56 protein-coding genes (1 of these 56 only partly in view) are annotated in these 56394 nt (G+C 55.9%); 23 read left to right on the top strand and 33 right to left on the bottom strand.

What is annotated here, in order from left to right:
• Both map and PH7735_RS19805 read left to right on the top strand, forming a co-directional pair.
• Positions 1-40: the final stretch of a type I methionyl aminopeptidase gene (gene map, locus PH7735_RS19810; protein ID WP_058313164.1), read on the top strand. Its footprint begins 767 nt before the window's first position; the window shows 40 of its 807 coding nt (coding positions 768-807); its start codon lies off the left edge, out of view; its stop codon occupies positions 38-40.
• Between the two features lie 265 nt (positions 41-305).
• Positions 306-1352 carry a TRAP transporter substrate-binding protein gene (locus tag PH7735_RS19805; RefSeq protein ID WP_058313163.1) on the top strand — a complete coding sequence of 349 codons (1047 nt, stop codon included), beginning with the start codon at positions 306-308 and terminating at the stop codon, positions 1350-1352.
• Between the two features lie 68 nt (positions 1353-1420).
• Here the strand turns inward: PH7735_RS19805 and PH7735_RS19800 are convergent, their stop codons facing one another.
• From PH7735_RS19800 to PH7735_RS19790, 3 genes are all read right to left on the bottom strand, one after another.
• Positions 1421-2281 carry a DUF2189 domain-containing protein gene (locus PH7735_RS19800; protein ID WP_058313162.1) on the bottom strand — a complete coding sequence of 287 codons (861 nt, stop codon included), beginning with the start codon at positions 2279-2281 and terminating at the stop codon, positions 1421-1423.
• 158 nt (positions 2282-2439) lie between these two features.
• Positions 2440-3000 (bottom strand): 16S rRNA (guanine(966)-N(2))-methyltransferase RsmD, encoded by a 561-nt coding sequence (gene rsmD / locus PH7735_RS19795; protein WP_058313161.1) that lies wholly within the window; start codon positions 2998-3000, stop codon positions 2440-2442.
• Entirely contained in the window at positions 2997-4205 is a 1209-nt protein-coding gene (locus PH7735_RS19790; RefSeq protein ID WP_058313160.1) for an NAD(P)/FAD-dependent oxidoreductase, read from the bottom strand. Before PH7735_RS19790 ends, rsmD begins: the two co-directional genes overlap by 4 nt.
• 86 nt (positions 4206-4291) lie before the next feature.
• Here PH7735_RS19790 and PH7735_RS19785 point away from each other — a divergent pair, with 86 nt between their 5' ends.
• Positions 4292-4780, top strand: a complete 489-nt coding sequence (locus PH7735_RS19785; RefSeq protein WP_058313159.1) for a peroxiredoxin — start codon at positions 4292-4294, stop codon at positions 4778-4780.
• A 130-nt stretch (positions 4781-4910) separates the two neighbouring features.
• Here PH7735_RS19785 and PH7735_RS19780 read toward each other — a convergent pair whose 3' ends face one another.
• From PH7735_RS19780 to PH7735_RS19750, 7 genes are all read right to left on the bottom strand, one after another.
• Positions 4911-5384, bottom strand: a complete 474-nt coding sequence (locus PH7735_RS19780; RefSeq protein WP_058313158.1) for an MOSC domain-containing protein — start codon at positions 5382-5384, stop codon at positions 4911-4913.
• Between the two features lie 128 nt (positions 5385-5512).
• Positions 5513-5803, bottom strand: a complete 291-nt coding sequence (locus PH7735_RS19775; protein WP_058313157.1) for a 4a-hydroxytetrahydrobiopterin dehydratase — start codon at positions 5801-5803, stop codon at positions 5513-5515.
• Entirely contained in the window at positions 5800-6987 is a 1188-nt protein-coding gene (locus PH7735_RS19770; RefSeq protein ID WP_058313209.1) for a GNAT family N-acetyltransferase, read from the bottom strand. The genes PH7735_RS19775 and PH7735_RS19770 overlap by 4 nt, the downstream gene beginning before the upstream one ends.
• A gap of 51 nt (positions 6988-7038) precedes the next feature.
• Positions 7039-7806, bottom strand: a complete 768-nt coding sequence (locus PH7735_RS19765) for a glycerophosphodiester phosphodiesterase family protein (protein WP_370737395.1) — start codon at positions 7804-7806, stop codon at positions 7039-7041.
• Positions 7803-8264 carry a RidA family protein gene (locus PH7735_RS19760; protein ID WP_058313155.1) on the bottom strand — a complete coding sequence of 154 codons (462 nt, stop codon included), beginning with the start codon at positions 8262-8264 and terminating at the stop codon, positions 7803-7805. Before PH7735_RS19760 ends, PH7735_RS19765 begins: the two co-directional genes overlap by 4 nt.
• 80 nt (positions 8265-8344) lie before the next feature.
• Positions 8345-9661: an HlyD family type I secretion periplasmic adaptor subunit gene (locus PH7735_RS19755; RefSeq protein ID WP_058313154.1), complete on the bottom strand. Its 1317-nt coding sequence runs from the start codon at positions 9659-9661 to the stop codon at positions 8345-8347.
• Entirely contained in the window at positions 9658-11394 is a 1737-nt protein-coding gene (locus PH7735_RS19750; RefSeq protein ID WP_058313153.1) for a type I secretion system permease/ATPase, read from the bottom strand. The genes PH7735_RS19755 and PH7735_RS19750 overlap by 4 nt, the downstream gene beginning before the upstream one ends.
• A gap of 169 nt (positions 11395-11563) precedes the next feature.
• Here PH7735_RS19750 and PH7735_RS19745 point away from each other — a divergent pair, with 169 nt between their 5' ends.
• Together PH7735_RS19745 and PH7735_RS19740 are read left to right on the top strand one after the other, a co-directional pair.
• Entirely contained in the window at positions 11564-12337 is a 774-nt protein-coding gene (locus PH7735_RS19745) for an MlaA family lipoprotein (protein ID WP_233488361.1), read from the top strand.
• 1 nt (position 12338) lies between these two features.
• The gene (locus PH7735_RS19740) at positions 12339-12932 is read left to right on the top strand and encodes an MlaC/ttg2D family ABC transporter substrate-binding protein (RefSeq protein ID WP_082645341.1); all 594 of its coding nucleotides are present in this window, start codon (positions 12339-12341) and stop codon (positions 12930-12932) included.
• 34 nt (positions 12933-12966) lie between these two features.
• Here PH7735_RS19740 and PH7735_RS19735 read toward each other — a convergent pair whose 3' ends face one another.
• Complete coding sequence (locus tag PH7735_RS19735) at positions 12967-15153, bottom strand: transglycosylase domain-containing protein (protein ID WP_058313151.1); 2187 nt, start codon at positions 15151-15153, stop codon at positions 12967-12969.
• Between the two features lie 254 nt (positions 15154-15407).
• Between PH7735_RS19735 and PH7735_RS19730 the strand changes: the two genes are divergently transcribed.
• The 3 genes from PH7735_RS19730 to hemP all read left to right on the top strand — a co-directional run bounded on the left by PH7735_RS19730 (position 15408) and on the right by hemP (position 17542).
• A complete protein-coding gene (locus PH7735_RS19730; protein WP_058313150.1) occupies positions 15408-15746 on the top strand; it encodes a P-II family nitrogen regulator in 339 nt (112 codons plus the stop codon).
• A 23-nt stretch (positions 15747-15769) separates the two neighbouring features.
• Positions 15770-17104 carry an ammonium transporter AmtB gene (locus PH7735_RS19725; protein WP_058313149.1) on the top strand — a complete coding sequence of 445 codons (1335 nt, stop codon included), beginning with the start codon at positions 15770-15772 and terminating at the stop codon, positions 17102-17104.
• Positions 17105-17383: 279 nt separating this feature from the next.
• Positions 17384-17542: a hemin uptake protein HemP gene (gene hemP, locus PH7735_RS20450; protein WP_082645340.1), complete on the top strand. Its 159-nt coding sequence runs from the start codon at positions 17384-17386 to the stop codon at positions 17540-17542.
• Positions 17543-17548: 6 nt separating this feature from the next.
• On the opposite strand, the gene PH7735_RS19720 is transcribed toward hemP, so the two are convergent.
• From PH7735_RS19720 to smpB, 4 genes are all read right to left on the bottom strand, one after another.
• Positions 17549-18742, bottom strand: coding sequence for a patatin-like phospholipase family protein (locus PH7735_RS19720; protein ID WP_058313148.1), 1194 nt, complete (start codon positions 18740-18742; stop codon positions 17549-17551).
• 118 nt (positions 18743-18860) lie between these two features.
• Positions 18861-20045, bottom strand: coding sequence for an amino acid aminotransferase (locus PH7735_RS19715; protein WP_058313147.1), 1185 nt, complete (start codon positions 20043-20045; stop codon positions 18861-18863).
• The gene (gene sseA, locus PH7735_RS19710) at positions 20045-20902 is read right to left on the bottom strand and encodes a 3-mercaptopyruvate sulfurtransferase (RefSeq protein WP_058313146.1); all 858 of its coding nucleotides are present in this window, start codon (positions 20900-20902) and stop codon (positions 20045-20047) included. Before sseA ends, PH7735_RS19715 begins: the two co-directional genes overlap by 1 nt.
• A 201-nt stretch (positions 20903-21103) precedes the next feature.
• A complete protein-coding gene (smpB, locus tag PH7735_RS19705; protein WP_058313145.1) occupies positions 21104-21580 on the bottom strand; it encodes an SsrA-binding protein SmpB in 477 nt (158 codons plus the stop codon).
• 156 nt (positions 21581-21736) lie between these two features.
• Here smpB and PH7735_RS19700 point away from each other — a divergent pair, with 156 nt between their 5' ends.
• A complete protein-coding gene (locus PH7735_RS19700) occupies positions 21737-22507 on the top strand; it encodes a helix-turn-helix transcriptional regulator (protein ID WP_082645339.1) in 771 nt (256 codons plus the stop codon).
• Positions 22508-22556: 49 nt separating this feature from the next.
• On the opposite strand, the gene PH7735_RS19695 is transcribed toward PH7735_RS19700, so the two are convergent.
• From PH7735_RS19695 to PH7735_RS19685, 3 genes are all read right to left on the bottom strand, one after another.
• Entirely contained in the window at positions 22557-23795 is a 1239-nt protein-coding gene (locus PH7735_RS19695) for an ABC transporter permease (RefSeq protein WP_058313207.1), read from the bottom strand.
• 100 nt (positions 23796-23895) lie between these two features.
• Positions 23896-24702, bottom strand: coding sequence for a taurine ABC transporter ATP-binding protein (locus PH7735_RS19690; RefSeq protein ID WP_058313143.1), 807 nt, complete (start codon positions 24700-24702; stop codon positions 23896-23898).
• Positions 24703-24828: 126 nt separating this feature from the next.
• Positions 24829-25830 carry a taurine ABC transporter substrate-binding protein gene (locus PH7735_RS19685; protein ID WP_058313142.1) on the bottom strand — a complete coding sequence of 334 codons (1002 nt, stop codon included), beginning with the start codon at positions 25828-25830 and terminating at the stop codon, positions 24829-24831.
• A 406-nt stretch (positions 25831-26236) separates the two neighbouring features.
• Here PH7735_RS19685 and PH7735_RS19680 point away from each other — a divergent pair, with 406 nt between their 5' ends.
• The 8 genes from PH7735_RS19680 to PH7735_RS19645 all read left to right on the top strand — a co-directional run bounded on the left by PH7735_RS19680 (position 26237) and on the right by PH7735_RS19645 (position 37345).
• On the top strand, positions 26237-27637 hold the full coding sequence (locus PH7735_RS19680) for an aminotransferase family protein (RefSeq protein WP_058313141.1): 1401 nt from the start codon (positions 26237-26239) through the stop codon (positions 27635-27637).
• A 101-nt stretch (positions 27638-27738) separates the two neighbouring features.
• On the top strand, positions 27739-28335 hold the full coding sequence (locus PH7735_RS19675) for a GNAT family N-acetyltransferase (protein ID WP_058313206.1): 597 nt from the start codon (positions 27739-27741) through the stop codon (positions 28333-28335).
• A gap of 57 nt (positions 28336-28392) precedes the next feature.
• Positions 28393-29847: a MocR-like pyridoxine biosynthesis transcription factor PdxR gene (gene pdxR / locus PH7735_RS19670; protein ID WP_058313140.1), complete on the top strand. Its 1455-nt coding sequence runs from the start codon at positions 28393-28395 to the stop codon at positions 29845-29847.
• Between the two features lie 218 nt (positions 29848-30065).
• Entirely contained in the window at positions 30066-31841 is a 1776-nt protein-coding gene (xsc, locus tag PH7735_RS19665) for a sulfoacetaldehyde acetyltransferase (protein WP_058313139.1), read from the top strand.
• Positions 31842-31863: 22 nt separating this feature from the next.
• Positions 31864-32868, top strand: a complete 1005-nt coding sequence (locus PH7735_RS19660; RefSeq protein WP_058313205.1) for a YeiH family protein — start codon at positions 31864-31866, stop codon at positions 32866-32868.
• A gap of 28 nt (positions 32869-32896) precedes the next feature.
• Positions 32897-35710 (top strand): molybdopterin oxidoreductase family protein, encoded by a 2814-nt coding sequence (locus PH7735_RS19655; RefSeq protein ID WP_058313138.1) that lies wholly within the window; start codon positions 32897-32899, stop codon positions 35708-35710.
• The gene (locus tag PH7735_RS19650; RefSeq protein ID WP_058313137.1) at positions 35703-36473 is read left to right on the top strand and encodes a 4Fe-4S dicluster domain-containing protein; all 771 of its coding nucleotides are present in this window, start codon (positions 35703-35705) and stop codon (positions 36471-36473) included. Before PH7735_RS19655 ends, PH7735_RS19650 begins: the two co-directional genes overlap by 8 nt.
• Entirely contained in the window at positions 36473-37345 is an 873-nt protein-coding gene (locus PH7735_RS19645) for a dimethyl sulfoxide reductase anchor subunit family protein (RefSeq protein WP_058313136.1), read from the top strand. Before PH7735_RS19650 ends, PH7735_RS19645 begins: the two co-directional genes overlap by 1 nt.
• Here the strand turns inward: PH7735_RS19645 and PH7735_RS19640 are convergent, their stop codons facing one another.
• The 11 genes from PH7735_RS19640 to PH7735_RS19590 form a co-directional block, all read right to left on the bottom strand.
• Positions 37346-38071 (bottom strand): porin family protein, encoded by a 726-nt coding sequence (locus PH7735_RS19640; protein WP_058313135.1) that lies wholly within the window; start codon positions 38069-38071, stop codon positions 37346-37348.
• The gene (locus PH7735_RS19635; RefSeq protein ID WP_058313134.1) at positions 38068-38727 is read right to left on the bottom strand and encodes a DUF1523 family protein; all 660 of its coding nucleotides are present in this window, start codon (positions 38725-38727) and stop codon (positions 38068-38070) included. The genes PH7735_RS19640 and PH7735_RS19635 overlap by 4 nt, the downstream gene beginning before the upstream one ends.
• 12 nt (positions 38728-38739) lie before the next feature.
• On the bottom strand, positions 38740-39006 hold the full coding sequence (locus PH7735_RS19630) for a hypothetical protein (RefSeq protein ID WP_058313133.1): 267 nt from the start codon (positions 39004-39006) through the stop codon (positions 38740-38742).
• A gap of 3 nt (positions 39007-39009) precedes the next feature.
• The gene (locus tag PH7735_RS19625; protein ID WP_058313132.1) at positions 39010-40359 is read right to left on the bottom strand and encodes a DUF6638 family protein; all 1350 of its coding nucleotides are present in this window, start codon (positions 40357-40359) and stop codon (positions 39010-39012) included.
• The gene (locus PH7735_RS19620) at positions 40347-41141 is read right to left on the bottom strand and encodes a hypothetical protein (RefSeq protein ID WP_058313131.1); all 795 of its coding nucleotides are present in this window, start codon (positions 41139-41141) and stop codon (positions 40347-40349) included. The genes PH7735_RS19625 and PH7735_RS19620 overlap by 13 nt, the downstream gene beginning before the upstream one ends.
• Before the next feature lie 119 nt (positions 41142-41260).
• Positions 41261-43195 carry an AAA family ATPase gene (locus PH7735_RS19615; RefSeq protein WP_058313130.1) on the bottom strand — a complete coding sequence of 645 codons (1935 nt, stop codon included), beginning with the start codon at positions 43193-43195 and terminating at the stop codon, positions 41261-41263.
• Positions 43196-43282: 87 nt separating this feature from the next.
• Complete coding sequence (locus PH7735_RS19610; protein ID WP_058313129.1) at positions 43283-43621, bottom strand: hypothetical protein; 339 nt, start codon at positions 43619-43621, stop codon at positions 43283-43285.
• Between the two features lie 46 nt (positions 43622-43667).
• A complete protein-coding gene (locus tag PH7735_RS19605; RefSeq protein WP_058313128.1) occupies positions 43668-44792 on the bottom strand; it encodes a hypothetical protein in 1125 nt (374 codons plus the stop codon).
• A gap of 108 nt (positions 44793-44900) precedes the next feature.
• A complete protein-coding gene (locus PH7735_RS19600) occupies positions 44901-45101 on the bottom strand; it encodes a hypothetical protein (protein WP_058313127.1) in 201 nt (66 codons plus the stop codon).
• A gap of 2 nt (positions 45102-45103) precedes the next feature.
• Positions 45104-46180: a coiled-coil domain-containing protein gene (locus PH7735_RS19595; RefSeq protein WP_058313126.1), complete on the bottom strand. Its 1077-nt coding sequence runs from the start codon at positions 46178-46180 to the stop codon at positions 45104-45106.
• A gap of 161 nt (positions 46181-46341) precedes the next feature.
• Entirely contained in the window at positions 46342-46785 is a 444-nt protein-coding gene (locus tag PH7735_RS19590) for a MarR family winged helix-turn-helix transcriptional regulator (RefSeq protein WP_058313125.1), read from the bottom strand.
• 118 nt (positions 46786-46903) lie between these two features.
• Between PH7735_RS19590 and PH7735_RS19585 the strand changes: the two genes are divergently transcribed.
• From PH7735_RS19585 to PH7735_RS19575, 3 genes are all read left to right on the top strand, one after another.
• The gene (locus PH7735_RS19585; protein ID WP_058313204.1) at positions 46904-47329 is read left to right on the top strand and encodes an organic hydroperoxide resistance protein; all 426 of its coding nucleotides are present in this window, start codon (positions 46904-46906) and stop codon (positions 47327-47329) included.
• Between the two features lie 66 nt (positions 47330-47395).
• The gene (locus tag PH7735_RS19580; RefSeq protein ID WP_058313124.1) at positions 47396-47737 is read left to right on the top strand and encodes a cupin domain-containing protein; all 342 of its coding nucleotides are present in this window, start codon (positions 47396-47398) and stop codon (positions 47735-47737) included.
• A 223-nt stretch (positions 47738-47960) separates the two neighbouring features.
• A complete protein-coding gene (locus tag PH7735_RS19575; protein ID WP_058313123.1) occupies positions 47961-49082 on the top strand; it encodes a serine/threonine protein kinase in 1122 nt (373 codons plus the stop codon).
• A gap of 55 nt (positions 49083-49137) precedes the next feature.
• On the opposite strand, the gene PH7735_RS19570 is transcribed toward PH7735_RS19575, so the two are convergent.
• Positions 49138-50382, bottom strand: a complete 1245-nt coding sequence (locus PH7735_RS19570) for an aminopeptidase P family protein (protein WP_058313122.1) — start codon at positions 50380-50382, stop codon at positions 49138-49140.
• 288 nt (positions 50383-50670) lie between these two features.
• On the opposite strand from PH7735_RS19570, the gene PH7735_RS19560 reads away from it, so the two are divergent.
• The gene (locus PH7735_RS19560; RefSeq protein ID WP_058313120.1) at positions 50671-51657 is read left to right on the top strand and encodes a P1 family peptidase; all 987 of its coding nucleotides are present in this window, start codon (positions 50671-50673) and stop codon (positions 51655-51657) included.
• Here the strand turns inward: PH7735_RS19560 and PH7735_RS19555 are convergent.
• A complete protein-coding gene (locus PH7735_RS19555; RefSeq protein WP_058313203.1) occupies positions 51654-52118 on the bottom strand; it encodes an Lrp/AsnC family transcriptional regulator in 465 nt (154 codons plus the stop codon). The genes PH7735_RS19560 and PH7735_RS19555 overlap by 4 nt on opposite strands.
• Before the next feature lie 140 nt (positions 52119-52258).
• Here PH7735_RS19555 and ald point away from each other — a divergent pair, with 140 nt between their 5' ends.
• Positions 52259-53377 (top strand): alanine dehydrogenase, encoded by a 1119-nt coding sequence (gene ald, locus PH7735_RS19550; protein ID WP_058313119.1) that lies wholly within the window; start codon positions 52259-52261, stop codon positions 53375-53377.
• A gap of 559 nt (positions 53378-53936) precedes the next feature.
• Positions 53937-54647: a hypothetical protein gene (locus PH7735_RS19540; RefSeq protein WP_058313117.1), complete on the top strand. Its 711-nt coding sequence runs from the start codon at positions 53937-53939 to the stop codon at positions 54645-54647.
• 315 nt (positions 54648-54962) lie between these two features.
• Here PH7735_RS19540 and PH7735_RS19535 read toward each other — a convergent pair whose 3' ends face one another.
• Entirely contained in the window at positions 54963-55769 is an 807-nt protein-coding gene (locus PH7735_RS19535) for a mechanosensitive ion channel family protein (protein ID WP_058313116.1), read from the bottom strand.
• An 84-nt stretch (positions 55770-55853) separates the two neighbouring features.
• Positions 55854-56288: a large conductance mechanosensitive channel protein MscL gene (gene mscL / locus PH7735_RS19530; protein WP_058313115.1), complete on the bottom strand. Its 435-nt coding sequence runs from the start codon at positions 56286-56288 to the stop codon at positions 55854-55856.
• Between the last annotated feature and the right edge of the window lie 106 nt (positions 56289-56394).

Raw genomic sequence — 56394 nt, 5'->3', positions numbered from 1 at the left:
ATTGTCGCCCAGTGGGAAGTTCCACCCGACCTACGGCTAAGCCCGAAACCTTGTGGTGCCTTGCGAACATGGAAATCAGCCGTTCGTCCGGCTGATTCTTTGCGTTTTCTGTCAATGTGAATTTGGAACCATTTTTCCCACACGGTCAAATTTTTCGAATTAGTATCAATACACTAGACACTTAGTGATCGCCACGAATGTTTTGCGAACCATTTGCAACTGATCGAAGTGATCCCTATAAATAAGGCACGCCGCGATGCAGCAGCATTGCTTGACGTTCATCACATGAAGAGGAGGCTCGCGATATGAACACACTCAAATCCGCAGCCCTCGCTGCCCTTTTGGGGCTTACCGCAACCAACGCATTTGCTCAGGAAGTAACGCTTCGCTTCCAGCACTTTGTATCGCCAAAGTCGGCCAACCCGACCTATTTTATTGGCCCATGGGCCGAAAAGGTTGAGAAGGACAGCAATGGCCGTATCAAGGTCGAACTGTATCCTTTCATGCAACTTGGTGGCAAAGCCCCCAGCCAATATGATCTGATCCGTGATGGCGCCATTGATGGTGGCTGGGTCATTCCGGGGTATCAACCCGGTCGTTTCCCCGAAGCGGAAGCTATGGAACTGCCTTTCATGGTCACGAAGTCGGGCGAAGAAGCCTCGAAGGCGGCTTGGATCTTTACGCAAAAACACCTGATGGACGACTTTCGTGATGTCCACGTTATTGCCGCGCATATGCACGGCCCCGGACTTGTTCACAAAAAGGGGCCCGCGGTGCAAACTGTGGAAGACTTTAACGGTTTGAAACTCCGCGGTCCTTCGCGCCCGGCCACGCTTTTGTTGAAAGAAGTCGGCGCCACCCCGATTGGCATGCCCGTGCCCGCTTTCCCTGAAGCACTGTCCAAAGGTGTTGTGGATGGGGGCGTAATCACTTGGGAAATGTCGCCCAGCCTCAAACTTGACGAGCTGACCGACAGCCATACGGACGTTGCGGGCGACAAATCGCTCTATAACCTCTATTTCATCTGGGCCATGAACAAAGACAAGTACAACAGCCTACCCGATGATCTGAAGGCTGTGATCGATGCGAACTCCGGCTTTTTTGCTTCGGCCTGGGCGGGGCGCGCGCATGATATCGGCGACAAAGACGGCAAAGCTGTCATGGCAGCGGCTGGCAACGAAATCTCCACCTTGAGCGAAAGCGAAACAGCCCGCATCCAGGGGCTTGGCGATACCGTCATTACGAACTGGATCGCGGAAGTCACCTCAAAGGGTCTCGATGGCGCAACGCTAGTTGAAGATGCTCGTGCCGCAGTGGCCGTCACCCGAGATGTTTCAGGGCGGGAATATTAATCCCCACTCCACATCGATAAACCGGGCCGCCAGAGATTTGGCGGCCCTTTTCTTTGCGCGCATCGCGTTCAGTCAAAGCTGACGGCTTTGCGATAGAGATGCCATGTTGCATGCCCCAGCACCGGCAAAACCAGAATCAACCCGATGAATATCGGCAAGCTGCCCAAGAACATGCCAAAGGCAATTGTTGCCCCCCAAACAGCTGTCACCAAGGGGTTCTTCACGGCAACACGCACCGAAGTTGTAACGGCAACCGGCAGACCAACAGGGCGATCCACCAACATCGGAAAACTGACCAGTGAGGTCACAAGTACAAGACCCGCAAAGATCGCGCCGATTCCGCATCCGATCCAGATCATGCTCCAACCGCGCGGCGTGGTGAGGGCGTCGTTTACGAACTGCCCTGCGCTGACCGGAGGCTCTGGCCCCAGTGTTGCGCCGTAAACCCACATCGCACAGACCATCCACAGTGCGAAAACCGCTGCAAGATACCCTGCCAGCACAATAACCGGGCCTGTGGTTCGGGCTTTCAACAACTGCATCGTTTTCGAGACAGAGGGGTTTTCCCCTGCCTCATGCAGTTTGCTCAATGCATACATTCCAATCGCTGCGACGGGGCCAAGCAAGACAAATCCGGCTGCCATCGGGAATACTGCGGGCAACAAAGCCATTTCAAAGGCCATCACACTCAACAAAACACCAATCAACGGATAGACCGCAACCAAGGCGACGACATCCGTGCGAAACCGCATCATATCGTCCAGCCCAAGCCGCAAGGCGCGAAACACATCGCGCACCTCGATCCTGTGGACACGCGGCGACACCCGCGCATCACTTCCCAGATGGGTCGCAATGTCTTCTGCGGCGCGACCACTGCCTGCAATGGCCTTGGCGCTCCAGGATAATGGATTTCCAATTGTCTCAACCATACCAACCTCCCTTTTTGAAAAGGCAGGCCGAACACCAAAAAGGCAGGGCCGGTCGAGATGATCAACAGAACCGACCCGATGGCGGCCTGCGATATCTCAGTCTATCACATTTTTGGGATGGTTTGGTTCACGGTCGCTTGAGCGCAGTTCTGACGGCGCTAGACAGCTTCCAGAAGGGTCACATGCGTGTCGCCGTATTTCCGTGTGTCCAGCAAGTCAAATCCGTCCGGCGCGATCTGAGGTGTATTTTCTTCCCAGACAATCAAGGCGTCTTTGGCAACCCATCCGCCAGCGGATGCTGCTGCAAGGGCCGTACTCCCAAAACCTTTGCCGTAAGGGGGATCCAAAAAGATCAAATCATATGGGGCGCCATCGTTTTCAGGCAGATGCGTTGCATCTCGAGCGATAAGTTTCGCCGATGATTGTGAGCGTGTTTTGCGGATGTTTTCACGGATCAGGCTTTGTGCTTTGCGCCCGTCGTCGACAAAGGTCACGCAATCCCCCCCACGCGACAAAGCCTCAAGACCAAGAGCGCCCGTTCCGGCAAAAAGGTCCAGCACCCTTGCCCCTGTGATGGGATCACCGAATTTGCCCCCCATCAAAACATTAAACAGGCTTTCACGCACCCGATCCGTTGTGGGTCTGAGGTGCGCGCCAGCGTCGCCTTTTCCGACACTGGCGAGAGCCACACTGCGAAATGTTCCGGCAATGATCCTCACAGTTTCATCAACGCTTTCATATCGGTGTCGGGGTTCGCAATCATCTCGGGGGAGGGTGATTTCCCGCCTTCGATCAGCCGCTTTCCGATCATATAGTCACGCGGCGCGTTCATGGCATCCACCGCCAGAAGTTGTTCACCAAGGTAATACCAGAACGAGACCGAAGCCCCCTCGCCTTTGCGTGTCACAACGCGATCATATCCTGAGTTCAATCCTGCGATTTGCAGTTTTACGTCGTATTGATCGGACCAAAACCATGGCTTCGCCACATAGTCTTTTTCGGCACCCATGATGTTTTCGGCAATCACCTCTGCCTGATCGATGGCATTTGGGACACTTTCGAGACGAATCCGGCTTTCCTTGTAGGGGAAAGAGGCGCAATCCCCTGCGGCCCAGACATGTGCGGCAGACGTTCTGCCTTGTGCGTCGGTTTTGATCCCATTCTCGATTTCAAGACCAGCATCCTCGGCCAAAGCCGTTGCCGGTGTTATCCCGACGCCGACAATCACAAAATCCAGATCGATCTGCGCACCATCGGTCAATTTCGCGCCGTTTACGCGCCCTTCGCCGATCAGATGATCCAGCCCGACGCCTTCCAGAATCTCTACGCCGTGCGCTTTGTGCAAGGCGCGGAAATAGTCAGACGTTTCCGGCGCCGCTACGCGTTGCAGGATGCGGTCGCCCATTTCAACCAAGGTCACTTTCAGACCGCGCGACGCCGCGACGGCGGCCGCCTCAAGACCGATATACCCTCCGCCAACAATCAGAACACGCTTGCCCTCTGAAAATTCGGGGGCCATTGAATCTACATCTTTGAGGTCACGCACAACGTAAACACCCTCAAGCGTTCCGCCAATTGCGGCGGGCAAACGACGCGGCACCGAACCGGTTGTCAGCACCAACTCATCATAGCTAATGGGCTGGTCAGCCACAGTCACAACCTGATTTTCGGTATCGATCGACTGAACCGTTTCATTCAGATGAAGGTCAATCGCATTGTCCGAATAGAAGCTTTCAGGGCGCAGCAGCAGGCGGTCCAGCTCCATTTCACCCAAGAGATACTTCTTCGACAGTGGTGGACGTTGGTATGGGGCAACAGGCTCTTCCCCGATCAAGGTTACCTTGCCTTGAAAGCCACCATTGCGCAGCTTTGCCACCAACGAAGACCCTGCTTGTCCCGCACCGATCACAACAACGTTTTTCATGCTTACCCCAAGGGTTTGAGTTTTCTTTTCCGAGGGCGAGCCTATATCCTCGGGGAAGGAAAACGCAAACGAACAAAGGACTTGAGATGACGATTTCTGTGGGTGACCCGCTGCCTGCTGGCGAATTGATGAAGCTTGGCACGGCTGGCCCCGAACCAGTTGCCCTCGACACGTTGACCAAGGGGCGCAAGATTGCCCTTTTCGGTCTTCCCGGCGCTTTTACCGCGACCTGTTCTGCCGCGCATTTGCCCAGCTTTATCCGGAACGCGGATGCCATTTTGGCCAAAGGCGTCGACGAGATCATTTGCATGTCCGTGAATGATCCATGGGTCATGGATGCTTGGGACCGTGAGACAGGCGCAGCCAAAGCAGGCATTACCATGCTTACAGATCCGGTTGGCACATTGACGGTTGCCATGGGCCTCGATTTTTCGGCACCTCCCGTTGGCTTTGTAAACAGAACCCGCCGGTTCGCCGCCATTGTCGAAGACGGAGCGGTGACTTGGTTTCAAGAGGAACAAGAGCGCGGCGTGTGCAATTTCACGGCGGGCGAAAGTCTTCTCGAAGCGCTCTAAGGCGTATGTGACGTCGCACCACTTTCGAAAAACGCGACCTTAAGCTCCCGATTTTTTTTCGGGAGCTTTTCTTTTGCAAAAGATCATCCCTTCGCGGCCTTGCGAAAAAGGCTACCGGCTTACCCCCCAATCAGGCGCTGGCATTGTCGAGTGAAATACTGTCGCCGACGTTAATTTGACCGCCTTTTACGATATAACAGTTCAGACCAGACCGGTGCACAAGGATATCGTTTACCGATTTGCCTGTTACCAAATCCAGATACCGGCAGGGCGTGTTCAGACGCCCCCCTTCCAACAAGGTATTTCCAACCCAGAACCTCTTACCAACAAGATGGTTAAGCGGTGTATTTTCTGTGGTTAGGTTCCTGCGATGCTCTTCTGGCGCAAGGTCAATGTCGTGATCACGCTTGAGCGCGATGAGCGTCTCGATCTCGATCAGGGTCACCTCGCGGATATCAGGAAAGGCAGAGTATTTTCCTGTGCCAATGGCATATCGATCCCCTTCAACCCCTACCCCTTCGATAAGCTGCGCGGTTGGCTGCGCAACCATCGGCTCTCGCACGGCAGGTGTCGTATGGATATGCAAAAGTTTACCTTGCCACATCTGGGGCCCCCGGATTTTTCGTCGTTCGTTCCAATGGATACAGGAACCGCAAGCGGCCCCTCACCCGGTAATCGATGGGTTTGTTGCATGCCGACTTTGGCACCCGGCGGGATGACAGGTCGATGCGATTAAATCGAGTCCATCTTTCGCGCCAGTTTGACGTCAAGCGCACTCAGCCCGGCGACATCATGTGTCGTCAAAACGACGTCGACTTTACTGTATACATTAAACCATTCGGGATGATGGTTCCATTTCTCGGCCCAGATTGCCGCTTGGGTCATCCATCCCATCGCCGAGATAAAGCTGTCGAATTTGAATGTTTTGCGAATGGCGTCGCGCCCGTCGACCATTTCCCAACCCGTTTCAAACAACGGGCCCAGCATGGCATCTCTTGCGGCGTCGCTAAGTTTCTCGCTCATTCGTGGTCCTCCGTCTTATCTTTTCGGAATGGTCCCCAAGCCGTCATCACCTCGATCTCTTCGGCAACGGCTTCGCGTTCGGCTTCCAGAAACCGCGCCACGGCGTCGGCAAATCCCGGATCCCGCATCCAATGCAACGAATGCGTGGTGACGGGCAGATACCCCCGCGCCAGCTTGTGCTCTCCCTGTGCGCCGGCTTCGACACGGCCGAGACCATGCGAAATCGCCCAGTCCATTGCCTGATAGTAGCATAGTTCGAAATGCAGGCAGGGATGATCTTCTACACACCCCCAGTACCGGCCAAAAAGCGCCTCTTGGCCAATAAGGTTCATTGCACCGGCAACGTAATGCCCATCCTTTTTTGCAAGGATCAGCAAGATGTCATCTCGCAGGGTGTCATGCGCCATGTCAAAGAAATCGCGCGTCAAATAGGGCGTTCCCCACTTTCGCGCGCCGGTGTCCTGATAAAACCGCCACATGGCGTCCCAATGTTCCGGGCGGATTTCCTCACCCGACAGACATAGGATCTCGCCCCCAAAGGCCTGTGCTTTCTGGCGCTCTTTTCTAATGTTTTTGCGCTTTCGGGACGACAACGAAGCGAGAAATTCATCGAAACATTGGTAATTCTCGTTGAGCCAGTGAAACTGTTGTGCTGTGCGGTGCAACAGCCCCATTTGTTGGCCCGCGTCGACCTCGTCTTCTTCACAAAAGGTCAGGTGAAGAGAGGACAGTTCGTTGTCATCGGCCACCTGAACCATCCCCTGAACAAGCGCCGCTTTGCCGGTCGTTTCAAAACCGGGTCGCGTCAGCAGGCGACGACCGGAAACCGGCGTGAACGGCACCGCGACCTGCATTTTCGGATAATACCGACCACCCGCATTTTCGTACGCATGGGCCCAGCTATAGTCGAAAACATACTCGCCTTGTGAATGGGACTTTACATAGAGCGGAGCGCAGGCGATCACCTCGTCGTTGGCGCGTGCTGTCAGGTATCGCGGTTGCCAGCCGGTTCCGGGCCCGACCGAGCCACTGTCCTCGATGGCTTTCAAAAACCGGTAAGTCGTAAAAGGATCGTTCGCGCGCCCGCCCGCCACCGCTTCGGGACAGGCGCAGGCGTCCCAATCGCTGGCTGCAATTGTCCCAAGCCCCTGATGCATCTCGATTTCAATCGGTGCGCCGTCCATTGGATCCATTCCTTGTTCGCCCTCTCATACTTGGTGCAAGGCGAGCACGGTTCAAGCGGGGATCTTGGCCAAGTAGCCCTCAAAGGTCACATTGTCGGCAACCTCGCGCGCTTGTGCCTCTGCTTCGGGCGACCGGATGGTCCAACACAAGACGGGCACGCCCTTGTCCTTAAGGTCTGCGACAACAGTCGTTTTCAAACTGCTGGCCTGGTGGCTGATAAAGCTGGCCTTCACGCGATCAAAATCCGGAATGGCCCTCAGGGTGTCGCGAATTCTGGCCGGCAGGATCGGCCAGTCTTCTGCGAGATACCCGTCCGTCACGATACCGCGCGGAACATCCGGCGCCGCATCGGCCAGTGCCGCGACGCTGTGCGGGTTAAACGACATAAAGGCCAAGCTAGTTTGATACCCTTGCGCATCCCTTGCAGCCGCTTGTTCCAGACGACCAACATTGCTTCCCATCAACCCGTCCTGATCCTTGATTTCGACAAGCAAAGGCACCTGTCCATCAACGATCTCGAGTATTTCGGCAAAGGTCGGGATACCTTCTTCCCCACCTTTGAGACGAATGTTGCCAAGGTCCGCGGCGCTGCGCTGGCGAATGGGGCCTGTTTCTTCGGTTAGCCGCCCAAGGTCATAGTCGTGGAAACACATTGCCGTTCCATCCGAAGACATCTGCAAATCTATTTCCACACCGTACCCTGCGGCGACGGCCGCGCGAATAGCGGCGCGGCTGTTTTCAGGGCGGGCGTCTGACACATCATGCAATCCACGATGTGCCAGCGGAAGTTTTAGAAAGGACGAATCTAACATGGTCACTTGATCTGGAAGATGCCTTCGATTTCAACGGCCACGCCCAGAGGAAGGGCTGCTGCGGACACGGCCGAACGCGAATGGCGACCTGCGTCTCCGAGGGCTTCAACCATAAAGTCCGAAGCACCATTGATGACCATGGGCTGTTCCGTGAAATCCGCAGTGGAATTAACAAAACCAGTCAGCTTGATCACGCGCACCAGACGGTCCAGATCCCCGCCACAGGCAGCTTTGACCTGAGACAACAGATTGATCGCACAGGTTTTGGCGGCTTTGGCCCCAACCGCTGTTTCCATGTTGTACCCAAGGCGCCCCTTGATCAGCCCATCGGCATCCATCGAGATTTGTCCAGACACATAAACGATGTCGCCGACCACAACATAAGGCACATAGTTTGCCGCAGGTGCTGGAGCTTCGGAAAGGGTCACACCCAGTTCGGCCAGTTTTGCTTCAATCGCGCTCATTGTTCAGACTCCTAGAAAACAATTTGGGGCGACGCTAGAATGCGCCGCCCCTTAAAGAAAGCCCAAATCCGAACCTTGGTTCAGCTTTCGCGGAATGCCTTGGTGAAATAATCCGCCAGAGGTTTCAGCAGATAGGCAATCGGCGTGCGATCATCGGTCCGCAGGAAGCTCTCGGCAGGCATGCCCGGAATGAGGGTTACGTTTTCTGGCAGCTTGGCCAATTCACCTTCGGGCAACTGGATTTCCGCCCGATAATAGGCGGCGCCGGTGGCCTGATCCTCAAAGGAATCCGGCGAAACGCTGGTGACCGTGCCATAAAGCTCTGGTGTGTTGCGCTGATCCAGAGAGCTGAACCGGACGATTACTTCCTGTCCGATATAGATTTGCTCGATGTGGATCGGTTCAACCTGCGCCGCAATCACCAACGGGCGATCCTGAGGCACGATAAACAACACCGGATCGGCAGGGCGCAACACGGATTTTGGCGTAAACACCTGCAAGCCGTATACAATCCCCGAAACCGGCGCCTTGATCTCAAGACGTGCCAGTTGCTCGATCAGGGCGCGACGCTGCTCCGCAAGTTCAAGCTCGCGATATTGAAGATCGCGCAAACGAGAGATGGCCTCTTCGCGACGACGCGTATTCAGCTTGAGAATTTCGATATCAATTTCTGTCACACGGCCTTCGGCCTGGGCCTTGGTTGCTGTCAGCTCTCCGACAGACCCGCTTAGCTCGGCCTCTTCCCGCTGCAACGCCAGAACGCGGCTTGATTGTGCCAGTCCTTTCTCAAGCAACGTGTTCTGGTCTTTCAGTTCTTCGACAATCAACTCGAGCTGAACACCCAAAGACGCTTGCTGGGCTTCGATCCCGTCAATCTGGTTCACGATCTGCGCACGCCGTTTCCCAAGCTGTTCAACTTCGCGTTCCAAGGATTCATTGCGGGCATGGAACAACCGGCGCTGGCCTTCGACGATGTCCAGAATTTCGGGGTTCTTGGCCGCAATGCGCAGCAATTCTTCGTCAAAAACCAGCTCTGTTTCCCCATCACGTTCGGCTTCCAACCGGCCGCGACGCGCCATCAGTTCAAACAACTGGCTTTCGGTGATCAACAGGTTCGACGCCAGCATCGTGGGATCCAACGTGATCAGCGTTTGCCCCTTTTTGACGGTGTCACCTTCGTCGACAAGGATTTCTTCAACCACCCCACCATCAAGGTGCTGGACAACCTGTCTGTTGCGGTCAACTTCGATCCGTCCACCTGCAATGATGGCGCCGGAAATTTCGGTCATGACGGACCAAACGCCGAAACCACCCAAAAGAACAAACAGACCAAACATTCCGATCAGCATGTATTTGCGAACCGGCCAATCCGCCTTCACGTCATGGGCATCGCTCATTGCACACCTCCGCCGGTGGTGCCGGCTTTTTTGATTTTCTCGTGGTTGGTGACCATTTTCTGCATCACTTCATCTTTCGGACCAAAGGCCGTGCTCATGCCGTTGTCGATAACCAGAAGAAGCTCGCATTCCTGAATGGCCGCAGGGCGGTGCGCCATAATCAAAACGGATTTACCTTCGGACTTCATAACGCGAATGGCCTGATTGAGCGCTTGCGAACCCTCATTATCAAGGTTCGAGTTCGGCTCGTCCAAAACAAGGATCACAGGGTCCGAATACAAAGCACGCGCCAAACCGATCCGCTGAATCTGACCACCCGACAAACGTCCGCCGCTGGCGGAAATGCGGGTGTCATAGCCGTCCGGCAGTTTGACAATCATCTCGTGCGCAGCGGCCTTTTTCGCAGCCGCCACAATCTTTTCCGGATCGGGTTGTTTGGACAGGCGCGCGATGTTTTCCGCAATCGTGCCTTCGAACATCTGCACGCGTTGTGGCAGATACCCGATATATTGGCCCAGCACATCAGGGTCGTATTGGTCGAGAGACGCGCCATCAAGGCGCACTTTTCCGCCTGCTGGTCGCCATACCCCGGTCAAGGCACGGGCCAGCGTCGACTTGCCCGCACCCGATTGGCCGATAACGCCCAAGGCTTCTCCGGGGCGCAGGGTAAAAGTGATCATGCGCAGCGCGGCTTGGGAATCTCCCGGTGGCACAACCGTCAGCTGTTGCACATCCAGATTGGCCTTTGGCGCAGGAAGCGCCGTGCGCGGCTGACGCTCGGGCACTTCTGTCAGAAGAATTTCAAGGTTGCTCCACCCTTTGCCCGCGCGCTGGACCAAGGGCCACTGGCCAATCGCCATTTCGATCGGCGCAAGCGCACGCCCCAAAAGGATCGAACCTGCAATCATTGCGCCGGGTGTCAGTTCGTTCAACAGCACCAGATACGCCCCCAGACCCAGCATCGCGGATTGAAGGAACATGCGGAATGTCTTTGTCACCGCTGTGAAGCCGCCACCAAGATCCGCCGCCGAAACATTTTCGGCCAGTGATTTTGTGCGGGCGATCTGCCAACGGTCAAAAGCTGCGGTCTGCATCCCCATCGCCTGAACCATCTCGGCTTCGGTGCGGATTTGCTGACTTATCATTTCAGAGTGATGTGTCGCCATATTGGCTTTCATCACCGGTTGGCGTGTGGTGAGCTGGTTCAGCAGTGTGGCAAAAACCAGCAACGCGCCACCACCAACGGCCAACATGCCCAGCCAAGGATGGAAAAGAGCAATCCCGGCGAGGAAAAACGGTGTCCATGGCATATCGAAGATCGACATCAGAACAGGCGATGACATCAACCTTTGAACAGACTCGAGATCCTGAAGGCCTGTCTGCGACCGCTCATCGGGTTTGATCGCAGATTTGCGGACAACGGCGTCAAATACGCGCCGGTCCAAACGGGATTGGAACCGTGCCCCGACACGGGCCATAATGCGGCCCCGCGCGAAGTCCAAAATCCCCATCGTGCCGTACAAAAACGCGACCAGCAAAGAGAGAGCAATAAGGGTTTCTTCTGATCGGCTTCCCAATACGCGGTCATAGACCTGCAGCATATAGATAGGGCCTGTCAGCATGAGCAGGTTCGCGAAAAAGCTGAATACCGCAACTGCCCAATACAGGCCGCGGCTTTCGCGCCGTGCTGCGCGCAATTCATCTTGTCCCGCTTGGGTCATCGGATTGCTCATCTTTTGTCCTGTTACCTTTAATTATCGTTCAATTCATAATACCTGATTGCGACAAAGACCAAATGTCTCCAAACTGCCACATAAAATTGCAATTCCCCACGAGACATTGGGCTTGGCTGCTGAATGGTCTACAGGGACTGATACGAAGTTTACCACGGGATTTCTATTGTTGTTTTCGCGTAACTCATCTCTCAGCAACAGACTTTTCCGTGCTGGTGTTCTTGCGGCTGCCCTGTTTGTTGCGGCCTGTGCTAATAATGCCCCGTCTACAGGTGTCTATGACCCCTACGAGGCCGAGAACAGGGGCACGCATGAGTTCAATAAAGATGTTGATACGTATCTCGTGTCACCTTTGTCGGACGGCTATGGAGTCGCCACCACGCACGGCGTGAGAGACACCATTGGCCGTTTCTCTGCTCACCTCGCCCTGCCAAACGATGTCGCAAACGACCTGCTTCAGGCAGAGTTTGGCGATGCCCTGCACAACACCGGCCGCTTTGCCATGAACACGATTGTCGGGATTGGCGGTCTGTTTGATCCGGCTGCTGACATCGGTCTGGAACGGCGCGACACCGACTTTGGAGAAACCATGCACGTTTGGGGCATGGCCGAAGGTCCTTATGTCGAGATGCCCTTCTTCGGGCCATCCACGTCCCGTGACACGGTCGGTTTTTTCGTTGACGTTGCGATGAACCCGTTTGTCGTCATTTTCCAAGACCCGACACAGTATATCGGCATCGTCGCCTATGTATTGGACTCGATGGGCACACGATATGATTACGACACAACCGTCGACTCTATCCTGTACGAAAGCGCCGATAGTTATGGTCAGGCGCGCAGCCTCTATCTACAAAATCGTCGCTTCGAACTTGGAATGTCGGGCGAAGATGTCTATCTCGATCCTTATTCAGACCCCTATTCGGACCCGTACGAGGATTTCTGACATGAAACGCCGTGAATTTTTGGGTGCAGTTTCCGCTTCGGCTTTGGTGGCTTTGCTGCCTTCCGGTGCGTTTGCCCTGACTGACGCCCAAGCCAAAAGCCTGGTTGATAAAGCCGTTGCAGATATCAACAAGGTCATTTCTTCGGGCAAATCCCTGAACTCGATGATCCGCGACTTTGAACGCATCTTCGTCAAATACGCAGACGTGCCAGTGATTGCGCGCTCGGCCCTTGGTGCAGATGCGCGCCGCGCATCAAGTGCGCAGCTCAGCGCCTATACGAAGGCCTTCCAGAGTTATATCGCGCGCAAGTACGGAAAACGTTTTGAAGAGTTTGTCGGCGGCCACATCGAAGTGAAAGACGCCCGTAAGGTCAAAAGCTTTCACGAGGTGCAATCGATTGCCACATTGCGCGGCGAAGCACCGTTTTCGGTCAACTTCCTTGTCTCTGACAAATCGGGCAAGCCCCGTTTCTTTGACATGATTATCGAGGGCATCAGTCTTCGGTTGAGCGAAAAAGAAGAAATCGGAGCCATGCTGGACAAGCGCAAAGGCAACATCGATCTTCTGACACAGGATCTTAAAAAGGCCGGGTAACCCCCGGCCTTTTGGCTTTCTTGCCATATCTCGCTTAGTTCCCCCCGAAGATATCGCGCAATATTCCATTGATCGCATCGTCGAGTTTATTGCCACGCTTTTTGGTGGGCTTGGGGGATGGCTTTTTGGGTTTGGGCACGAATGCGGGCAAAGGTACGGGATCGACACCTTCGTGCACGCGTTTCATCGCCTCATGCCAAATCTCGGCAGGAAGCCCACTGCCTGTGACGCCGGTAAGAGGGGTGTTGTCATCATACCCCATCCAGACTCCCGCCACATATTCTGAGGTAAAGCCGATAAACCACGCATCGCGGGCGGCTTGGGTCGTGCCGGTCTTGCCCGCCACTTGCCAACCATCGAGACGAGCGCGCATGCCGGTGCCTTCGCTCACCACCTTTTCCATCATATAGATCAATTCGCGGGCGGCGACTTCGGAAATCACACGCTCTCCAATTCCGCCCCCTGTTCCCATCAAGGCTTCGTCTTCACCCTGAAGGCGCAATTCGACCAAACCGTAGGGGGTGACAGATGATCCCCCGTTGAGAATGCCTGCATAGGCCCCTGTCATTTCCAACAAGGTGCTTTCCGACGCGCCCAATGCCAAAGCCGGCCCGGGGGCCAAGGCGTTGTCGATTCCAAAGTCCGATGCCACGGTCCGCACGTTATCGCGGCCAACGGCCTCGGACACTTTCACAGCGGGAACGTTCAAGGATCGCTTCAACGCATCTGTAAGGGTCACCGTGCCATAGTATTTGTTGGTATAGTTTCGTGGGCACCATTCGCCCGATCCCGGGATATTCATACAGTAAGGTGCATCATCCACGGTGTCGTCCCAGCTGTACCCTAGTTCGAGCGCGGTGCCGTACACAAACGGCTTGAACGCAGAACCGGTTTGGCGCTTCGCTTGGGTTGCGCGGTTAAACCCGCCCGAGACCTTTGTGTCCCGACCACCCAACATGCCTCTAACGGCACCATCCGCCGACATTACCACAATCGCGGCTTGCGCCTTTGAACCTTCACGCACCTTATTCTCGAACACAAACTGCATGCCCTCTTCAAGTGCGCGCTGCACCCGTGGGTCCAACGTTGTGCGGATCACAACATCCTCTGTTGTGTTGCGTGTGAAAAACTCGGGACCAGAGGCCATAACCCAATCGGCGAAATAGCCGCCTGCCTTTGCCTCGGCCGCCTGAGACAGCTGGGCGGGGTTCTCTTGCCAATAGACCGTTTCCTTGTCCGTCAGATATCCCTGCTCGTTCATGAGACGCAGAACCGTCGCCGCGCGATCTTGGGACCTGCCCAGATTGGATGTCGGGGCCAGCGACGAAGGGGCGGTGAGCAGACCGGCCAACATCGCGCCCTCGGCAGCGTTCACAACGGCGGCGTGTTTGCCAAAGTACCGCTGCGCGGCGGCCTCTGCACCATAGGCGCCCCCGCCCATATAGGCACGGTTCAGATAGATAGAGAGAATTTGGTCTTTGGTGTACTTGGTCTCCATCGCGATCGAATAGACCGCTTCTTTGACTTTGCGCCAAAGGGACCCGCGACGACAATCGCGCACATACTCGGCTTCGCTTTTCCAATCCTTGGTGTTGAATTCAACGCCAAGGCACAAAAGCTTGGCAGTCTGCTGTGTGATGGTAGACCCGCCATGACCCGACAAGGGGCCGCGCCCTTCGCTCAGGTTGATACGCACCGCGCTGGCGACGCCGCGCGGGCTGACGCCAAAGTGGGAATAAAAGCGTTTGTCTTCGGTTGCGACAACCGCATTCTTCAGGTCAGGAGATACGCTGTCTGCGGTGACGATCCCGCCAAACTGGTCACCGCGCCACGCAAAGACATCTCCGCCACTGTCCAGCATTGTCACGGACCCGTGCGCACGTCCGTCCAAAAGTTCTTCGACATCGGGCAAAGTTGAATAGAAATATCCGACGGCAATCGCCAGAAACAAACCAAAGATCATGGCGGACCGCCACGTGAAGGCCCAGACAAGTCGCCAGAACCAGCGCCAGACACCAATCACAAAGGCTACAATCGGATTGCGCGATGTCTTCTTGGCCGGTTTGCGTTTGGCTGCCGCTTTCTTGGGCGCGGCCTTTGGTTTGGCTTTGGGTTTTGGCTTTGGTTTCGGCTTGGCCGATGCCTTTCGCTTGGGCGCAGACGCCTTCCCATAGCGGTTCTCGGCCACCAAAGGTGGCTTTTTACGACCTGAATCACTCATACTTGGTACTGCCCAGCACTCTATTTTCGATCATTTTAGACTGAAAACTCGCAGATGTAGAGCCGTGTTGGCAAATACCTGCGTATTTGTTGTGCTTATTTTTTAATCATCGTGCACAGTTTGTGCAAATTTTGTGCGTTTAACACCTACGTAACGGTGATTTTTGCAGCAAAAGTCTTCGATTCCCCGGTCCACACAGGTTTTCTGCAGGTGCAAACGCAGGGACACACCCTGCACATGGAAAGGGGAAAACGGTGAAACTGATTATCGCAACAATCAAACCGTTCAAGCTCGAGGAGGTCCGCGAGGCGCTGACCGGAATCGGCGTGCGCGGCATGATGGTTACCGAAATTAAGGGCTTCGGCTCTCAGTCGGGCCACACTGAAATTTATCGCGGCGCAGAATACGCCGTGAACTTTGTACCAAAGGTCAAGCTTGAGCTGGTTGTTCCAGCCACCATGGCAGACCAAGTGGTCGAAACAATCACGAAAACCGCTCAGACCGGCAAAATCGGCGACGGTAAAATCTTCGTGCTCGACGTGCAGCAAGCAGTTCGCGTGCGCACCGGCGAAACGGACGCTGACGCGATTTAAGCGTCACAGGAGGACAGTAAACAATGAATACTCTTACGAAAATTGCTCTGCCCGTCGCGCTTACAGCGCTGCCGGTTATGGGCCTTGCAGACGAAGGACCGGTTGCTGGCGTAAACGCTTCGACCGACACCGTCTTCATCCTGAACTCGCTGCTGTTCCTGGTCGGCGGCTTTCTGGTGTTCTTCATGGCAGCCGGTTTTGCCATGCTGGAAGCGGGCCTTGTACGTTCCAAGAACGTTGCAATGCAGCTTACCAAGAACATGGCCCTCTTCGGCCTCGCATCTATCTTCTATTACCTGATCGGCTATAACCTGATGTACCCACTGGGCACATGGTCTGTAGAAGGCGTTCTGTCCGGCGTTTGGGGTCCTGGTATCCTCGAAGCTGTCGGCGTGACTTCTGACGCTGCTGACGACTATGGCTATGCGTCGACTGGTTCGGACTTCTTCTTCCAGCTGATGTTCTGTGCGGCAACTGCATCGATCGTTTCGGGCACAATGGCCGAGCGCGTCAAACTGTGGCCCTTCCTGATCTTCACTGTGATCCTGACATCGGTAATCTACCCCTGGTCGGCATCCTGGAAATGGGGCGGTGGCTTCCTGGACGCAGCAGGCTTCCTCGACTTCGCTGGCTCGACTGTTGTTCACTCGGTCGGTGGCTGGGCTGCTCTGACAGGCGCAATCATCCTTGGACCACGTATCGGCAAGTATAAAGACGGCCGTACAGTTCCAATGCCTGGTTCGAACCTGACGCTCGCAACTCTGGGTACATTCATCCTGTGGTTGGGCTGGTTTGGCTTCAACGGTGGTTCGCAGCTCGCTATGGGCACTGTAGGTGACGTTGCTGACGTATCGCGCATCTTCTCGAACACCAACACTGCAGCAGCAGGCGGCGCAATCGCAGCTCTGATCCTGACGCAGATCATGTACAAGAAACCTGACCTTACCATGGTGCTCAACGGCGCGCTGGCTGGTCTCGTATCGATCACTGCCGAGCCTCTGACCCCATCGCTGGGCATGGCAACAATCATCGGTGCAGTTGGCGGCGTAATCGTAGTCTTCGCAGTACCAATGCTCGACAAGCTGAAAATCGATGACGTTGTTGGCGCCATCCCTGTTCACTTGATCGCTGGTATCTGGGGCACGCTCGCTGTTGTTCTGACCAACTCGGACGCAACCATCGGCGCACAGCTGTACGGTATCGTCGTAGTCGGTGCATTCACCGTGGTTGCCTCGACTGTTGTCTGGTTCGTCATCAAAATGACCATGGGTCTGCGTGTTGATGAAGAAACCGAAATCAACGGTCTCGACATGGCTGAGCTGGGTATGGAAGCATATCCCGAGTTCACCAACGGCTAAGCCGCTGGCTTCAAAATCAAAGAGGGCCCGGGTGGAAACACCCGGGCCTTTTTCGTTCTACCCCCATGTGCACATTTTCAGTACCGACCCATTTCTTTGCGCGCCGAATTCAAATGAAGCCGAAATAGAAGATTGACTATTCCGACTATTTTTGTCATCTTTATCTCATCAGCCAGCCCGACACATTGGGTCAGCCACGAATCATCCACAGGACCAATCAGGAAACGCGCCCGTTCGTTGTGGATATTGTTGTGAATTTTTAACTGATGAGGCTGTCCAATGAACGCCCAGACACCGATGAGCCACCTTCTAAACTCGATGCCCCTGCATGACGCCCGCATTCTGACCGGGGACAAAGGTCTTGCGCAGATTGTACTGGACGGACAGGTCTATACGTTGCGGATCACCCGCGCGGGTAAATTGATCCTGACAAAGTAAGCCTGCTCAGTCGTAATAGTTTTGAATATCCATCCACCAGCCTTCGTCATTTGAACCCAATTGATAACCGGTCTGAAACAGACTGCTCATATATTCGGGATCAAAGACTTCTTTGGGGACCGCCTCAAAGCTGGCTGGAATGGACTGGAGATTGGCGTGAAGCCCGTCGCGCTTGGCCAGGAACCCGATGGAAGCAATGTTCCCGATACTTTGCGACCGGATCAACATGGCAAGTGTTCTCGAGGCCATGTCTTTGAGACGGGTGCTTTGTGGCTTGTAGTCCTGCTCGAGCCGTTTGTTGTGGATGAGCCAGATCGTATTGCGATGGCTTGCAAGACCATGACGGCTCAGTGCGGCCCGCATATCAAATAGCGGGGGATAAACAAAAATCTCTCGGGTCAGGCCCCCATCAACATGCAGTTCTTCGCGAACAGTCGTGCCATCCGTGACGGGAATGCTGACGGGTTCGAACAGCAACGGGATCGATGCCGAGGCCAGAACAACTTTACGGATAAGGTCATGGGACTCTTGCGTGTCGACCTGCGCCATTGCACCGATGTCCCACAAAACAGGACGTTCCGCATCGATGTTAGTGGTCCCAATGATAAGCGACCGCCCATTGCGTGCCTCTTTGGCGATTGCGCGGATCACCGCGTCATCAAGTTCATTTTCAATTGATTGCGCAAGAGGCCGTGTCGAGGCCACATACCCGCGCCCGAATATGGCGCCCATAACGTCAAACCGCGCGATGTCGCTGGTTGAGGTTTGGGTATAAATATGCCGCAACTGGTCGTCGTACTCTGGTCCAAGAAATGCAAAGGGCGCAATAAGGGCACCAGTCGAAATACCGGTTACAATATCAAAGACGGGCCTTTTTCCCATTTGTGTCCAACCAGTTAAGATCCCAGCCCCAAATGCGCCGTCTTGCCCGCCACCAGACAGGGCAAGAATGTTCAACCCGCCTTTTCTGGTAGATTTGGAAGGCGGCAGCACATCCGTTTCATAATACTCGATTAGTGGCCCCAGTTCGTCGCCGTCCGCATCTTCATAGACGCGGATGGGATGAGGATACCCGGCTGGCGCAAAGCTTTCATACGTGGCCGCAGGTGGGGCGACGCTGGTGCGATCATGCTGCCCACCACATCCAAACAGGATGAAGAAGCCCAAAACACCACAAACTGTTTTCGTTCCGGCAAACATAAAACCTACTGCGCATAACCAGTGTCATTGGTGTTATATCGCCAAACTTCCCGTTGGATATAAAAGAAAGGCCGCCGGTCATTCCACCGACGGCCTTTTCAAAACGGTATGTGCGGGTTTAGATGCCCGTTTCGACAATTGCTTTTGCAAGGATCGGGACAGTGGTTTCGTTCAGGCCAGCGATATTCAAACGGCTGTCAGACACCATGTAGATGCCATGCTCTGCCCGCAGTCTCTCAACCAGATCCGCCGATGCGCCAAGACGCGAGAACATGCCCCGGTGCTGTGCGAGGAAGCCAAAGCGATCCGATCCCGAGGCGCGCTGCAGTTCGCTCGCAAGCTGTTCACGCAAGCGCAACATGCCCAAACGGGTATCTTCCAGCTCGGCCGCCCAATCGGCGCGAAGCGCGTCGTCGGTCAGGATGGTTGTTACAACGCGCGCGCCGTGATCCGGAGGGAAGGAGAAGTTCTGGCGGTTCAGGTGGTTCAGGTTGCCCTGTGTGACCGCTGTGTTTCCGGCATCTTCCGAAATCGCCATCAAAAGCCCTGTACGCTCACGGTAAACACCGAAGTTTTTCGAACAACTCGCCGCAATCAGACACTCGGGAACACTTGAGGCCACAAGCCGGGTCGCCGCAGCGTCTTCTTCCAGACCATCACCAAAGCCCTGATAGGCAATGTCGATCATCGGGATCAAACCCTTTTCGTTCAACAGGTCCACAACGGTTTGCCATTGTGTCTGGTTGAGGTTCGCACCTGTCGGGTTGTGACAGCATCCGTGCAGCAACACCACGTCTCCGGCAGAGGCTCCGGCAAGATCTTCAATCATTCCGTCGAAATCAACGCCACGTGTTTCGCTGTCAAAATAGCGATACGCGGTGTGGTTCATGCCCAGATAGTTCAGGATCGACACGTGGTTTGGCCAAGTTGGGTTGGAAACCCAAACGGTCGCATCGGGGCTCACCCCTTTGATCAGTTCAAAAGCCTGGCGAACAGCACCCGTTCCACCCGGTGTCGCCACCGCAGCGATACGTCCGCGATCGACCACGTTGTTCAGAACCAGCTCGATCATTGCGTTCGAATAGGCCGGATCACCCGCAAGCGCCACATATGCCTTTGACGTTTGCTCCTCAACCAACCGACGCTCTGCTTCCTTGACCGCACGCATAACCGGCGTAACGCCCTCGGCATTTTTGTAAACACCGACGCCAAGGTCGATCTTTGTGGGGCGCGGGTCATCGCGATACAACGCCATAAGGGCGAGGATTTTGTCTGCGGGCTGTGGTTTCAGATTGTTCAGCATCAGGCTTCTCCGGTGGCAATTGGCAGAGTGGGAAAGGCCCCCCACTCGGTCCAGGATCCGTCATAGACGGCATAATCAGTCTTGCCAAAACGCTCCATCGCGAGGGCAAGAATGCAAGCGGTCACACCAGACCCACACGTGGTAATGGCGGGCTTGGACAGATCGACGCCTGCGTCTTCGAATACAGTGCGAAGGGTGTCTGGGTCTTTCATTGTGCCGTCGCTGGTCAACAGCGTCGGGAAGGGCACGTTTTTCGAGCTTGGAATATGCCCAGAGCGCAGCCCCGCGCGCGGCTCATCGACTTCACCCTTGAAGCGTTCCGCGCTGCGCGCATCGATGATTTCATAATCGCCCAGCTTCGAGGCCGAGGACACCTGAGTAACGTCTTTGACCAGATGGTTCTGGCGACGCACTGTCATGTGACGATCCCGAATGATCGGCGCCATGTCTTCGATTGCGCGACCTTCGGCTTGCCACTTTGGCAACCCTCCATCCAGAACCGCAACGTCGTTTTGCCCCATCAGGCGAAACAGCCACCACACGCGACAGGCCGAATTCACACCATTCGTGTCGTACACCACAACCTGATGGCCATCACCGACCCCCATGGCACGCATCCGGCTCATGAATTTTTCGATGGGCGGTGCCATATGCGGAAGGTCACTGCGCAAATCCGAAATTTCGTCGATGTCAAAGAAACGTGCGCCGGGAATATGCGCAGTTTCGTACTCTGCTTTTGGATCGCGCTTTGCCGCTGGCATATGCCACGAAGCGTCAATGACCCGCAAATCCGGGTCTTTCATATGTGCTGCAAGCCACTCAGTGGACACGAGCGTGCGAGGATCATCCTGAGCCATGTCTGCCCCCCAATATTGAGTCACGGACCTGCCTACTATCGGCGGGACGCAGACGCAAGCTGCACGACCCTTTGCGCCCGATCTTGTGACAAGAACCCGCATATTCGATGGATCAGAAGTTAAAGAAACGCAAAATCACCCGCGAAACGCGCACAGCCTCTGGCGCACTTCGACAAGTCGGACAAGATGATGGTGCCAGAATTATCCGCCGTGGCGCAGCAAACGCTGCTTCTGGCGACCCCAGTCACGCTTGGCCTCGGTCGCACGTTTGTCGTGATTCTTTTTACCTTTGGCGATGCCCAGCTTCATTTTCACAAAGCCTTTGTGATTGAAGTACATCACAAGCGGCACAAGTGTCATGCCTTTGCGCTGGGTTGCGGTCCACAGGTTGCTCAGCTCTTTGCGGCTCACAAGCAGCTTGCGGCGCCGACGTTCGGTGTGTCCGAACATGGCCCGCTCATAAGGTGCAATGTAGGAATTCACCAACCACAGCTCGCCATCTTCAACAGCAGCATAGCTTTCTGCAACGTTGGCGCTGTTCTCGCGCAGCGATTTCACTTCGGAACCGCTCAGCACGATACCACATTCAATGTCATCCTCGATGGCATAGTCGTAGCGTGCGCGCCGGTTTTCAGCGATCACCTTATAGTTTGGATCTGAGTTTTTCTTTTGTGCCATGGTTGGGCCTGATTACATCTGCCTGCATCGGCTGTCCACATAGGTTATGACAACAGGCGTCATACGATGTGCTAATGGGCCCCACCCGCCGCGCATTGTAGTCGGGCCAATGTGTAGATAGGTGTCGCTCCATTCTTTTTGTACTATGTCAGTTAAATGTCTTCTATTTCTACTTTTGATCAAGCCGCAGAAAAGCTCGTCTATGCCAAGACGATGCTCGAAGTCTGGACCGTTCACAAACAGTGTATGGCGTCCTACGGATTCGACAGGCTGTTTTATGTCTCCAGCGTCGACAAGGTTGGAAAAGGCTGGGGTGACTCTGCGGATTGGGTGCTTTTGACCAACTACGACCGGGAAATCGTAGACGTTTTTGTGGGTGAAGAACTTTATAAACAAACATCCAGAGCGCCCTATGTCGAAGGACAAAGCGCCGTAAGCTGGGGCGACGGATATGCCGCGAAAGACCTGGCCGAGCTTAGCGACGCCGACCGCAAACACGCCGAGCTTTGCAAGAAGTGGGGCATCGAAAGCGGCTATACCCTTCGGTTTCCCAAAACGGCCAAAAACCACATAGGGATTATTGGCCTTTGTGCGCAGAAGGGCGTTAGTCAGCAAGAGGTCGATGCCCTCTGGCAAAAAAAGGGGAAAGAGATTCAGACCCTTAACAACCTGATGAATCTGCGTATCACCTCATTGCCGCACGGCGGACAACGAACGCCTCTGACACAGCGTCAACGCGAAGTTCTGGAATGGGTTGCCGATGGCAAAACGTCCCGTGATATCGCCCTTTTGATGAACCTCAGCCTGTCGACCATCGAAAAGCATCTCAGGCTCGCACGCGAGGCGCTCAACGCGGAAACCACAGCAAACGCCGTTTCAAAGGCCGCGAGCTATAACCAGCTGTTTCTCTTGAACCAATCCAAATAAAAAGGGCGATCCGAAGACCGCCCTTGAAAAGCCTGTTATCGCTTTGATCTCAGCCTTTGCCTTTCCATGGCACAAGGTATTTCTCGGCCCAGCGCATCATCATGTCGATGCCAAAACCGATGACACCAATCAGAATGATGCCCATCAACACGATGTCTGTGTCTTGGAACTTGGACGCGGCGACGATCATTTTACCGACACCCTTTTCTGCGGCGACCAGTTCAGCAGCCACAACCGTGCCCCAACATACGCCCATTGCAACACGCGCCGCCGTGAAGATTTCAGGAAGCGAGTTTGGAATGATGACATGACGCAGGATTTGACGCTTGTTTGCGCCCAAAGAATACGCCGCGTGTACCTTGGAGATATTCACCCCCGATACGCCGGATCGGGCCCCGATCGCCATGATCCACAAGGCCGCAAGGAACAACAGGATGATCTTACCCTGTTCCCCGATACCGGCCCAAATGATCACCAATGGAATCAACGCAAGTGGTGGCACAGGACGCATGAATTCGACAATCGGATCAAACCATCCGCGCGCCCAATCGCTCAGCCCCATCGCATAGCCCAGAGGAATGCCGACCATCGCGCCAAGCGCGAAGCCCACAATCACACGAAACAGGGAATAGCTCAGGTGCTCTGACAGGGTGACGTTCTGATATCCGTCACGGCTGACCGAGATCAGACGACGCCAGACACTCTCTGGTGCAGGAAGCCAGATGCTCTCCATTTGCATGCCAGTGGCAGGGGCAAAGTTCAAAGTACCCTTGTCCGTCAACGCGACACGGCCAATCTTTGTCTCGACAGCATTGTCGCGACTGATCGGTTCGCCATCAACGGCCACAACCTTGGCCCCTTCTTTGCGCGTCACCTCGTCGTTGGCATCCCACCGAAGCAAGGTCGAACGATAGGATTGCACAACAAGCGAATCATTCTTCGCCAGCCCGTCCCCCGGCGCGACCACCGGGGCCTCGGGCTTTTGTCCCTTGGGGTGTACCAGAACGCTGACAGTTGCATCATCGCGCGTGCCGTCTTCGGTCTCGACCGTGTAGGTAAAGCTGGCTTCGCCCACAAACGGACCTGGTGCGTGCAAGAACCGCGGCAGCCATTCCGACCCTGTAAAGCTGCCCCAGATCACAAAGATCAAAACGATTGAAACAACCGAGGCAACCTTGTTGGAGACAACTGCACTCTCATCGCCAAAGGTGACGGTTTTGAGTGAGGTGTAATCGTGCACCGGCGTCAGACGCCGCTTCACCAAATGGAAGATAAAGTAGGCCAGCATGATCACGGCCACATAGATTGCGATGTAGGGCAACGCCGACAGCACCGAAATCACGAGAGTGACAAGTTCGCCACCCAGATCTGAGAAAATCTGTCCCATATTATGCGCTCTCCTCGGTGCGGCCCATAATCTCTTCTTCCATGTTCCAGATCATGTTGAGGATCTCTTCGCGTGTCGGGGCATAATCGGGGTGCTTTTTCACTTCTCGCAAATCGGCGCCCACGCCCATGTCAGCAAACGGCAAACGATATTCCTTGTGGATACGTCCCGGACGCGGTGCCATTACGATCAACCGTTCGCCCAGCAACAAGGCTTCTTCAACCGAGTGCGTGATCAGGATGATCGTCTTGCCGGTTTCTTTCCAAAGCTTGAGAACAAGGCTTTGCATCTTCTCGCGTGTCAAAGCATCCAACGCGCCCAGCGGTTCGTCCATCAGGATCACATCCGGATCATTGGCCAGACAACGTGCCAGTGCGACGCGCTGTTGCATACCGCCGGACAGTTCGTAAACCATCTTTTCCTTGAAGTCCTGCAGCCCCACCACATCCAGCAGGTGATCTACGATCTCCGCGCTTTCCGATTTGGGCATGCCCTTCATATCAGGGCCAAAGCTCACGTTGTCACGAACGCTCATCCATTCAAACAACGCGCCTTGCTGAAACACCATGCCGCGTTCCGCATCGGGACCCGTCACATTGTGCCCGTTCAGGATCATCTGCCCTTCGGTTGGCGCTAGAAAGCCCGCAACAATATTCAAAAGCGTTGTCTTGCCACAGCCTGACGGCCCCAGCACGCTCAGCAATTCGCCCTGCTTCAAATCAAGGCTCACGTCCTTGAGCGCCTGAACATGCCCACCATTGGGCAAATCAAAACGCATAGACAGATTTTGTATGGATAATCCGGTCATTGTCCCTATCAATCTTTCCGCCCAACATGCGTGGGCGCGACGGTTCTCCCGCCTCTTGATCTTGATTGGTTTCATAAAAAGGGCCGGGCACGCCATACGCGCTCGGCCCTGAATCACACGTCGTGATTACATGCCTTTGGCAGCTTCCAACGGACCTTGGTTTACGGTGCCGTCATAGCTGTCCAGCGCACTTGGGATAGATCCCGCGCCCACAAACACGCCTGCAACGCCTTTCATGAACTCTTGGGCTGTGCCGCCCAACCAAGCACCGCTCAGCTGTTCATCAATGGTCGGGAACTTGAAGGTCGCCAGTGTGGATGCGGTTGCTTCATCATCCATACCCGCGTCTTTCGCGATCACAGGCAGCATTTTCGCGTGGTTGGCTTCGTCGGCCCACATTGCGTTTGCGTCTGCAGTCACTTTCAGGAACTTCGCCAGCAAATCACCCTCTTCGGCGATGAACGATGCCGGTGCGGTCGTGGCGTCAAACACCAGAATGCCCAGCTCTTCTTTCTCTGCGCCAGTCAAAAGGATGTTACCGTGCTCTTTCATGCGGCGCAGCGCACCACCCCAACCACAGGCCATGTCCAAAGAACCCTGCGCCAGCGCTGCAGCGCCTTCTGCGGGTGCCATGTCCACGACTTCCATGCTCGCCACGTCCACACCAAAGTGGTTCATCTGGCTCAGGAAACCATAGTGTGCTGCCGTACCCAGAGGCACCGCAACTTTTTTGCCGGCCAGTTCGCCCGCGCTCATCTTGTCGATTTCCAGACCAGAAGCCACAACGCAGTTATCGTTGTCAGAGTAGCTCACCGCGACGTCTACGATCTGGATGTCTTGGCCTGCAGATGCTGCGACCACGAAAGGCGGAACACCTTGGCTGACCGAGATGTGCACATCGCCGGAGGCCATTGCCGCGCTCATCGCGGTGCCTGTGTCAAAGCTGACCCAATTGATCTTGGTGCCCATTGCCTCTTCATAGGTGCCCATGACTTTGGCGTATTGGAATGGCATCGGCCATTCGAGGAAATATGCAACTGTCAGCTCGTCGGCCGCCAGGGCAGCTTGTGCACCTGAGATCAAAGCCAGAGCCGTCGCCGCGCCTGTAAGTTTATGTTTCAATGTCATTCTGTGTTCTCCCGTGTTGAACTGCGGCTTCTTTGTTGTTTGCCCCGTTAGGTCTTGGCCTTTTGTAACGCAGCATGAAGGGTCCGCACCTTCGCAAGACAATTCGATTGAAAATGCAGCGCGCGGGCAATTCTTTTTTTTGCCCAAATGCGAAACACCTGTCGGTTATCAAATGCCCTGTGACGGAAAGCGTAAGGAAAAAAATCATGTTTGCAATAATTTAGCCAGATCTTGGAAGGTTTCCTGCCGATACCGCGCCTCGAACTGGACTTATATCAAGAGCATACTGGCCCTATCGAATTGCCCGAAATTTTGGCGAGGATAACTGAAAGTTCTAACCGGATTCTCCCGGTTGTTTTCGTTTGAAACCGCAGAAATGCACATGAAACAATACAGAGGTGTCCCAATGGACGGCAACTTTAACAAAAATGATCTCGAACGAGTTGTCTCGGCAGACAAGGCCCATGTTTGGCATCACCTGACCCAACACAAACCCTTTGAAACAGGTGAGCCCCGCATCATCATCGAAGGCAAAGACATGCGTGTCTGGGACCAAAACGGCAAAGAATACATTGATGCTGTCTCGGGGGCGGTCTGGACCGTCAATGTTGGCTATGGCCGCAAACGAATCGCTGACGCCGTGCATGCCCAGCTGATGAAAGTCTGCTATTTCGCAAACTCCGGCGGCTCGATTCCCGGCGCGCTATTTGCAGAAAAACTCATCGACAAAATGCCCGGGATGAGCCGCGTCTACTACACCAACTCTGGTTCCGAAGCGAACGAGAAGGCCTTTAAAATGGTGCGCCAGATCGCGCACAAAAAATATGGCGGCAAGAAAACCAAAATTCTGTATCGCGACCGTGACTATCACGGATCGACCCTTGCTGCGATGTCGGCCGGTGGTCAGGACGAACGCAATATGCAGTACGGTCCTTTCGCGCCAGATTTTGTCCGCGTGCCGCATTGTATGGAATACCGCAAGCACGAGCTGGGTCTCGAGCATTTGTCGGGCCGCGAATTTGGAATCGCAGCAGCGAACCAGATCGAGGACGTCATTCTGCGTGAAGGCCCTGAAACTGTCGGCTCGCTTTGCCTCGAGCCTGTCACAGCAGGTGGCGGCGTGATCGAAGCGCCCGAAGGATACTGGGAGCGCGTTCAGGAGATCTGCAAACAGTACAATGTTCTGTTGCACATCGACGAAGTGGTCTGTGGCGTGGGTCGCACGGGCACCGAATGGTTTGGCTATCAACACTATGGAATCAAACCTGATTTCGTGACCATGGCAAAAGGTGTGGCTTCGGGATATGCGGCCATCGCCTGCATGGTGACCACCGAGGAAGTCTTTGCCCACTTCAAAGACAATCCCGATGACAAGCTGAACCACTTCCGCGACATCTCGACTTTCGGCGGCTGTACAGCCGGTCCCGCGGCCGCGTTGGAAAACATGGCCATCATCGAAGAGGAAAACCTGCTCGAAAACTGCACCGTCATGGGCGAGCGCATGATGGGCAATCTTCAGGCGTTGATGGAAAAGCACGAAATCATCGGTGACGTTCGCGGCAAAGGTCTGTTCCTTGGCGCCGAACTGGTCACAAACCGCGAAACCAAAGAACCCGCCGACGAAAAAGACGTTATGGCTGTTGTGGCTGATTGCGGCGCACAAGGCGTCATCATCGGCGCGGCCAACCGCTCTATTCCCGGTCGCAACAATGTTCTGTGTTTCTCGCCTGCTTTGATCGCGACGGCAGAAGACATCGATGCCATTACCGATGCGGTGGACAAAGCTTTGACCAAAGTATTTGGCTAACACCCAAATTGGTTTGGTGAAAAAGTATGAAAGCGGCCCCTTTGTCAGGGCCGCTTTTCTTTCATCCCTGTTTCACATTGTTGATAAGAGGATGCTTCTTCATGTGGCCCGCTCCATTTTCCCTCTCGGGCACCCATGTCGCGCTTGCGCCACTGGATCATGCCCATGCCCCTGATCTGGCCGAGGCTTCGGCAGATGGCGATCTGCACCGGTTGTGGTACACGATGATCCCTGCGCCTGCCGAGGTGCCTGCGGAAATCGACCGACGCCTGTCTTTGCAAAGCGCGGGATCAATGCTGCCGTTTGCAATCCTGAATCCAGAAGGCAAAGCGGTTGGCATGACGACCTATATGAACATTGACGCCTCAAACCGCAGGTTGGAAATCGGATCGACGTGGTACCGGAAATCAGTGCAACGCGGCCCGATGAACACAGAGTGCAAACTCTTGTTGTTGCAACATGCATTTGAAACGCTGGACTGCATCGCGGTCGAGTTCCGGACGCATTATGTCAACGTCCAGTCGCGCCGTGCAATTGAACGGTTGGGCGCAAAACTGGACGGTGTCTTGCGCAACCACATGGTCATGGCCAACGGAACACTGCGCGACACAGCCGTCTATTCCATCCTGCCGCACGAATGGCCCGCAGTAAAAGCCAACCTGACCTGGCAACTCGAACGGCCACGCACCACATCGTGAAATCGCAATCGCATCATACCAGATTGCAACGCAATTAAGTCCAGTCTATCGTGTGACATGGCGATCTCTGTTGAAACGTTCTTTTTGAACCCCCAGTTCCAAGGCACCCTGCAGTCGCAGATCCAACAGATGATTGCAGAGGGCATTTTGTCGGGCCGCTTCCGGCGTGGTGAACGCCTGCCCTCTACACGAAAACTTGCAAGCCATCTGGGTATTTCCCGCATCACGGTCACGCTGGCCTATACCGAGCTTCTGGCGAACGATTACCTCGATTCACGGGGGCGATCCGGCTACTATGTTTCCGAAAACGCCCCTGTGCCTCCGAACTTTTCACCGCCGCAACGGGGCGAAGACAAGGTAGACTGGTCGCGCGCAATCGGCCGTCGCTTTACAGGGGGGGACACGCCCGAAAAACCCCAAAACTGGGCGAGCTTTCGATACCCCTTTATCTATGGGCAGACGGACCCGACCTTGTTCGATCACGCAAACTGGCGTCTGTGCGCCTTGCAAGCCTTGGGTCAAAAGGATTTCACCGCCCTTACTACGGATTACTATGATCAGGACGATCCGCGCCTTGTCGAGTTCATTGCGCGCAACACGTTGCCGCGACGCGGGATCATCGCCCGCCCCGAAGAAATCCTGATCACCCTTGGTGCGCAAAATGCGCTTTGGCTTGCTGCTCAGGTTCTTTTGACCCAGCGCCGCATGGCGGCCATTGAAGACCCTTGTTATCACGCCCTTCGCGACATCCTCACACAGTCCCGCTGCCATCTGGCGCCTTTGCCGGTGGATCGGGATGGCCTGCAGCCCGAGTCAATTCCGCCGCAAACCGATGTCATTTTCACAACGCCCAGCCACCAATGCCCGACAACCGCGACAATGCCGATGATGCGCCGGCACGCGTTGCTCGAACGGGCGCGCGAACTGGATGCCTTGATCGTCGAAGACGATTATGAATTCGAGATGTCCTTTCTTGATGCGCCGTCGCCCGCGCTCAAGTCGCTCGATACCGACGGGCGCGTCATTTATGTTGGAAGCTTTTCCAAGTCTGTCTTTCCGGGACTTCGCCTTGGCTATCTTGTCGGATCTGAGAGCTTTATCCGCGAAGCGCGCGCACTGCGGGCGAGTGTTTTGCGCCACCCACCGGGACACATCCAGCGCACCGCCGCCTATTTTCTGTCCTTGGGGCATTATGATGCGCTGATCAGGCGAATCCGCGAAGCCCTACGCAAACGGCGGGCTGTCATGCAGGACGCCATTGATCAACACGGGCTCAAGATTGCGGGTCAGGGCGCGCACGGTGGGTCATCGTTTTGGATGCAAGCCCCCAAAGGTATCGACACCGAGCGCCTCGCAGCCCAGTTGCATCACAAAGGTGTTCTGATTGAACCGGGCCGCCAATTCTTTAACGGAAGCGGTCGCCCCCGCGAATTCTATCGTCTGGCCTACTCTTCGATTCCGGTCGAGCGTATCCCCGAAGGCGTTGCCCTCATTGCAGGGGCTCTGAAATAGAACCCGAGGGCGAAGCACACGCATAAACACGCTCACTTATGCGGCATTTCCCAGTGCAAAATTGCCTTGAAACAGCCCCATAAGGCAGTTGTTTTCCAGGAATTAACGGAAAACACCATCTGGACTTAATCCACGAGACTTTCTGGCCCTAACTTGGGGCTTCCCTGCCCCGTAAATTCGGCGCAAATGCACGGCCAGTGCCATAGGAGAAACACACAATGAAAATGACGACCGAAGAAGCCTTTATCAAAGTGCTTCAGATGCACGGGATTGAACACGCTTTTGGAATCATCGGATCGGCGATGATGCCTATCTCGGATCTGTTTGGTCAGGCCGGAATCACCTTCTGGGATTGTGCTCACGAAGGATCGGGCGGCATGATGGCCGACGGTTACACCCGCGCAACCGGTAAAATGTCGATGATGGTTGCTCAAAACGGCCCCGGCATCACAAACTTTGTGACCGCTGTGAAAACCGCTTACTGGAACCACACCCCATTGTTGCTGGTCACCCCTCAGGCGGCGAACAAAACCATGGGTCAGGGCGGCTTTCAGGAAGTTGAGCAAATGGCCGCGTTTGAAGACATGGTCTGCTATCAGGAAGAAGTGCGCGACCCAAGCCGCATGGCCGAAGTTCTGAACCGTGTGATCCTGCAAGCCAAACGCCACAGTGCCCCTGCACAGATCAACGTTCCGCGTGATTACTTTACCCAAGTGATCGACATCAACATGCCCGCAATCGTTGAATTCGAACGCCCCTCGGGTGGTGAAGACGCGCTGAACCAAGCGGCCGAGCTTCTTTCAAATGCGAAGTTCCCCGTCATCCTGAACGGTGCTGGCGTGGTTATTGGTGGTGCAATCCCCGCGTCGATGGCTCTGGCCGAGCGTCTGGATGCGCCTGTGTGCTGTGGATACCAGCACAACGATGCCTTCCCTGGATCGCACCCCCTGTTTGCAGGCCCTCTCGGATATAACGGCTCAAAAGCAGGCATGGAGCTGATCAACAAAGCGGACGTTGTTCTGGCTTTGGGCACCCGTCTGAACCCGTTCTCAACCCTGCCCGGCTATGGCATGGATTACTGGCCAACCGAGGCCAAGATCATTCAGGTCGACATCAACCCCGACCGGATCGGCCTGACCAAAACCGTGACCGTAGGAATCGTGGGCGATGCCAAAAAAGTGGCAACATCCATTCTGGAAAAACTGGCTGACACCGCAGGTGACGACGGTCGCGACGATCGCAAAGCGATGATCTCGACCACCAAGTCAACCTGGGCACAACAGCTTTCCGCCATGGATCACGAAGACGACGATCCGGGCACAACTTGGAATGAACGCGCCCGCGCGGATAAACCCGACTGGATGAGCCCGCGCATGGCGTGGCGCGCCATTCAATCGGCGCTTCCCAAAGACGCGATCATCTCGTCCGACATCGGCAACAACTGTGCCATCGGCAACGCCTACCCATCGTTCGAAGCTGGCCGCAAGTATCTTGCACCGGGCCTGTTCGGCCCTTGTGGATACGGCCTGCCCGCAGTTGTTGGCGCCAAAATCGGATGCCCTGATACACCGGTTTGCGGATTCTCGGGCGACGGCGCATTTGGCATCGCGGTAACCGAACTGACGGCGATTGGCCGTTCGGAATGGCCCGCCGTCACTCAGGTGGTGTTCCGGAACTATCAATGGGGCGCTGAAAAGCGGAACTCGACTCTGTGGTTCGACGACAACTTTGTTGGCACGGAACTGGACACGCAGGTGTCTTATGCCGGCATCGCAAATGCATGTGGCCTGAAAGGTGTCATCGCACGCACGATGGACGAGCTGACCGCCGCCATGAACCAAGCCATGATTGACCAGAAAAACGGCATCACCACTTTGATTGAAGCCATGATCAATCAGGAACTGGGTGAACCGTTCCGCCGCGACGCCATGAAAAACCCCGTCGCCGTTGCAGGTATCAGCAAAGACGACATGCGCCCGCAAAAGGTCGACTGAGTTGATCTCACTTACCGAAAACATGACACCGCAGCGCCTTCGTGCTGCGGTTTCGACACTTGCACCAGGCGTGACAATGGCCGTGATCGTGGCGATTACGGCTCAATTCCTTTCGCAACACTATGGAACGCCAGCGATGCTGCTGGCCCTTTTGTTGGGGATTGCCGTTAATTTTCTGGGTGAAGAAGGCCGCACGGTCCCGGGCATTGCGTTTGGATCACGCACCCTGTTGCGGCTGGGAGTGGCCTTTCTTGGCGTGCGTATCAGTTTCGATCTGATGATGGGGCTGGGAGTGCAGGTCATTCTGCTTGTGATCGGTGGCGTGCTGGCCACCATCGCTTTTGGCCTGATCGTTGCACGCTTTTTCGGACACAAATGGCGGTTTGCCTTTCTGACGGCCGGTTCGGTGGCCATTTGTGGTGCGTCAGCCGCGATGGCGATCTCGGCCATTTTGCCCAAAGACGAACGCTCTGAAGAGCGGCTTATTTTTACCGTCATGGGGGTCACCGTTTTATCCACGCTGGCCATGATCCTCTATCCGATTGCGGTCGATCTCTTGGATCTCAATGACCTGCAAGGGGGCGTATTCCTTGGCGGGACCATTCATGATGTGGCGCAGGTTGTCGGGGCCGGTTTTACCATTTCGGAAACCACCGGTGACACGGCCACTCTTGTCAAACTCATCCGGGTTGCCACGCTTGCGCCTGTTGTTCTTGTGGCCTCGCTTTTGATCCGCCGGTTCGCCGAAGCACCGGTCGGAGAAGGCAGCCCGCCGATCTTGCCCAGCTTTGTTGTGGGCTTTCTTGTGTTGGCCACTCTGAACTCGCTACATCTGTTGCCGCCCTTCGTTGTCGAGGCGCTCTCGTCTGCGTCGCGCTGGCTTCTTTTGACGGCGATTGCGGCTGTCGGCATGAAAACGGACCTGCGTCAGGTCCTCAAGGTTGGCGGCGCGGCCATTGCTCTGCTGATCGTAGAAACCACTTTTATCTGTCTATTCATCCTAATGGGGGTCACACTTATTACGTAACGCCCGCTCCGTCTGGAAGGGAGGCCAGATGTCCCGCATGCAACCAAACATAAACTTATCCCCGAAGGTCTCGGACGAAATACGCCAGACCACCTGCTACATGTGCGCCTGTCGCTGTGGCATCAATGTTCATATGAAAGAGGGCAAGGTCGCCTATATCGAAGGCAACCGAGATCACCCTGTCAACAAAGGTGTGCTCTGCGCCAAAGGCTCTGCTGGGATCATGCAGGTCAACGCGCCCTCCCGGCTGCGCGCCCCGTTAAAGCGTGTGGGGCCGCGTGGATCTGGCGAATACGAGGAAATCAGCTGGGACGAAGCGTTGGATATGGCCGTGGGCTGGCTCAAACCGATCCGTGACACGAACCCTGAAAAGCTGGCCTTTTTCACAGGGCGCGATCAATCACAGTCTTTTACCGGATTCTGGGCCCAGAACTATGGCACGCCGAACTTTGCCGCGCATGGCGGGTTTTGCTCGGTCAATATGGCTGCGGGCGGCATTTACACCATGGGCGGCGCCTTTTGGGAATTTGGCCAACCCGATTGGGACCACACCAAATTGTTCATGCTGTTTGGCGTCGCAGAAGACCACGACAGCAACCCCATCAAGGCCGGTATCGGCAAGATCAAAGGCCGCGGTGCGCGAGTTATAGGCGTTAACCCCGTGCGCAGCGGGTATAACGCAGTCGCAGACGACTGGGTTGGTATCACACCGGGCACGGACGGGTTGTTTATTCTCTCGCTCGTGCACGAACTGATGCGCGCGGGCAAAATTGATCTGCACTATCTGGCGCAATACACCAACGCGCCGGTTCTGATTGATCCCGACACCGGATTGTTCCTGCGTGATGGTGACAACAAACCGTTGGTCATGGATCGCGCCACAGGCAAACCAACGCCGTTCGACCAGAAAGGCGTACAACCGGACCTTGCGGCCACCTATCGCCACGCCGGAAAGTCACACCAAACGGTGATGGCCCTGATGGCGGAGAAGTACCTGTCGGCTGAGTACGCGCCTGATGCAGTGGCGGACCGGTGCGGTATTCCGGCGGATCGCATCCGCCGGATCGCTGCCGAGTTGGCCCATGTGGCCTTCGAGGAAGCGATCACCCTGCCGATTGAATGGACGGATTTCCGGGGCGAAACCCATTCCGAGATGACCGGACGTCCCGTGGCCTTCCATGCGATGCGCGGAATTTCGGCCCACTCCAACGGGTTCCAGACCTGCCGCGCCCTGCATGTGCTTCAGATCATTCTGGGCAGTGTCGAAACACCCGGCGGGTTCCGTTTCAAACCGCCTTATCCAAAACCGGCAGAGGCCCACCCAAAACCGCACTGTGGCGTCAAGCCAAGCTGCGCTCTTGATGGCCCGCACCTTGGATTTGTGCACGGCCCCGAAGATCTGATGCTCAAGGAAGATGGCAGCCCCGCCCGCATCGACAAGGCCTTCACTTGGGACAACCCGATGAGTTCTCACGGGCTCATGCATATGGTGATTTCAAACGCCCACGCGGGCGATCCTTACAAGATCGATACCCTGTTCATGTATATGGCGAACATGTCGTGGAACTCATCCATGAACACCGGCGGCGTAATGGAGATGCTGACCGACACGGATGAAAACGGCGACTATGTGATCCCGCATATCATCTATTCCGACGCCTATAGTTCCGAAATGGTGGCCTATGCCGATCTGATTTTGCCAGACACCACATATCTCGAACGTCACGACTGTATCAGCCTGCTGGATCGCCCGATTTGCGAGGCGGACGCCGCCGCGGATGCAATTCGCTGGCCGGTCATTGAACCGGACCGCGATGTGCGCGGGTTCCAGACCGTACTGGTGCAACTGGCCAATCGGCTTGGATTGCCGGGTTTCACCAATGAAGACGGCAGCGCCAAATATCAGGACTATGCCGATTATATCGTGAACCACGAACGCAAACCGGGCATCGGCCCTCTGGCTGGGTTCCGCGGCGACGGGAACGATGTCGGACGCGGAGCGCCAAATCCGGAACAACTTGATAAATATATCGAAAATGGCGGTTTCTTTGTCGAACACCTGCCGGAAACGGCAAGCTATTACAAACCGTGGAACATGGACTACCAGAATTGGGCGGTCGAGATGGGCCTGTTTGATGCGCCCACACCCTATCTGTTTCAACTCTACAGCGAACCTGTCCGCAAATTCCAACGCGCCGCCGAAGGCCACGGAGACCGCCAGCCCCCCGAACACTTGCGCCAACGTCTGAAACAGGTCATGGATCCCTTGCCGATCTGGTATCCTCCGTTTGAGGACGATCATGTGGATACGGAAGAGTTCCCGATCCACGCCCTGACCCAGCGCCCGATGGCGATGTATCACAGCTGGGGCACCCAGAATGCATGGCTGCGCCAACTTCATGGTCACAACCCTTTGTACCTGCCGACAAAGCTTTGGGAACAGCACGGGTTCGCCGAAGGGGATTGGGCCGAAGTCACCTCTGCGCACGGCGCGATCACTGTGCCAGTGGCCCATCAGGCTGCGCTGAATGAGTCAACGGTCTGGACCTGGAATGCGATTGGCAAACGCAAGGGCACCTGGGCGCTGGATGAAAACGCCCCCGAAAGCTCGAAAGGCTTTCTGCTCAACCATCTCATTCACGAGCTGCTTCCGGCCAAAGGCGACGGGCTTCGCTGGGCCAATTCCGATCCAATTACGGGGCAGGCCGCTTGGTTCGATCTTCGGGTCAAGATCAGGAAAGTCGACGCCCCCGACGAAAGCCAACCCGCGTTGCCACCGCTGAAATCACCTGTTCCAAAAGGTCCAGCGTCACTGAAATGGAAGGTGGGAAAAAATGACTGAACTGCCAAATCTAACTGAGAAAAAGCTTGGTCTGGTCATCGATCTGGATACCTGTGTGGGCTGCCACGCCTGTGTGATTTCCTGCAAAGGCTGGAACACGGAAAACTATGGCGTGCCCCTTTCGGATCAACGTCCCTATGGGGATGAACCGATGGGAACCTTCCTCAATCGGGTGCACACCTATGAAGTCCAGCCTGACGCCGGCCCGGCCCAAACCGTGCACTTTCCAAAGTCGTGCCTGCACTGCGAAACTGCCCCATGCGTGACCGTCTGCCCCACGGGCGCGAGCTATAAGCGCGTCGAAGACGGCATCGTTCTGGTGAATGAAAGCAATTGCATCGGCTGTGGCTTATGCGCCTGGGCCTGCCCCTATGGCGCGCGCGAGTTGGACCAGGAAGAAGGCGTGATGAAAAAGTGCACGCTCTGCGTCGATCGCATCTACAACGAAAACATCCCCGAGGAAGACCGCATTCCTTCCTGTGTGCGCACTTGCCCCGCTGGCGCGCGTCACTTCGGGGATTTCGCGGACCCGGATTCGGACGTCAGCCGCCTGACCGCCGAACGCGGTGGCATTGATCTGATGCCGGAGATGGGCACGCAACCCGTCAACAAATACCTCCCCCCCAGATCAAAGGACAGCTGGCGCGACGAAAGCCTTCTGGCCCCCTATCTGGAACCTGTCAGCGAACAGCCTTCAGGCTTTCTCGGGTGGGTCGACAAACAGCTATCTCGCCTGCCCGGTGATCAGAAGGAGAACCTGTAATGCATCCAGCACGTTCTATCATTCTGTTCACCACGCTTTCTGGTCTCGGGTTTGGCCTTTTGGCGTGGCTGGGGGTCGACAGGTCCCCGCCCACGGGTTGGGTCGCCTTTGTGTTCTTTGCCATTGCCTATGCCCTTGCTGTGGGTGGCTTGCTGGCATCGACGTTTCACCTGGGGCGGCCAGAACGGGCGTGGCGGGCCTTTAGTCAGTGGAAAACAAGCTGGCTCAGCCGCGAGGGGATTTGCGCTGTTGCGACGCTGTTGGTTATGGCCGTCTATGGTGCCGCGCTTGTGTTTGCAGACACGCATATGCCTGTTCTCGGGTTCCTCGGCGCCCTTCTGGCATTGAGCACCGTCTTTACCACGTCCATGATTTACGGCCAGCTGCAGACAGTTCCGCGTTGGAACTCTGCTCTCACACCCTTTCTGTTCCTGACCCTGTCCGTCACTGGCGGGGCCCTGTTGTCGGGCCGCGTTGCAGTTGCAACAATTCTGTTGATCGTGGCCGGTCTGGTTCAAATTCTCTGGTGGCGCAAAGGGGACAAAGCATTTGAGGAGCGGGGCCATACGATGGGCACGGCCACGGGTCTTGGACACGAGGGTGAGGTCCGCTCTATGGCACATCCTCACACATCGCCGAACTATCTCATGCGTGAAATGATGTATGTGGTGGGGCGCAAGCACGCGCAAAAGCTGCGCGTAACGGCGTTGCTTCTGATGTCAGTTGTACCGGCGATTTTGCTGGCGCTGCCCGCTCCGCATCTTTTCGGACTTCTTGCAGTTCTCAGCCATATCGCGGGCGTCGCCGCGTCCCGATGGCTGTTCTTTGCTGAAGCGGAACATGTCGTTGGCTTGTACTATGGCGCCCGCTGATCAGAAGCGGAAATCCAAGGCAAAGTAAGGGCCGCTCAGCGCGATATCGGCAAAGACCGTTGTGTCTTCGAAATCCACGGCAAGGTGGCGATACCCCAGTTCAAGCTTGGTGGTGTCGCCCACGGCCCAGCTGAGGGCGCCTTGAAGATCGGCCTGAAACTTTGACCCGACACCAAAGCCACCGATGTCTGCGCGGCCAACAAGCATAAGCCCCGGGCGCAGTTCAAAATGCCCGCGCAATCCCACAAAGGGATCAGCCCATGCTTTATCCACCTGTGCCCCGCCAAAGGCCGAATTAAGCGCTGTCATCTCGATATCCCAATACCGCAGCCCACCATAAAGTTCGACAAAGCTGTCTTGGTCACGATGAAGCTGACGGCCAACGCCACCTGATACCATGTAGCCATCCAGACCGATGTCTGTCGTCAGGACCGGCACACTTGGCAAATAGGTTTCACCAAGCTTGAGATAGTTGAACTCGCCCAAAAGGCTCCATTCGCCGTTACGGGCATAACCCTGCAACAAAAACGCGCCTTCGAATTTGTCCCAGAAGGAACTGTCCCCACCCGTTGGGGGATTGCCCCCAAAGGTGTAGGTCGCATCAATTCCGGGGGCCCAGAAATATGGCTTTAATCCATATTCCCAGTCCTGCGCCGCCGCTGGCGTTGCAACAGCCACGGCCAAACCCGCAGCGGCACAAAGCGCTTTTGGATCAAACCGGCTCATTTCGGGGTCTTTGACTTCCAGCTGTCCAGCCAGTTGCGGAACCGCCCGCGCCCTTCGGCAAGACTGTCACCTGCGGCCTCGAAGCTTTGGTTCACTTCTTCCATTGCCGGATCAATCCGCGCAATGCGGAACCGGCGCCACCGTACATAAATCGCCCAGAACACCGCGCCGACAATAGTCAGGATTACAATGTTGAGCCACGGGATCAGCCGCACATCGGGGCCGTCGACCTTATGGATAGACACCGCGTTGGGGAAGATGCTCATCGCCGACATCCGCCAGCCATAATACCGCACCACAACCCAGTTCGGCTCACTTTCCGTAGATGTCAGGTTCCGCGCCTCGGCCTGAAGGTTCGAGCTGTCCAGCTTGAAATAAGGCGGCCAGCCCCAGCCGGTGTCTTCATTGCGATAGACCTTCACACGACCGTTTGTCTTGACCGTATCAATGAAGCGCACATCCCGCTTGACCACACCATCGGTGATGTTGGCTCCAGTGTCGGGCGCGGCCCAGAAGATCGAATTCTCGCCGAACTGTTCCATCTTGATTTCGACGCCGGTGATATAGACGATGTCCCGCTTGGGCAGCGTATAATGAAAAAACGCCGCAACCAGCACCCAGAACGTGCCCCAGAAAATCCACTTTACATAGACCATGTGCGGTCCCTCTTAGTAAAAATTGATAACATAGATGATGGCGCCCACACACAGGATGGGCACGACATAAACCGCGAGGATCAGCTTGCGCCGCAGCGACGCATCATATTCCTTGAGCCCTTTTTCAACCCATGCCGCGCCGTCGCCAACCATATCATTCTCGGCCCATTCCGCCTCGAGTTTGTCGCGCCGCACGCTGCGTGAATACAAGGACACGCAGACATAGATGATCGTCAGGACGATAAAACCGACCACACTCAGGCGTAACAAAGCAAACATGTCTTATCTCCTTACCGCACCCCAAGGGCCAACCCGCTGGACCAGATCAGGCTCGACGACGCGCACTGCTGCGGGGGCGTCCATCGGGGCATCATGCCCAAACAAGGCCGCGCGCGCACCTGCTTTGTCCACCTGATACTCGCGATCAAGGAAATCCGCCACATAGGATTTCTTTGTTTCACTCCATCCGGCATAGGCTGCATAGAATGCCTCTTTGTGACAGATGAACAGCTGGCGCACGTCTTTGGGGGCCAGTTCGGCCAGCAACATGTTCACCAGATCGCGCAACGGCGTGTCCGCCGCCCGAAGGGTATAGAAATAGGCGGGATGGTCACTTTTGATCTTGGGCCACGGCGCTCCGTTTTCGGCCCAGTCCAACAGCTTGCGCAATCCGTGATATTCCTCAGGTAGCCTGTCTGCGTTGCCCCGTGCCAGCGCACGAATATCACGGCGCGTCGCACCAGAGAGGTCAAGACCACTCTCCTGGGCGGCATCCACAACGATAAAGTCCATCTTCTGGCGCAGGATGGCAGCGGCATCAATGCCCCGCGCCTTGACGATGGGTTCGACCAGATCGTTATAGTCCAGAAACTTTGCGATCTTGTTCCGGTCGCCAAAATCGAACGTATAGGTGATGGGCAGCTCGCCAAGACTGTTTTTGTCGCCACGCGCGATCAGCGCCGGATGGTCCACACCGCGGAACATATACAGCCCGCCAAAATGCGCGGTCCAGAAGTTGTCCTGCTGGAATTCCATATGCTTGAGCTGCACAGGATTGCGTGTCACATCCCCTGTGCGTTTGGCCACGGTGATCATGTCGGCGATCAGCACATCATCAAACCACGCGTCTTCCTCGCCCTTGAAACGGTCCACCATCTGGCCCAGCCGATCCGCATCACGCAGCGTGCCTTCGGTCGTGTCGGCCTCGATCACCACCTTGCGGATATCGAACAGACGCACGGGGTCGGTGACGCTGAAGACCGAGTTCACCAATTCGCCCGCAACCGCATCGCGGGCGGTCAGGGCAAACAGCTGGCGTTCGTTCTCAGTGATGAACCCCCGCAAAATATCGCGGCTGGTCGAGAATTTCGCATTGAGCAGCGGCGCGGTTTTCTGCTCGGTGGTGAGCAGGATAAACTGCCGGTTTACCCCATTGTGGTTGAGATACAGATGATCCCCCAACTCGTCCCCGATCTCGGGGGAATAGCCAGAGACGTCGATATGAAAATCGCTGAGGCCTGTGGTCTTGCCCGTCAGATGCTTCAGCGCACGGTTATAGCGCTCGACCAAAACGGGCGAGGCCACCTCGATCAGATTGCCAAACATAAGGCCGCGTTTAATCAGTCGATGCATGGGGGCATTTCCTCAACTTGGTCCCAAATTGGCAGTTTAAGCAGAGTAGACAGGTCATTGTGAGCGTCTAAAATGTGAAACTCTCTCAATCTCGCAAGTTTTGCTCGAGGAAGAAGTTCCATACAGTCTACAATAAGCCCTAAATAAACTCGCAGTTGCGAAAGCTCTTTTGGACAGCGAGGTTTATATTGCAATCTGTCCAAACCGTCACGTCGTATCCTTCGCAACGCAACACTGAATAGCTCAGCTAGCAGTGCCAACGTTTCATCTGGATTTTCGCAGTGAGGGCATTCCCCAAAATACTTCACAGTTGATAAATTTTGAGAAGAAGGGCCTACGTGCCATTTCAGAGACGTCAGATCAGCTTGAAAAAGACAACGGTGCAATTGATTAGCCGCGTCCTTAAAACATTCACTCGATCTTTTCTCAGCGCGCTGTCGTTGTTCATCTTTAAAAATATCGGCTTGCGCCTCGAGAGATTCAGCCATGCTTTGCGTGGCTTCGCGCTGCCGTTCCATTTCTTCTCGTGTTAGCACTAATTCTTCACGCTGAGCCGCAAGTTCTGTTCCTTGCATGAACACCGTCACGATTATCCATACAAACGCGAGAGCAGAGAATATACCCGCGAGTGTATCGCCAACCGCATTTGGATCAGCTTTGAGGAAAGCTTCTATTCTTGCCGACCCGTCCGACATGGGTGAATAGGCCAACCACTCAACCAACAGAACAATACCCAACGTCAGCAGCCATCCAGTATCAATCGGTTCCCAGCCATTTGGCATCCAGATTCGAATAGCTTGCCGTAACCTGACACGAGCACGATTGGTTTTGTTAGATCGAAGAGGCTTTCGGGTTCTCTTGCGCCGACGACCAAACGATCCCCTTTCGGTTTGAAGAGAACTCACCCCTTGCCCTCCAGATACCGCTTCTTGGCTTCTTCCTGACGGCCAAAATCCCGCACCATGTTTTCAATCGCCACTTCGTCGGACTTGTCGGCATAGCGGAACTCAGAGTCGGCGTAGCGGTTGATCTCTTGCAGGACCATGTCGACGGTGATCGGGACGCGCAGGGCGCCGATCATGTCTTTCTTGCGTTCATAGGATTGGAACAGGAACAGCTCGGGGTTCTCCATCCACTCATCCGGCAGTTCGAAATCCATCGCGCGGACCTTGACCGCGTCGGTGATGTTCTTGATCGCGCGGCCGGTAAACCGTTCATCCGCCTGCTGAATGCCTTTGAGATAGGTGCCCAGCTTGGCAATTGTATCCAGGTCCCCGATCTGGTCATGCACGCGGTCAAACACGTTCAACAGCCCTGCCTCATGCGGGCGGGAATGGCTTTCGAACGACGCGGCGACGGCCTTTTGAATGGCCTGCGCTTCGTAAAGATCGTGATCTCCCAAGGGGATATCATGGTTCTTGCCCATCAACAGATGCAGGATGTCGATATAATCATCGCGGGTCTGCGGCCCGTCCACAAGGAAGCGTGCACCGGCGCGTTGGCGCAGGGCGTCGTCGACATTCTCGGGGTAGTTCGAGAACATGCCGAAGGTACAGTTGCCGCGCACCACGGTGTTGGCGCCGGCAAAGCTCTCCATCAACACAGCCGTGATTTCCAGCTGCCCTGCCGAGGACTGACGGTCGCCACGTTTACCGGCAAGTTGGTCGATGTCGTCGATGGTGCCGAACCCGATCGCCATGGGATCAAGGATGTTGTTGATAAAGGCCTTGGCGTTCTGACCCGATTTCCCCTGATAGCTGTCGATATTGTCGGTCGACAAGTTCTGATAGCGGAACGGGTAGCCCGCCACCTGACAATAGTCGTTGATCAACCCGGCCATCATCTGGATCAGGGTGGTTTTGCCTGTTCCCGGCTTGCCGTCCCCCATGAAAGTAAAGATGAAACCGCCCATTTCGGCAAAGGGGTTCAGGCGCCGATCAAAGTCGTAAGCCATTAACATCTTTGACAATTTCATTGCCTGATACTTGGCGATATGGTTGCCGATGACCTCGTTCGGTTTCTTGAAGGTCATGGTCAGTGTTGTGCCCTTGGCCTTGCGGGCGGGGGTGAACCCCTGCAGGGTCAGATCGTCCGCTTCCACGCGCCAGCTGCTATTGGCAAAGGCGGCCAGCCGGGTGGCGGTCTGGGCACGTAGGGTGACCTTCTCCATCAGCTGTTCCACATAGGCGCAGACCGCTGCGACAAGGCGGGTTTCATCGGTGGCGAGCGCGGCCAGATCCTGATCCAGTTCCCACAGGGCACCGTGCAGGGCAAGCTGGGCATTATCTGTCAGAACCTCTTGGACCTCGCCCACTTCGACCGCGGTTTCACCCTGATGCGGGGCCAGAAGAAAGGCCGTCGCGTTGGCAAACACATGCAGCACGACCAGCGCCTCTGCTGTCAACAGTTCTGAAAATTCTTCTTTCTTATCAGTGCCCAAGCTGCCTGCGAGGTTGGCGCGTTTGAGGTCGGACAGGCTCGACGCCTCGGCAAAATTCTCGCCCACGGCAAGGGCAATTGCCACGGCGCGGCGCAATGTATGCATTACGTTGGCCTGCAGGGGCGAAACCAGCGGGTCATCGCCGTCGGCCCCTTCGATGCGTTCGATCAGGTGCACGCCTTCGGGGCGCGCGGTCGAGCGTGTGACAAGGCCCGGCGTGGTCGACCGGAACCGGCGGCGCGTGCCAAGTCCAGAGGACCTTTCAGGCGCTGCGGTTTCGCGACCTTTGGCGATACGCGGAGTGTGATCAAAGCCGTCCAGCATTCCCACAGCCGCTGCATAATGCTTGCGGATGTCCTCTTCACGCAGTTCCATCTGATCGGCTGTCAAACTCATTATCTCACCTTATTCTGTCTGTTTTGTACAAAGTTTTGCAGGGTGACTGACCGTTTTGTACAACTCTCAAATTTTCGTTTTTGCGACTTACAAACCCGCTACGATGTCAAATACTTCAAGCGACCCAATCTGTCCGGTGGCGGTTTCGCCGTAGCAGACATAGCGATCCCCACCGGCCCAAAACCCGTAGGCTAAACCATGGCGTTTGCAGGTCATGGCCCGCCCGTCCGCATCGGTTTTGGTTTTGAGATAGGCGTTGGCATCTTCGAACCGCTTTTTATCCAGACGGGCCGACAGGGCAGCCGCGTCTGACCCGATGGGATAATCAGCCAGCAAGTCCTGTTCATAGGTCGTGCTTTCCCCCATCAGATAACCGCTGCATCCCCCCAAAAGGGGCAAGGCCAGTATCACGAGTGATTTTTTCATACGGTCCCTCTGGTTTCTGTTCGGGGGGGCTGTGGTTTGGTCATTCTCAATAACTCAGCACTTGCCCCGACGGGCTGACGACGAATTTGTTGACGCTGGCAAACCCCGGCGGGTTCAATTCCTCAAGCACCTGAAACGGGCGCTGCGGCAGGATGATGCTGCGCTCGGTTCGGGTGGCGCCGGTATCAACGCCACGCCCCGAAAACGGGTCCAGAGCAAAAATCTCGCGTTCGACCTTGGAGAACCAGCCGGCGCGTTCTTCCTCGACCCGTTCGGATTCCAGTTCCTCCACTGTCCAGGCCAAGGCCCAGTCTTCGCCGTCGGGCGCGCGGGCCTGTTCGAGGACATCGCGGATCGGGCCATTCTGTTGGGTGTAGACGCTCGAATACATCGGGCCGATATGATAGCGACGCAGGCGTTTGGGATGCAGGTCATCAAAACTGCGGTCAAAGCCATGCGCGATGGTGACCAGTTTCAGCCCTCCGAGCGACTGCCCCATCAGGTGCATCTGCACTTCGGGCCAGCGGCGTTCGTCTTTAGGCAGGGCCACGCGGCCAGAATCCTCGACCTCCATCAAATAAATGGTGGGCAGGTTGATCTGGCTGTCATAGACCGCCCAATGCACAAGGAACCGGCGGCGGTTGTCGTCCATATTGGCGATCCATTGCACCTCGGGGTGGTTCTGGGCCCAGAACAGATCACCGCGCATCAGTTCTTCGTAATAAAGCCGTTGCGATAGAGCGAATTGCAGCTTGGTCGGGATCTCGCGATCGCCGATGATCTTGCGCACCATCTGATCTTTGAGCGCCTCGACCGACGGCATGTTTTCCAGATGCCCCCGCGCCTGTTGCGCGTCGTTGGCCATGACCAAAAGCTCGTTGAACACCGGAAAGCCGCTTTCGACCGCGTCCATGGACAGGGAACCAAAGAACCGCCCCGTCTCGCGCCCGACCAGCAGGTACTTCATCGACAGCGCCTTGAAGGTGAACGAGAGCCGCGTGAGGTAGCGGGTCAGCACCTTGACGTCGGTATGGCTCAGGTCCCCCTGCCCCGCACGGGTGGCGGCGACACGGGTCAGGTGGTCGGTGATGGTTTCGAATTTCTTGAAGTACCGACGCGAGGCGTAGGTCTCCATCAGGGCCTTGTGGTCGGCATTGGGTGAGTCAGTCATTCTTGTCCCCCGGTTCGCTTGCGAACCGGTTCGCCCCCGACCCGCCCCTCAGGGCAGGGGCGAAAGCGCCCCCACCCTCGGGTCCGGTGCGAACCTGTGTAGTTTTGTTCACACATCTGCAACATTTCTCCAGAGGTCATAAGCAGATGCAAAAATGACGATGCATACGGCTGCAACGCACCCCCATCCGAACGGTCCTCCGGCCAAGGCATATAACAGTGCCAGCACAATCCAGAACGCTCCCAGCAGGACCCACCAGAACCAGTTCATCGGCCAGAAAGCAAAGCTGAGAATTTCCAGAACGTCCAAGCTCAAGCCCCATACAGGTTCTTGTCGTGCTTCTCGACGATCTGCTGGAACCGGCGGGCAAAGCGTTCGTCGGCTTTGGCCTTGGCCTCGAGCACGTCGCGGGCAAAGACCATGTGACCTTCGTGCGCCTCGAGCATGTCTGCAATCCGCTGGTTGGTCGCCGTGCCGATGGCCGCCATGGACGCCTGCGCCTCTTTGTCGGTCTCGACGCCGATCTCGTTGATGCGGTGGGCGATATCCTGTTGCTGCGCGGTTTTTAGCGATTTGGTCAGGGCGTCATACAGCACAACACGCTGTTTGGTGTCTGTTTGCAGCTTGTTGATCAGCACCATCTGCGTCGCCGCCTGATTTTGCAGCGAGTCGACCCAGGTCTTGCCCTTTTCGATGTAGCGTTCGAGCGTTTGCGACTTGGCCAGTTTGACCTGCTCCTGCTGGACCAGCTCGTTATAGGCCTTGTTCGCGTCAGCCAGTTCTGTTTCCAGCTTTGTACGCGCGGCGGCGTCCTGTTCGACGCTGATCTTGTTTTCCAGCGTGATGATCTTTGGGTCCATCGCGAGGATTTCAGCGCGTAGGCTTTCAAGCTCGCCCACGGTCATTTCGCGTTCGTCCAGCGTTTCGGTCAGGTTGGTTTCAACCTTTTCCTTTTGCTCGTTCAGCACGGTCAGCTGGTTTTCCAGTAGCTTTGTGATGACGTCGGATTTGGCAATCAGGTCGGTCAGCTTGTCGTCGATATTCGCGGTCTTGATCCGTTCCTGACGCAAGGATTCCGCTTTGCCACGGCTGAAGATGCCGACAAAGCTCTCCCAGCCGGTTTTATCGCGCATCTCGTCAAAGTCTTTTGAAAAGGCCGAGGTCACATCGTCCAGACCCATGATGAGTTCGGCGATATTGGCATTCATCACTTCTGTGTGGGCATGCACATCGTCCAGCGTGGCGTTCTCGATATCGATAGAGACATCATCACCGGTTTTCATCTTGGTCCGGGCGGTTTCAATCCGTCCGGTCAGTTCAGCAATCTTGGCCTGCGCGGCGGCGACCTGTTCCTGAGATTCGCGGACTTGTGCGTCAAAATTTGCCATAAAACACTCCCTACTATTCAATTCGTTGAGTTGGAGATGGGCAATGTTACGATGATTTACATCCCCAGCCCGTCCAATTTCGCTAGAGTGTTGCAAATGTGCAGAAACAAGGAAAGACCAATACGCCGCGCCGCAAAAGAAACCCGTCTTTTCGCGAGGGATCAGGCGGCGGCGACGGCCTTGCGCAATTTTCGAAGGTTCGAGAACAGATCGAGAAGTTCCTGTTCGGTCATACCGGTCGCCCTGGTGACACAGGCGCGGATGTGGCCGACCTGATGGCGCATGGCATCGCCAGTTTCGGTGAGCGACACCAAAACGCGACGTTCGTCCTGTTTGTCCCGAGAGCGCGTCACGAACCCTGCGGCTTCGAGGCGTTTCACCAAGGGGGTGAGGGTGTTGGATTCAAGTCCGAGGGCCGCGCCGATGCCGCTGATGCTGCGGCCATCCTGTTCCCACAACAGGATCATGACCAGAAACTGGGGATAGGTCAGACCCAGCGGTTGCAACAGGTCCTTGTAGAGCCGCCCGAAGGCGTGCTCGGTGCTGTAGATTTCAAAGCACAGCATCTGGTCCAGGGCGCTGGTGGGGGCGTGTGTGTCGGTCATCCGGATCTCCTGCCCGCAAAATAAATCGCACACGATTAAATCGCAAGGCTTGACATTTGTGTGGAACCGCCAAATATCGTGCGCAACTAAATCGCGCACGATACAAATGGAGTTCCTTATGCCCGTATCAACCCTTTACACCACATCCGCCACTGCAAGCGGTGGCCGCGAAGGCCGCGCTGTTTCGGAAGACGGCACCCTTGATGTCACCCTTTCAACACCCAAAGAGCTGGGTGGTGCAGGCGGAGACGGCACGAACCCGGAACAGCTGTTTGCTGCGGGCTATGCCGCCTGTTTCCTGTCAGCGATCAAGTTTATCGCCATGCAGCAGAAAATCGCTCTGTCGCCGGACGCTTCGGTCAAGGCCATCGTCGGCATTGGTCCCCATGAAGTGGTGGGCTTTGGTCTGGACGTAGATCTGGAAGTGTCGCTGCCCGGTCTGGATGCCGCCGTTGCAGAAAAGCTGGTGGAAACCGCACATTCGACCTGTCCCTACAGCCATGCAACCCGCGGGTCGCTGGACATCACGCCAAAGCTGGTCTGATCCAGCCCGACTTGCGGGGCGTGGTTATGGAGGGTAGCTGTTGGGAAACCTTCAGGAAGACCATCCATGACCACGCTTTTGCAACAGGTCGCCCCGACGGGCGACGTCGAACATGACAAACCCGCCCCTGACCGTCTGATTGCAGGCGATCCGGACTTTACTACATGGAATCTGGAAGAGCGCGACGGGCTGTATGCCGGCATCTGGAAATCCACGCCCGGCAAATGGCGCGTGGTTTATGACGAATGGGAATATTTCCGCATTCTGAGCGGTGTATCGATCCTGACAGACGCGGACGGCACCGAGACACGTCTTGAAGCGGGCGACAGCTATATCCTGCGCCCGGGTTTCGAGGGCACGTGGGAAGTGGTCGAGACCACGACCAAGGATTACGTGATCCGTCTTTAGGATTTGCCACCTCTTTGGGTATTTTGATTTTGCGGTCTTCCAGAGGCCGTGAATCATCTTCCCCGCTGCATTCGACAATGCTATATCCGAGCCAAAGCACACGGCGATGGCGTCGCCGGAGAGCGGACCGCTCTTGCTTGAGTTCACGTTCCTGTACGCCGGGACTTTCAATCGGGAGATTGGAGGCCCCCGCCCCGTCTCTCATAGAAAACAGGAGACGGTCATGGTCTGGTCACCGGAAAAAACCGAAGTCAAAAGCTGGAATGAATGGGACACGCTGCGCCACGTGATCGTGGGCCGTGCGGATGATTGCCATATCCCGCCCGAGGAACCCGCACTGGACGCGAAAGTTCCCGAAGACAGCGATATGCGCGGCCAGTGGGGCCGTCGCCCGCAGGAAACCATTGATCGCGCCAACGAGTTGCTGGACAACTTTGCCGATCAGCTGCGCAAGCGTGGTGTGCGGGTGGATCGTCCGGTTTCGATCGACCACTCCCAACCCGTGACCACACCAGATTTCCACACCGACAGCCAGTTCGGCTGTATGCCGCCCCGCGATGTTCTGTTGACCGTCGGGCACGAGATGCTGGAAGCGACCATGTCGTATCGCTGCCGCTGGTTCGAGTACCTGAACTATCGTCCGCTGTTGAAGCAGTATTGGGAGGAAGACCCCAAGTTCCGTCACGAGGCCGCGCCCAAACCGCGCCTGACGGATGAGGATTACCACCCAGATTACCTGAGCGACAAAATCGGCGTGGAAAAGCGCCTGAAGTGGGCCGAGGAAAAGTTCTTTGTGACCACCGAAGAAGAGCCATTGTTCGATGCAGCCGACGTGTTGCGGTTTGGCAAGGATCTGGTGGTGCAGCACGGGTTCACCACAAACCTGAAGGGCATTGAATGGCTGCGCCGTCACTTCCCCGATCATCGCGTGCACACTGTAAACTTCCCCGGTGATCCCTATCCGATCCACATCGATGCGACGTTCACGCCGCTGCGTCCCGGTCTGATCCTCAACAACCCTCAGCGTCGTCTGCCCGAAGAACAGCGCGAGATGTTCCACAAGAACGGCTGGGAGATCGTCGACTCGGCACAGCCTGCGCACAACACGCCGCCGCCGCTGTGCTATTCGTCGACATGGCTGTCGATGAACGTGCTGGTTCTGGATCCGAAAACCGTTTGTGTTGAAAAGTCCGAGGTCTATCAGGCCGAGCAGATGGACAAACTTGGCATGGAAGTGGTCGAGGTCGAATTGCGCGACGCCTATGCCTTTGGTGGTGGTCTGCATTGCTGTACCGCAGATGTGTACCGCGATGGCGACTGCGAGGATTATTTCCCGAACCAGTAAGCCGTATCGGTTTCAAGTTAGGCCGCGCATCGCTGCGCGGCCTTTTTTGTTGGCTTTAGCCGACCACGTTGAACGCAGGGCCATAAGGATAGCCGGTGATGTTTTCGTTGCCGTCTTCGGTGATGACCAGAATGTCATGTTCACGGTAGCCGCCCGCGCCGGGTTGTCCGTCGGCGATGGTCAGCATGGGTTCCATCGAGATCACCATGCCGGGTTCCAGCACCGTGTCGATGTCTTCGCGCAGTTCCAGACCGGCCTCGCGACCATAGTAATGCGACAGCACACCAAACGAATGACCATAGCCAAAGGTGCGGTGTTGCAGCATGTCGCGTTCCGCAAAGAAGTCGTTGATCTGGTGGGTGATCTCGGCACAGCTTGCGCCCGGTTTCAGCAGCGAAATGCCCAATTCGTGCGCGCCGACGTTGGCCTCCCAATAGCGCAGCGAGGCATCATCGACTTCGCCCACGAACAGGGTGCGTTCCAGCGCAGTATAATAGCCCGAGATCATCGGGAAGGTGTTCAGCGACAGGATATCGCCGCGCTGTAACACGCGGCCCGTGACAGGGTTGTGCGCGCCGTCGGTGTTGATGCCTGACTGAAACCAGACCCATGTGTCGCGGTATTCAGCATCGGGGAACCGCTTGGCGATTTCGAGTTCCATCGCGTCGCGGCCCGCCATGGCCACATCAATTTCGCGCACGCCTTCCTTGATGGCATCGCGGATGGCATATCCGCCCACGTCAGCCACAGCAGCACCGGCGCGGATCATCACGATCTCGGCGGCGGATTTATGCATACGCTGGCGCATGGTGGCCTCGTAAAGGTCCACGGACTTGGACGGGTTGAGGAAGGCATCGAGCTTGGCCTTTTGCATCAGGCTGAGGTGGTCGCTTTCATATCCGATCACGCGGCCCGACCCCGACACGGATTCAATCGCCCGCCAATAGTTATCGCGCTGCCAGTCCGTGTAGGTGATGTTGTCCCCGTAACAGCGACGCCAAGGCTGTCCTGCATCAATCCCCGCAGAAATGGTCACACAGGCGGTCTGGGTCACAACCAGCGCATAGGGGCGGCCAAACGCACAATAGGTGAAGCCCGAATAATACGAGACATTGTGCATCGACGAAAAGACGGCGGCATCAACGCCTTGGGCCGCCATGATTTCGCGAAGACCGGCGACGCGCGCGGCATACTCGGCTTCGGCAAACTGTAGCGGCGCCTTTTCACCGTTGTGGAAACGGTAGAAATCCGGGCGCGATGCGGCCGCGGTCAGATCTTGGTAACGAGGAATAGCAGTCATTTTGACCTCCAGTTCAGAGCGCGTCGGGCAACAGGCCCTCTTTTGACGCGCAAGCTTTCAAAAGAGGTCCCGGCGTTCAGGACTGGATAGATAAGCGCGCTTGCGAAGGTTTCTCCGGCAAACGTGGCGACGCCATCGCCATTTGCTTGAAAGTCATTCTGGCGGACCCAAAGCGATGGCTCAAGCCTGTTCCCGCCATTGGCAGGTCGCATTTGAACAATTCTGGATGCGCCCTCTTGCGCCGCACCGTGCAGAGGTTAGGCTTTTGCAAAACCGACAGGAGCAACGATGCAAACCGGCCCCCGCAACCTTATTACAGACGTGACCGGCCTTGTGGTTGGCAATGCGTCGGACGCAGAGATCAAGACAGGTGTCACGGTTTTGACAGCGGATGATGCATTTACGGCGGGCATCCATATCATGGGGGGCGCACCGGGTACGCGCGAGTCCGACTTGTTGGCACCGGACAAAACCGTGCAACAGGTCAATGCCCTCACCTTGGCGGGCGGATCTGCCTTTGGTCTTGATGCCGCGTCCGGAGTGGCGGACGCGTTGCGATTGCAAGGTCGCGGGTTTGCCGTGGGCGACCAGATCGTGCCGATTGTGCCTTGCGCCATCTTGTTTGACCTCTTGAACGGCGGCGACAAGGACTGGCCCGAGAACCCCTATAAACGGCTTGGCGCGCAGGCGCTCGGGGCTGTGGGCGAGACCTTCAATCTTGGCTCGGTCGGTGCCGGCACGGGCGCGATGCTGGCCAGTTTCAAAGGCGGGCTGGGATCGGCCTCGGTTGTTTTGCCGTCCGGGCATACCGTCGGCGCATTGGTTGCCGTCAATGCCTTGGGCGATGCCACCGTGGATGGCACCCATTTTTGGGCCGCACCTTTCGAGGCCGGTGCCGAATTTGGCGGGCTGGGTCCGGCGCATGACTATCCAGCGGGATTGCCCCCGACCAAACTGGCCAGTCACAATGCCAATACGACAATCGCCATTGTCGCAACCGATGCCATTCTGGATCAGAGTCAGTGCACACGTCTGGCCACATCGGCGCATGACGGTATGGCGCGGGCACTTGTCCCGTCGCACACCCCAATGGACGGCGATCTGGTTTTTGGTGTTTCGACCTCGGCAAAGCCGCTGGTCAACCCTGCGGAAGATACGATGTGGTTGGGGCATGCGGGGGCCACATGTCTGGCCCGCGCCATTGCGCGCGCGGTTTTTCATGCCACGCCCGCCGCCAAAGACCCCGTCCCCGCCTATTCCTATCAGGTGACCTAGCTATGGATCGGCAGCGCCGTTGTCTTGAACACCGTTCGAAGGGCAAAGGATGACTGCATCTGGGCCACGCCCGGCAGGCGGGACAGGTATTGCCGGTGAATACGGGCAAAGTCATCCGTGTTTTCGGCGACAACCTTGAGCAGATAGTCCGCTGACCCCGCCATCAGGTGACACTCGAGCACGTCCGGAATACGCGACACGGCTTTTTCAAAAGCATCCAGAACCTCGTCTGCTTGGGCGGACAGGGTAATTTCCACAAACACGGTGGTCGGAACGGCCATCTTGCGGGCATCAAGCAGGGCGACATAGTCACGGATATACCCGTCCGATTCCAAGCGTTGGACCCGACGGTGACACGCGGATTGCGACAGATTCACCTCATCCGACAGGTCCGCGTTTGAAATCCGTCCGCGTCTTTGAAGCACCCCCAAGATGCGGCGATCCGTTTGATCAAGAGACATTTCTTGAAAGCCTTTTGCTGTTTTTTTCATAATACTCGAAGAATCTTCGAAGTACATTTATTTAAAACGCCCAATTTTGCAGCACATTGCAGACGAATCCCGTCACGCTTTGGGAAGGAGATTGCGAGAGGATACGCAAAATGAAAATCGGATGCCCAACAGAGATCAAACCCCAGGAATTTCGGGTCGGCCTGATGCCGACGGCGGCACAAGAGGCCGTTGCCAACGGCCATGAGGTTGTCGTTCAATCCGGCGCGGGGGCCGGATCAGGATTTACGGATGATGACTATCGCGCAGCCGGCGCCGTCATTCTGGACACGGCCGCAGAAATTTTCGCGACCGCCGATATGATCGTGAAGGTGAAAGAGCCCCAAGCCATCGAACGCAAGATGCTGCGTGAAGGCCAGCTGCTGTTCACCTATCTGCACCTTGCGCCCGATCCTGACCAGACCCACGATCTGATTGCGTCGGGCTGTACGGCGATAGCCTATGAAACCGTGACAGATGCGCAGGGCGGTCTGCCTTTGCTGGCGCCAATGTCCGAAGTCGCAGGTCGTCTTGCCCCTCAGGTCGGCGCGTGGACGCTGCAAAAGGCCAACGGTGGCCGCGGCGTTCTGATGGGCGGCGTGCCCGGTGTGGGTCCGGCCAAAGTCATGGTCATCGGTGGCGGTGTCGTTGGCACGCATGCAGCGCGGATTGCAGCAGGCATGGGCGCGGATGTGACCGTTCTGGACCGTTCGCTGCCCCGTATGCGGTATCTCGACGACGCCTTTGGCGGCGTGTTCAAGACAGGGTATTCATCGGCAGGCTACACCGCCGAACTGCTCGAGCAGGCAGACATGGTCATCGGTGCGGTTCTGATCCCCGGCGCTGCAGCGCCCAAGCTGGTCAGCCGCGCCCAATTGTCCTCTATGAAAGCCGGTGCCGCACTTGTGGATGTAGCTATCGATCAGGGCGGTTGTTTCGAGACCTCCAAGGCCACCACCCACGCCGATCCGATCTATGAGGTCGATGGCGTGATGCACTATTGCGTGGCCAACATGCCGGGCGCTGTTGCGCGAACCTCGACCATCGCTCTGGGCAACGCCACGATGCCCTTCATGCTGGCGCTCGCCAACAAGGGCTGGCGCAAGGCGTGCGAGGATGATCCGCACCTGCTGAATGGTCTGAACGTCCACGCAGGTAAGCTGACCTACTATGCCGTTGGCGAGGCGCTGGGGCTGGACGTGTTGTCGCCGTCGTTGGCGGTTAAACAGTAAGGTTCTTAGGTGATGAAACTGAACTCCCTCGCAAGCGACTGCGGGGGTGTTTTTTGTAAGATGTATAGGCATGCCTACTTCGACGTGGTGGCTGCGGTCTTTGCTATTGATCCATGGGGAAGCAACAAGGTAATTGAACACTGCCGCAGGAAGCAGACCAATCACCCAATAGTTTCTCTTCCGATCATGCATTAACTTTCAAACTGGACCACTTAGGTGGGGCTGATCAGCAATTAAGGAGGGACTAATTGGGGAGTGATCTATTAAGGCAGGCCATTTATGAATTTGCCGCTGCGATGATTTTTGCAGGGCTTTTCTTTTGGGCCTCAAAGTATCATTTGGTTTGGTTATGCATTTTCCTTGCCGTTGTGGTAGCGCCCGCCCGGTACTATCGCAAAAAGCACAGCGAACTCGACAAAAGAAAGTAGACCAGAATTGACCCTCCCCAACTGAACTGATCCATCGCTATGTTTTCTAAACATTATTAACTTGGTTCTGGAGCCAGTTGGTTCTGTCTGGGTTGGGTGAGATTCGGAAAAATGCGGAGTAAGGCAGGTTGATGTTGAAATATTTTGGTCGATTTCAGTTCACATTCGTTCGTTTGAGGACGGTCGCCTTTTGCCTTTTGGCCGCATTTGAGGCAACTGCCGGCCAGCTAAGTCATCCTCGATTTGCGGATCTTCCAAAGTTTCTTGACGATGAAGCTATAGAACTTTTGGACATTGAAAACGAAGTGTTCTCTAATGCCGTTGGCGGTCGCCCCGTCGGCGACTACATGTCCAAACACCCAGACGAACAGCTGGCCGCTTTTCTCAGTCAGTCGTGCCCGGCCAACCCAGACGCGGTTATTTACATTTCCCAATCTTTCACAGACCAATCATCGGGATCGGTCTCGAGATTGTTCAGAATATATACAAATCAGAAAAAAGGCGATCCTTGCGATATTTCGTCTTATGAGGGGCGTGATGTCTCTGAGTACGCTTATGCCAAACTCCGACGTTCATCCAGAGTTCACTCATCTGAAGAAATTGTGCTTGAGCAATTCGAAGGCTCAAAGAGCGGCAAAAACACTCAGTTTGTTCTATTTCTGGAAAGAGGCACGGATGGAGAACTCATCAAATTTTCTGTGACGAAGAAAGTCCGTGTGAGGTTCTTCTGGCAGCGCTGGAAGGTCGAACTCGAGAATGAAGAAGACGCTGAGTGGGATCGGGAGCATCTGATTTTCTACGATTTCGCCATAGGGAGAGGAATTAGACAAAATGGACATTAGCTTTCAATCTCTTCACCGGTCTGTAAGCTTGGCTGAAGCGGCTTACAATCGACAGTCAGACGGTTCGGCTGGTCCTGTAAGTGCACAAGATTTTGAAGACCGATTGAATGGTACTTATTCAGAGCGTTACAGCGTAGATATCCGGAACCAAAGTGACGGGGACGTAGTTTACGGAGTACATGACACGTGGACAAATGAGCATTTTGTCGTTGCGCTGGTCCTCCCCCACTAAAGTGACCCATCACAACTGATAGAAAACAAAAGCGGCACCCGAAAGCGCCGCTCTTCTTTATTTGACCCGCGTTACGAGAACACTCAGCCCTCTTTCTTGATTTCCACGGTGTGCGGATAGGGGATCGAGATGCCTTTGGCGTCGAAGGCCTCTTTGACCTTTTGGGTCATCTCGAACTTCAGGTTCCAGTAGTCCGCCGCGTCGCACCAGATGCGGGTGGTCAGGTCGACCGAGCTGTCGCCCAAATTGGTGACTTTGACCCATGGTTCCGGATCGCTTTTGACGCGCGCGTCAGCTTGTGCTTCGGCCAGAATGATCGCCATCGCCGCATTCGCATCGTCGCCGTAATCAATGCCGAACACCATATCCACGCGACGGGTGTCGTGGTGTGAATAGTTGGTGATGATCGAGCCCCAGGCCTGACCGTTTGGCACAATGATCTGCACGTTGTCAGGGGTCACCATTTCGGTCACGAAAAGGTTGATATCCACCACAGTGCCCGCTGTGCCACCGATATCCACGTATTGGCCCAGCTTATAGGGGCGGAACAGGACAAGCATAAATCCGGCCGCCAGATCGCTGAGCGTGCCTTGCAGGGCCAGACCGATGGCCAAGGTCGCTGCGCCCATCATTGCGACCAGCGAGGTGGCTTCGATACCGAAAATCGATAGGACCGCGACCAGCACCAGAAGCAGGATCACCCAGCGCACAATTGACGCGGCGAAGTTGCCTAATGTTTGATCAATTTCAGGCCGTGAGTTTACTTTTTTGCGAACAAAGGCGCTGACCATGCCAGCAACCGTCCACCCAATTGCCAAAACAACCAGTGCCTTGACCGCTGCGATGACGAGTGGACCAACCCATCCAACGCTTTCCATAGCAGTTTCCATTTAAAACACCCTCCAGAGTATACCCAGCATAAGAAAACAGCCCTTGTTTCTGTGCAAGGGCTGTCGCTACGCAATGGTCAGTTTTTATTTCTTTAGCGAGTCGCGGATTTCGAGCAAAACATCCAGTTCGCTTGGTCCGGCAGGTTCTTCGACCACGGGTGCCTCGGCCTCTTCTTTGGCGGCGGCTTCTTTCACTTTTTTGACGTAGCGCACCAACATGAACACCACAAAAGCGATGATCAAAAAGTTGATCACGGCCATGATGAAGGCGCCATAGGCAAAAACGGCCGCGCCGGCCTCGCGTGCGGCCTCGAGGCTAGCGCCCTCGGCGACTTCGCCTGCCAGCACAACATAGAGGTTGGTAAAGTCCACCCCGCCCATGAACAGCCCGACGAACGGATTGATGAGATCCCCCACCATCGATTTCACGATGGCCGTAAAGGCGGCACCAATGATAATGCCAACCGCCATATCCATGACGTTGCCCTTGGCGATGAAGTCTTTGAATTCTTGTAGCATGCGCGTGTTTCCTTCCCTGTCGTTTTTTCCACCTGCGTCGAGATATGCGCGTTGGCGCAGGTATTGCTGTTCTCTTTTGCACGAGCTTGCGCCTAGCGTGATGGGA

It is taken from the genome of Shimia thalassica (genome assembly GCF_001458215.1).
In the GTDB taxonomy this organism is placed as follows: Bacteria; Pseudomonadota; Alphaproteobacteria; order Rhodobacterales; family Rhodobacteraceae; genus Shimia; species Shimia thalassica.
This window is presented reverse-complemented; position numbering and strand designations above follow the sequence as displayed.

What these genes read in the sequence shown, in the direction of transcription:
- PH7735_RS19725 (WP_058313149.1), top strand. Translation starts at nt 15,770, where the DNA reads ATGAATACTCTTACGAAAATTGCTCTGCCCGTCGCGCTTACAGCGCTG.
- PH7735_RS19555 (WP_058313203.1), bottom strand. Translation starts at nt 52,118, where the DNA reads ATGTCTCTTGATCAAACGGATCGCCGCATCTTGGGGGTGCTTCAAAGA.
- PH7735_RS19760 (WP_058313155.1), bottom strand. Translation starts at nt 8,264, where the DNA reads ATGAGCGCGATTGAAGCAAAACTGGCCGAACTGGGTGTGACCCTTTCC.
- PH7735_RS19560 (WP_058313120.1), top strand. Translation starts at nt 50,671, where the DNA reads ATGCAAACCGGCCCCCGCAACCTTATTACAGACGTGACCGGCCTTGTG.
- PH7735_RS19700 (WP_082645339.1), top strand. Translation starts at nt 21,737, where the DNA reads ATGTCTTCTATTTCTACTTTTGATCAAGCCGCAGAAAAGCTCGTCTAT.
- PH7735_RS19650 (WP_058313137.1), top strand. Translation starts at nt 35,703, where the DNA reads ATGACTGAACTGCCAAATCTAACTGAGAAAAAGCTTGGTCTGGTCATC.
- PH7735_RS19790 (WP_058313160.1), bottom strand. Translation starts at nt 4,205, where the DNA reads ATGAAAAACGTTGTTGTGATCGGTGCGGGACAAGCAGGGTCTTCGTTG.
- PH7735_RS19800 (WP_058313162.1), bottom strand. Translation starts at nt 2,281, where the DNA reads ATGGTTGAGACAATTGGAAATCCATTATCCTGGAGCGCCAAGGCCATT.
- PH7735_RS19570 (WP_058313122.1), bottom strand. Translation starts at nt 50,382, where the DNA reads ATGACTGCTATTCCTCGTTACCAAGATCTGACCGCGGCCGCATCGCGC.
- PH7735_RS19675 (WP_058313206.1), top strand. Translation starts at nt 27,739, where the DNA reads ATGTGGCCCGCTCCATTTTCCCTCTCGGGCACCCATGTCGCGCTTGCG.
- sseA (WP_058313146.1), bottom strand. Translation starts at nt 20,902, where the DNA reads ATGGCTCAGGATGATCCTCGCACGCTCGTGTCCACTGAGTGGCTTGCA.
- PH7735_RS19635 (WP_058313134.1), bottom strand. Translation starts at nt 38,727, where the DNA reads ATGGTCTATGTAAAGTGGATTTTCTGGGGCACGTTCTGGGTGCTGGTT.
- PH7735_RS19775 (WP_058313157.1), bottom strand. Translation starts at nt 5,803, where the DNA reads ATGAGCGAGAAACTTAGCGACGCCGCAAGAGATGCCATGCTGGGCCCG.
- PH7735_RS19655 (WP_058313138.1), top strand. Translation starts at nt 32,897, where the DNA reads ATGTCCCGCATGCAACCAAACATAAACTTATCCCCGAAGGTCTCGGAC.
- xsc (WP_058313139.1), top strand. Translation starts at nt 30,066, where the DNA reads ATGAAAATGACGACCGAAGAAGCCTTTATCAAAGTGCTTCAGATGCAC.
- PH7735_RS19580 (WP_058313124.1), top strand. Translation starts at nt 47,396, where the DNA reads ATGACCACGCTTTTGCAACAGGTCGCCCCGACGGGCGACGTCGAACAT.
- PH7735_RS19720 (WP_058313148.1), bottom strand. Translation starts at nt 18,742, where the DNA reads ATGTTTGCCGGAACGAAAACAGTTTGTGGTGTTTTGGGCTTCTTCATC.
- PH7735_RS19755 (WP_058313154.1), bottom strand. Translation starts at nt 9,661, where the DNA reads ATGAGCGATGCCCATGACGTGAAGGCGGATTGGCCGGTTCGCAAATAC.
- PH7735_RS19640 (WP_058313135.1), bottom strand. Translation starts at nt 38,071, where the DNA reads ATGAGCCGGTTTGATCCAAAAGCGCTTTGTGCCGCTGCGGGTTTGGCC.
- PH7735_RS19780 (WP_058313158.1), bottom strand. Translation starts at nt 5,384, where the DNA reads ATGTGGCAAGGTAAACTTTTGCATATCCATACGACACCTGCCGTGCGA.
- PH7735_RS19610 (WP_058313129.1), bottom strand. Translation starts at nt 43,621, where the DNA reads ATGAAAAAATCACTCGTGATACTGGCCTTGCCCCTTTTGGGGGGATGC.
- pdxR (WP_058313140.1), top strand. Translation starts at nt 28,393, where the DNA reads ATGGCGATCTCTGTTGAAACGTTCTTTTTGAACCCCCAGTTCCAAGGC.
- ald (WP_058313119.1), top strand. Translation starts at nt 52,259, where the DNA reads ATGAAAATCGGATGCCCAACAGAGATCAAACCCCAGGAATTTCGGGTC.
- PH7735_RS19630 (WP_058313133.1), bottom strand. Translation starts at nt 39,006, where the DNA reads ATGTTTGCTTTGTTACGCCTGAGTGTGGTCGGTTTTATCGTCCTGACG.
- PH7735_RS19695 (WP_058313207.1), bottom strand. Translation starts at nt 23,795, where the DNA reads ATGCTGGCCTACTTTATCTTCCATTTGGTGAAGCGGCGTCTGACGCCG.
- smpB (WP_058313145.1), bottom strand. Translation starts at nt 21,580, where the DNA reads ATGGCACAAAAGAAAAACTCAGATCCAAACTATAAGGTGATCGCTGAA.
- PH7735_RS19750 (WP_058313153.1), bottom strand. Translation starts at nt 11,394, where the DNA reads ATGAGCAATCCGATGACCCAAGCGGGACAAGATGAATTGCGCGCAGCA.
- PH7735_RS19625 (WP_058313132.1), bottom strand. Translation starts at nt 40,359, where the DNA reads ATGCATCGACTGATTAAACGCGGCCTTATGTTTGGCAATCTGATCGAG.
- PH7735_RS19605 (WP_058313128.1), bottom strand. Translation starts at nt 44,792, where the DNA reads ATGACTGACTCACCCAATGCCGACCACAAGGCCCTGATGGAGACCTAC.
- PH7735_RS19620 (WP_058313131.1), bottom strand. Translation starts at nt 41,141, where the DNA reads ATGCCAAATGGCTGGGAACCGATTGATACTGGATGGCTGCTGACGTTG.
- PH7735_RS19590 (WP_058313125.1), bottom strand. Translation starts at nt 46,785, where the DNA reads ATGACCGACACACACGCCCCCACCAGCGCCCTGGACCAGATGCTGTGC.
- PH7735_RS19535 (WP_058313116.1), bottom strand. Translation starts at nt 55,769, where the DNA reads ATGGAAACTGCTATGGAAAGCGTTGGATGGGTTGGTCCACTCGTCATC.
- PH7735_RS19740 (WP_082645341.1), top strand. Translation starts at nt 12,339, where the DNA reads ATGAAACGCCGTGAATTTTTGGGTGCAGTTTCCGCTTCGGCTTTGGTG.
- PH7735_RS19595 (WP_058313126.1), bottom strand. Translation starts at nt 46,180, where the DNA reads ATGGCAAATTTTGACGCACAAGTCCGCGAATCTCAGGAACAGGTCGCC.
- PH7735_RS19585 (WP_058313204.1), top strand. Translation starts at nt 46,904, where the DNA reads ATGCCCGTATCAACCCTTTACACCACATCCGCCACTGCAAGCGGTGGC.
- PH7735_RS19540 (WP_058313117.1), top strand. Translation starts at nt 53,937, where the DNA reads ATGTTGAAATATTTTGGTCGATTTCAGTTCACATTCGTTCGTTTGAGG.
- PH7735_RS19735 (WP_058313151.1), bottom strand. Translation starts at nt 15,153, where the DNA reads ATGAGTGATTCAGGTCGTAAAAAGCCACCTTTGGTGGCCGAGAACCGC.
- PH7735_RS19645 (WP_058313136.1), top strand. Translation starts at nt 36,473, where the DNA reads ATGCATCCAGCACGTTCTATCATTCTGTTCACCACGCTTTCTGGTCTC.
- PH7735_RS19685 (WP_058313142.1), bottom strand. Translation starts at nt 25,830, where the DNA reads ATGACATTGAAACATAAACTTACAGGCGCGGCGACGGCTCTGGCTTTG.
- PH7735_RS19690 (WP_058313143.1), bottom strand. Translation starts at nt 24,702, where the DNA reads ATGACCGGATTATCCATACAAAATCTGTCTATGCGTTTTGATTTGCCC.
- hemP (WP_082645340.1), top strand. Translation starts at nt 17,384, where the DNA reads ATGAACGCCCAGACACCGATGAGCCACCTTCTAAACTCGATGCCCCTG.
- PH7735_RS19575 (WP_058313123.1), top strand. Translation starts at nt 47,961, where the DNA reads ATGGTCTGGTCACCGGAAAAAACCGAAGTCAAAAGCTGGAATGAATGG.
- PH7735_RS19770 (WP_058313209.1), bottom strand. Translation starts at nt 6,987, where the DNA reads ATGGACGGCGCACCGATTGAAATCGAGATGCATCAGGGGCTTGGGACA.
- PH7735_RS19615 (WP_058313130.1), bottom strand. Translation starts at nt 43,195, where the DNA reads ATGAGTTTGACAGCCGATCAGATGGAACTGCGTGAAGAGGACATCCGC.
- PH7735_RS19660 (WP_058313205.1), top strand. Translation starts at nt 31,864, where the DNA reads ATGACACCGCAGCGCCTTCGTGCTGCGGTTTCGACACTTGCACCAGGC.
- mscL (WP_058313115.1), bottom strand. Translation starts at nt 56,288, where the DNA reads ATGCTACAAGAATTCAAAGACTTCATCGCCAAGGGCAACGTCATGGAT.
- PH7735_RS19680 (WP_058313141.1), top strand. Translation starts at nt 26,237, where the DNA reads ATGGACGGCAACTTTAACAAAAATGATCTCGAACGAGTTGTCTCGGCA.
- PH7735_RS19805 (WP_058313163.1), top strand. Translation starts at nt 306, where the DNA reads ATGAACACACTCAAATCCGCAGCCCTCGCTGCCCTTTTGGGGCTTACC.
- PH7735_RS19785 (WP_058313159.1), top strand. Translation starts at nt 4,292, where the DNA reads ATGACGATTTCTGTGGGTGACCCGCTGCCTGCTGGCGAATTGATGAAG.
- PH7735_RS19715 (WP_058313147.1), bottom strand. Translation starts at nt 20,045, where the DNA reads ATGCTGAACAATCTGAAACCACAGCCCGCAGACAAAATCCTCGCCCTT.